The sequence below is a fragment of the Aeromicrobium jepli genome (assembly GCF_047246605.1).
Taxonomy (GTDB): Bacteria; Actinomycetota; Actinomycetes; order Propionibacteriales; family Nocardioidaceae; genus Aeromicrobium.
In genome coordinates, this window is the sequence record NZ_JBFOKO010000004.1 from 1 (window position 1) to 55,671 (window position 55,671).

Consider the following 55,671-nt stretch of genomic DNA (forward strand, 5'->3'; position numbering starts at 1 on the left):
TCGATCTCGGCCGAGGCGAGGACCCGCAGGTGGCCGTGGTCGAGCTCGGTCACGTTCCCGTCGACGTCTCCCCTGACACGAGGGCGACGAGCAGCAGCACCTCGACGGCCGCGATCGCGTAGAAGAGCGGGTTGCTGAAGCGGTACGACCTCACGGTGTGCCAGGCCGCGAACACGGCGGCGGCGAGCGCGGCGAGGGACGTCGCGTACACGAGGGCGTCAGGCATGTCGGGATCGAGTGTTTCACGCTGGCATGATGAGCCGGTGAGCACCCCGATCGTCCTGATCTCGCCGGCCATGGCCGTGCCCTCGTCCTTCTACGGGCCACTCGTCGCGGCGTTCGAGGAGCGCGGCTGGACCGCACGCGCGCTCCCCCGCCGCGGCTTCGAGCGCGACCTGCCGCGCGCGTCCCGCCGGCACGACTGGTCGTACGCCGACGAGGTCGCCGACACGCAGGGCGCGGTCGACGCGGCGCGCGCCGAGGACCCCGATCGTCCCGTCGTCATCTTCGGCCACAGCCTGGGCGGCCAGCTCGGCGGCGCGGTCCAGATCGGCCCGCGGCCCGCCGACGGCCTCGTGCTCGTCGGCGTCTCGCTGCCCCACTTCCGCCACTACCCGCGCATCGGCCTGCCGCTGGCCGCGATGGCGCTGAGCATGCCACTGGTCGGGCTCGTGCGCGGCTACGTGCCCAAGCCGTGGTTCGGCGGCCCCGGCGCGCGCACGATGATGAGCGAGTGGGCCCGCGTCGTGCGCACCGGCCGTGCCCCGTACGCCGTGAACCGGCGCATCACCCTGCCGACGCTGGCCGTGCACCTCGCGGGCGACGGCTTCTCGATCACGGCCGCCGCCCACCGCTTCGAGCGCACGCTCGTGGAGCCGGCCGCGCTGACCAGCTGGGAGTACACCCGCGACCTGCTGCCCGAGGGCGGCACGACGCACCACGTGCTGTGGGCCAGGCACCCCGGCCCGGTCGTGGACCGCGTCGTGCGCTGGTGGGCCGATCAGGCGAACGCCTCCACCGGCGGGCAGGAGCAGACCAGGTTCCGGTCGCCGTAGGCGTTGTCGATCCGCCCGACCGGGGGCCAGTACTTGTCCTGCGTCGAGCCGGCCGGGAACACGCCGTCCGCCACCGGGTACGGGTGCGACCAGTCCACCAGCTCGTGGGCGGCGTGCGGCGCGCTCGTGAGCGGGTTGTCCTGCGCGTCGTACTCGCCGGCCGCGACCTTGTCGATCTCGGACCGGATGGCCAGCATGGCCTCGCAGAAGCGGTCGAGCTCGGCCAGGTCCTCGGACTCGGTCGGCTCCACCATGAGCGTCCCGGCGACGGGGAAGCTCATCGTCGGGGCGTGGAACCCGTAGTCGATGAGCCGCTTCGCGACGTCGTCGATGGTCAGCCCGGCGGCCTTCGTGATCTCGCGCAGGTCGAGGATGCACTCGTGCGCCACGAGCCCGTGGTCGCCCGTGTAGAGCACCGGGAACGCGTCGCTCAGGCGCGCGGCGACGTAGTTGGCCGCGAGGACCGCGACCGACGTGGCGTCCGTGAGGCCCTCAGCGCCCATCATCGCCACGTACGCGAACGGGATCGGCAGGATGCCGGCCGAGCCGTACGGCGCCGCGCTGATCGTGCCCATCGCGGCGCGACGATCGGCGTCGGGGTGGAACGGGTGCTTCGGCAGGAACGGGACGAGGTGCTCGCCCACCGCGACCGGGCCGACGCCCGGGCCGCCGCCGCCGTGCGGGATGCAGAACGTCTTGTGCAGGTTCAGGTGCGAGACGTCGCCGCCGAACTCGCCGGGCTGCGCATGGCCGAGCAGCGCGTTCAGGTTGGCGCCGTCCACGTAGACCTGGCCGCCGTGTTCGTGGACGATGTCGCACAGCTCCCTGATCCCGTGCTCGTACACGCCGTGCGTGGACGGGTACGTGACCATGATCGCGGCGAGGTCGTCGGCGTGCGCCTCGCACTGGGCGCGCAGGTCGTCGAGGTCGACCTCGCCGGCGTCGGTCGCCTTCACGATCACGACGCGCATGCCGGCCATGACGGCGGACGCGGCGTTCGTGCCGTGCGCCGAGCTGGGGATGAGGCACACGTCGCGCTGCTCCTCGCCGCGGCTGCGGTGGTACTCGCGGATGGCCAGCAGCCCGGCGAACTCGCCCTGGGAGCCGGCGTTCGGCTGCACCGAGACGGCCGCGTAGCCGGTTACGTTCGCGAGCCAGGACTCGAGCGTCCCGACCAGCTCGATCATCCCGGCGGCGTCCTCAGCCGGCACGAACGGGTGCAGGTCGGCGAAGCCGGGCCAGCTGATGGGCTCCATCTCGGCCGTGGCGTTGAGCTTCATCGTGCAGCTGCCGAGCGGGATCATGCCGCGGTCGAGGGCGTAGTCGCGGTCGCTGAGCCGGCGCAGGTAGCGCAGCATCTGCGTCTCGCTGCGGTGCTCGGTGAAGATCGGGTGGGTCAGGATGTCGTCCTCGCGCAGCCAGCCGGCGTCGAGCGAGGCCTCGCCCTGTGCAGGCACGTCGCCCGCGCCGAACGCGGCCAGGACGGCGGCGAGGTGCTCGTCCGTGGTCGGCTCGGAGACTGCGACGCCCACGCGGTCGTCGTCGAAGCGCCACAGGTGGATGCCGGCCTCGCGGGCCCGCGCGACGACCTCGGCGGCGCGACCGGGGACGACCGCCGTGACGGTGTCGAAGAAGCGGTCCGAGGCCAGCTCGATGCCGGCCGCGCGCAGTCCGGCGGCCAGGCGCGTTGCCCGCCCGTTGACCTGCTCGGCGATCGCGCGCAGCCCCTCGGCTCCGTGGTAGACCGCGTACATCGCGGCGACGACCGCCAGCAGCACCTGGGCGGTGCAGATGTTCGAGGTCGCCTTCTCGCGGCGGATGTGCTGCTCGCGGGTCTGCAGCGCGAGGCGGTAGGCCGGGCGACCGGACGAGTCGACCGAGACGCCCACGAGGCGGCCCGGCAGGTGGCGCTCGAGGCCCTGGCGCACGGCCATGAAGCCGGCGTGCGGTCCGCCGTAGAACAGCGGGACGCCGAACCGCTGCGTCGAGCCCACGACGACGTCGGCGCCGAGGCTGCCCGGCGAGCGCAGCAGCACCAGGGCGAGCGGATCGGTCACGACGACGGCCAGCGCTCCCGCGCCGTGCGCGGCGGCGATGACGGGCTCGGGGTCGACGACGGTCCCGTCGGCGCGCTGGTAGGCGATGATGACGCCGCTGAAGTCGCCCTCGGGCAGGCCGTCGCGCATGTCGGCCTCGACGAGCGGCAGACCCACGGCCTCGGCCCGCGTGTGCAGGACCGCCAGCGTCTGCGGCAGCAGGCCGTCGTCCACCACGACGGGCAGGTCGGTGCGCTTGCGGTCCGCGCGGCGCACGAGCGTGAGCGCCTCGGCCGCGGCGGTCCCCTCGTCGAGCAGCGAGGCGTTGGCCGTCGGCAGGCCGGTGAGGTCCTCGACCATCGTCTGGAAGGCCAGCAGCGCCTCGAGCCGGCCCTGCGAGATCTCGGGCTGGTACGGCGTGTAGGCCGTGTACCAGGCGGGGTCCTCGAGGACGTTGCGGCGGATGACCGCCGGCGTGGTGGTGGCGTGATAGCCCAGGCCGATCATCGGGACGCCCGGGAAGTTGCGGTCGGCCAGCTCACGCAGCCGCGCGGTGGCCTCGGTCTCGCTGGCCGCCGCGGGCAGCCCCTCCAGCCCGGTGCGGATCCCGTCCGGGACGGCCGCGCGCATGAGCGCGTCGAGCGAGTCGTAGCCGAGGCGCTGCAGCATGGCGGCCTGGTCGGTGGCGCGCGGGCCGATGTGGCGGTCGGCGAAGGTCGTGGCGGGCTGGCGGTCGTACTGGGACATCAGGGGTCTCCGAGGGCTCGACGAACACGGCCCTCCCCCTCTGTCGGCAGGCCTCCAGAGTCGCCTGTGACGTGCGGTCCGGTGGCCTGAGAGGTTCCGGGGAGGAATTGCCCCTTCGGCGCCCTGGACGGGACTCTCCCGCACGGTTCAAACGGCGCCGCCAGTCTAGCAACGTGCATCGGTGCGATGCTGGAACGGTGGAACCGACACGGATCGACCTGGACACGTGGCCCCGTCGCGAGCACTTCGAGCACTACTTGCGCAAGGTCCCGTGCGACTACGCCCTGACCACCGAGATCGACGTGACGGCCGCGGTCGAGGCGCAGCGGGCCGCGTACCGCAAGACGTACCCGGCGCAGATCTGGGCGCTGGCCGCGGCGGTGAACCGGCACGAGGCGTTCCGGATGACGCTGACCGAGGACGGGCGACCCGCCGTGTGGCCACGCCTCGACCCCGCCTTCACGGTGTTCAACCCCGAGACCGAGACCTTCTGCTGCGTGACGACGCCGTTCGACGAGGACTTCGGTCGCTTCCACGACGCGGTGGTGGACCTGCTGGAGACGCACCACGAGAGCACCGCGATGTTCCCGCAGGGGCCGCTGCCGCCCCACTGCTTCGACGTCTCCGGGGTGCCGTGGACGTCCTTCACCGGCTTCACGCTGCAAATCCGTGGCGGTGGTGAGCACCTGCTGCCGATCTTCACGATCGGCCGGCGGATCCGGCGCGACGACCGGATCGTGCTGCCGCTCGCGATCCAGGTGCATCACGCGGCGGCGGACGGCTTCCACACCGGCCGGCTGATCCGGGAGATCAGGGCGCTGGCGGGCAATCCGTCCTGGCTGGGCTGACGCCCGGAGGCGTCAGCTGGTCTTGCGAGCGGCGCGGCGCGCGGCGAGCTCGTCGCCGGCGACGGAGGTCTCGGCCTCGGCACGCTCGGTGGGCAGCTCGTGGAGCGTGCCCTCGATCTCCTTCCACACACCGCCGATGGCGATGCCGAAGACGCCCTGGCCGCCCTGCAGCAGGTCGATGACCTCGTTCGCGGAGCGGCACTCGTAGACGCTGGCGCCGTCGCTCATGAGCGTGACCTGCGTGAGGTCCTCGGTGCCGCGCTCACGCAGGTGGTCGATCGCGGTGCGGATCTGCTGCAGCGAGACGCCCGCGTCGAGCAGGCGCTTGATGATCTTGAGCAGCAGGATGTCCTTGAAGGAGTACAGCCGCGCGGTGCCCGAGCCGGTGGCCGAGCGGACGGTCGGCTCGACCAGCTTCGTGCGAGCCCAGTAGTCGAGCTGGCGGTACGTGATGCCGGCGGCGTTGCAGGCGGTGGGACCACGGAACCCCATGTCCTGGGGCAGCGGCGCGAGGTCGTCGTCGAACAACAGGCCCTGGGCGCTGGCCTGGGCCTTCGCCTCCGCTGCCTCGTCACGAGGGTCGATCATGGTCACGCCTTCCTGGCTGCCGGCTCGGACCGGCCTCCCACAACAAGAGAACCACACCGCTGTGGTCTTGCGTACCCTCAAGTTAAAGGTGAAGGTCTGCGGATGCACGCACCGACACGCGTGTCGCGGTGCCGAAATGCGTGCTGGCCCCATCGTCCCACCCGGACCCTTGTCCCGGAAGCCGTTCCAGACCCTCAGGTCGTGCTTGAGGGTTCAGGCGAACCCTCAAGCCAAGGTTCAGGGTTTCTCGAAGTCCTCGGGATCGACGTGGTCGAGGAACTCGCGGAACTTCGCGACCTCCTCGTCCTCGTCGGGCGTCTGGGCGAAGCCCGCGACGTCCAGGACGCTCTCGTCGCACACGACGCGCACGCCGGTGCGCAGCGCGAGGGCGATCGAGTCCGAGGGTCGCGCGTCCACGACGGCCCCGCCGGCGAAGGCCAGCTCGGCGAAGAACACGCCCTCGCGGACGTCGACGATGCGGACCTCGGTGAGCTCGTCGCCGAGCGCCTCGATGATCGAGGCCATCAGCGCGTGCGTCGGCGGCCGGGGCGCGACGGCGCCCTGCTGGGCGAACGCGATCGCCGAGGCCTCGATCGCGCCGACCCAGATCGGCAGGTAGCGCGTGCCCTCGCGCTCGCGCAGCAGCACGAGCGGCTGGTTCGTGGGCATCTCGACGCGGACGCCGACGATGTCGAGCTCACGCATGAGGCCTCCTCAGCCGCGCAGACCTGCGCGCACGAGCACCGTGTGCAGCCGGACGGCCAGCGCGGCGAGCTCGGCGAGGTCGGCCGCGGCGCCGGGCTGCTGCCGAGCGGCCGGCGGGACGACCTGGTCCAGCAGGCCGATCTCGCGGTCGGCGGCACTGCGGAAGCCGCGCAGGTGGCGCGGCTCGAGGCCGAGCGCGGAGAGCTGGCCCACGAGGGACGCGACGACCAAGTCGTCGGCGTCGTAGTAGCGCTGGTGGGGACGGCGGCGGATCAGCTCGAACTGCTCGATCTCGTCGAGCGTCTCGGACGTGATCTGGGCGGCGTCGAGCAGCTCGTCGCGCGTCATGCGGGTCGACCCGGCACCCTCGGTCATCGAGCGGGCGGTCGGCGCACCGTCGGCGGCCAGCGTCACCTGCGGCACGCGCAGCGTGGCGCGCAGCTCGGTGTCCGGGACCTCGCCGGAGTCCATCTGGTCGAGGACCTGGCGGATGTGGCTCAGCGGCCAGTAGCGGTCCTTCTGCATGCGCAGCACGAAGCGCAGCCGCTCGACGTCGCCGTACGTGAACTTGCGGTAGCCCGACGGCGTGCGCCGCGGCTCGACGAGCCCCTGCTCGTCGTAGTAGCGGATCCGGCTCTGCGAGATGTCCGGGAACTCCTCGGAGAGCTCGGCGATGACCTGCCCGATGCCGAGCAGCTGCTCGCGCTGGGCCTCTCCCCCGCTCACTGACCACCTTCGGAGACGACGGTGCCCGGGAAGTAGATGAGGCGGTACTTGCCGAGCTGGACCTCGTCGCCGCCCGACAGCGGGATGTCGCCGTCGATGCGGTCGCGGTTGACGTACGTGCCGTTGAGGCTGCCCAGGTCGCTCAGGACGTAGCCGCCGCCGCGCCGGGTGAACGTCGCGTGCCGGCGCGAGACGCTGATGTCGTCGAGGAAGATGTCGCTCGAGGGGTGGCGGCCCGCCAGGACCGAGTCCTTGTCGAGCAGGAACCGCGAGCCGGCCTCGGGGCCGCGCTGGACCAGCAGCATCGCGTTGCCGGCCGGGATGTTCTCGACGGCGAACACGTCGGCGGCGGACATCTCCTCGGTGTCGGCGTCGATCACCGGGATGTAGTTGGTCTCGTCGATACCGTCCGGCGTCGTCAACGCGATCAACTCCGTCTCACGTGAGGCTTGAGGGTTTGCTCAAGTGGGGGTTCAGGGTTCTGTCGACCCCCAAACTAGCACCCCCGCTGCGAGGGGTCAGCCGCTCACCAGGGAGGAGTACGCCTCGGCCGTCAGCAGGGCCGACGTCGGGTCCTCGCCGCTGGTGCGGACCTTGATGAGCCAGCCCTCGCCGTACGGGTCGGAGTTGATGACCTCGGGCGTCGACTCGAGCGCGTCGTTGCGGGCGATGACCTCGCCCGAGACGGGCACGAAGACGTCCGAGACGGACTTGGTCGACTCCAGCTCGCCCACCACGGAGCCGGCCTCGACGGACTCGCCCTCGGCGGGCAGGTCGACGTAGACGATGTCGCCGAGCTGGTCCTGGGCGAAGTCGGTGATGCCGACGGTCGCGACGTCGCCGTCGATGCGCACCCACTCGTGCTCTTCGCTGTAGAACAGGTCTTCAGGGATCACGGTCGTCCTCCGTCGTCGGGTCGTGTCACTCCGCGGGTCGAGCGTACTGGGGCTCGGGCGCGTCGGCCACGGCGGTCACCCGGATCTGGTCGCGCCGCTCGACGCTCACCTCGCCACCGCGGCTCTCGACGCGGTCCGCCAGGCCGCCGCGGAACGTGACGGCGTCCGCGAGCGTGTCCGGGTCGCCGATGACCTCCATGACGTACGGCGGCTTGAGCACGCGCCCGCTGACGCGCACGCCGGCATCGTCGTCGAGGAACCACGTCTGCGCGACGATCCGCGCGACGCCGTTGAGCGCGATGACCTCGGCCCCGGCGTCGCGCATCTCCTGCACGGCGTCGAGCAGCACCGAGGCGGTGACGGCCCCGGCGGGAGCGGTGATCGTGATCTCGATCCCCTCCCCCTCGGCGCCGACCGTGCCGGCCAGGATCGCCAGCGCGTTGGCCCGCTCGACCGCCGCCTTCTGGGCCTGCGCCGAGCTCTCGGTGGAGTCGCGCAGGTCGTCGCGGGTCGCCTGCAGCGTCTCGATCTGGTCGCTCAGGCGAGCGTTGGTCGCGTCGAGGGACTTGAGCAGCTCGGCCAGCTCGACGCCGCGGACGCCGCTGAAGTCCTCGGTCTCGTCCTCCTGGCTCCACTGCACGGTGATCGTGAACGCCAGGACCGCGATGAGCACGCCCACGACGATGCCGGAGCGCCGGCGCAGGGCCTCACGCATGGAAGATCAGCCTGCGGATCGCGGCGGCGTTGGCGAAGATCCGGATGCCGAGCACGACGATGACGCCCGTGGACAGCTGCGAGCCGACGCCGAGCTGGTCGCCGAGGAACACCATCACGGCGGCGATCGCCACGTTCGAGACGAAGGAGATGACGAAGACCCGGTCGTCGAAGCGCCCCTCGATGAGCGCCCGTGCCGCGCCGACGACCGCGTCGAGCGCCGCGATGATCGCGATGGGCACGTACGGCTGCAGCTCCGACGGAACCGTCGGCTGCAGCAGCAGGCCGATCGCGACACCCACGACCAGACCGATGACCGGAATCACGAAGCGCTCCTCCTCAGCGGCTCGGCCGAGACCGCCAGGCGCGAGTCGGGTGCGCCGGCCATCTCGACTTCGTCAGATCTTCGCACGGAGTAGGTCAGCGCGTCCGCCTCGGCACGCGCGTCGAGGTAGCGGCCCGAGGGACCCTGCTCCCACTGGTTGAGCAGCGCGTCCTCGTCGCCGATCGCCGTGACGACGATCGGCTCGGTGACGGAGCGGTAGTTCACGGTGATGGCCTCGCCCGCCGAGCGGATGGCCGAGGTCGCCGTGAGCCGGTGCCCGTTGACCGCGACCGCCTCCGCCCCGGCGAGCCAGAAGCCGTTGACGATGAGCTGGACGTCGGTGTCCGTGAGCCGCGCGAGGGGATCGTCCTCGTCGCGCGACTGGGCGGTCAGCACGACGCCGGGCCCGCGGACCGGCTGCGAGGCGGCCGCGATGCGCAGCGCCGTCGTGCCGGGACTGTCGCCGACCGACGCGGCCTGCAGGTCGGCGATCTCCTCCTGTAGGCGTCCCGCCGTCTGCTGCTTGCTGTCGACGAGGTCCTGGCGCAGCTGGATGTTCTCGATGAGCGCGTCGCGCTCGGCCTCGGTGGCGGGCCGGTCGTTGCGCGTCTGCACGGCCGCGATCGTCAGCAGCAGGCCGAACAGGGCCGCGACGACGCCGGTCAGGGTGCGCGAGACGGTGCCCGGGGCGCCGTCGTGCTGCGTGTAGTAGTCGTGGTCGAGCGCGGTGGAGGCGAGCTGCTCGAGGATCGACTCGGTCTCGCGCGCGCCGGGCTCGCCCGCCGGCTGGCTCATCGCACCCGGGGCGTGGTGGCCAGCAGTCGGCGCAGCTGGAACGCGTAGAGGACGCCGGCCCACCAGTACAGCCCCACGCCCCAGATCGTGAACGCCCAGCCGAACACGCGGGCCAGGTTGGCCAGCGCGCCGTCACCGTCGCCGAGCAGGAGCAGCGGGAAGGCGTACAGCAGGCCGGCGGTGGCGGCCTTGCCCAGGAAGTGCACCGGCAGCGCGCTGTAGCCGCGCGTGCGCAGGAACGGCACGAGCGAGAACAGCACGACGTCGCGCAGCGGCAGGATGACCGCGAGCCACCACGGGATCACCTCGCGCAGGCCCAGTCCCACGACGACGGCCAGGATGTACAGCCGGTCGGCGACCGGGTCGAGGATCGCGCCGAGACGCGTGGTGGTGCCGGTGGCGCGGGCGATCTTGCCGTCGAGGTAGTCGGTGACGCCCGAGACCATCAGGACGCCGATGGCCAGCAGGTCGGCCTTGAGCACCAGCACGAGGTACAGGAAGACCGGGACCAGCAGGATGCGGATCGCGCTCAGCAGGTTGGGCACCGTGAACAGCTCGGCGCGGACCGACGGCGCGCTCGTCGCGGACACGGGCGTCGAGGGGACCTCGAGCTCGTGCTCGTCGTCGACACCACGGATGCGCTTGCCTGCCACGGTGCACAGCCTACCGTCGCCGGTCCCAGCAGCCGGGCGGACCTTGCGACCGGGAACACAACTGACAGACTGAGCCTTGACCCTGAAGACGACATCCACGAATGCACCAGGAGGACGTGTGGCCGACTACACCTTGCCGGACCTTCCCTACGACTACGGGGCGCTCGATCCCCACATCTCGGGCAAGATCATGGAGCTGCACCACAGCAAGCACCACCAGAACTACGTCAACGGCCTGAACACCGCCCTCGAGAAGCTCGAGGAGGCGCGCGCGTCGCAGTCGTTCGACACGATCAACCTGCTCGAGAAGAACCTCGCGTTCAACCTCGGTGGCCACATCAACCACTCGATCTTCTGGAAGAACCTCTCCCCGGACGGCGGCGACAAGCCGACCGGCGAGCTGGCCGCCGCGATCGAGGACAACTTCGGCTCCTTCGACGCCTACCGCGCGCAGTTCGAGCAGGTCGCCCTCGGCATCCAGGGCTCGGGCTGGGCCATCACCGCGTGGGACACGCTGGGCCAGAAGCTCGTCATCGTCCAGCTCTACGACCAGCAGTCCAACATCCCCGCGACGCTGATCCCGATCTCGCAGCTGGACATGTGGGAGCACGCCTTCTACCTCGACTACCTCAACGTCAAGGGCGACTACGTCAAGGCGTTCTGGAACATCGCCAACTGGGCCGACGCGCAGGAGCGCTTCACCGCCGCCACCAGCGGCGGCCAGATCCTGTTCTGAGTCCCGTCACGTCACTGCCCGGCCACCGTCAGGTGGCCGGGCAGTGTGCGTTCGGGGGTCAGCGGCGGGCGCCGTCGTCCTGCAGGCCCCTCAGGTACGCGTTGTACTGCTCGAGGGCGGCGTCGTCGTCCCGGTCGGCCGCCCGGTCGCTGCGCTGGGCCTCGCGCGCGTCCGAGCGGAACCACTGGATGAAGATCGCGCCGATCACCAGCAGCAGGGGCACCTCGCCCATCGCCCACGCGATGCCGCCGCCGAGGTACTGGTCCTGCGCCAGGTCGGTGGCGTACGGCCGCGCGAGCGCCTGGTAGTAGGACTCGGCGATGATCACGTCGGACGACATCAGGGCCACCGAGAAGAACGCGTGGAACGGCACCGACAGCATGAGGACGCCGAACCGCGCGAGTGGGCCGATCCGTCGCGGCGCGGGATCGACGCCGATGATGACGTAGTAGAACAGCACGCCCGAGAACAGGAAGTGCAGCTCCATGAACGCGTGGCCCGAGTGGGTCCGCATCATCGCCTCGAACAGGCCCGTGAAGTAGACGGCGTACAGGGTGCCGAGGAAGATCACCGCGGCCACGATCGGATTCGTGTAGAACGCCGAGACCTTCGAGTGCAGCGCGTCGCGCAGCAGCGAGCGCGGCGAGTGCTCCCCCGGCCGGCGCGGGCCGGGCAGCGTGCGCAGCGCGAGCGTCATGGGGGCGCCGAGGACGAGGAAGATCGGCGCGATCATCGACAGCATCATGTGCGACACCATGTGCAGGCTGAACAGCACGCTGGAGTACGCGCCGAGACCGCCGAACGTGGCCCACGCGATCACGGCCATGCCCGCGAACCAGCTGACGGTCCGGCCGACGGGCCAGCGGTCGCCACGACGGCGCATCGTGATGACGCCCGTGAGGTAGAGCGCCGAGCCCAGCGCCACCACCGACAGGCCGATGCCGTCGGGCGCGAAGCCCACGAGCACGCGGCCCCACGTGGGCTCGGGCGGCAGGGCGCGGCCGAGCAGCAGCTCCGCGGGCGTGGTGAGCACGTCCTCGCCCACGGGCGTGGCGGTGCGACCCAGGACGACGGCGACGACGATCGTCAGCGTCATGAGCGCGACCTCGAAGACCGCGAGCCGCGCGAAGCCGGCGCCGCGGTCCCGCAGTCGGCGGCGCTGGGCGACGCCCAGCAGCCCGAGCCCGAGGAGCGCGACCGCCTTCGTGACGACGAGGAAGCCGTAGGTGGTGTCGAGCCCGGAGAGCCCGCCGAGGTTCACCGACGCGTTGAGGATGCCCGAGACGGCGACGACGGCGAAGCACCACGCGGCGAGCACGGAGTAGCGCTCCACGGCCTCCTCGAGGCGCCGGCTCCCCCGCAGCGCCACCCAGGCCAGGGCGATGAGGCCACCGACCCACAGGACGACGCCCACGAGGTGCAGGACGAGGCTCGCGGTGGCCAGCATGTGCGAGCCGGACGACGCGGAGTGTCCCGTCAGGCCCACGGCGGCGACGCCCACGACGGCGATGCCGATGCAGATCGCGAGCTGGCGGACCGCGAAGGTCCAGAAGCTCCAGGCGGCCACGACGAGGGCGGCCAGCGCCTGGACGAGCAGACCGCGCCCGGTCGGGAAGATGCGAGCGAAGTCCACCAGCTGCTGCAGCCCGACGTCCGTGAGGTGACGCCCGTAGAGGTCGGCGACGTTCGCCCAGTACTGCACCAGCGTCGAGAGCAGCCAGATGACGGCGGCGAGGGACGCGAGCCGGACGGCCTGCACGGCGAGGCCCTCGAGTCGCTCTCCGGACGGGAGCAGGAGCACCGAGACGAGCAGGAAGCCGACCGCCGCCGTCGCGAACACGTCCGACAGCAGGCGCGAGACCGGCAGGGCCCAGCCGACGACGGGGCCCGGGTCCTGCAGGCCGGCCGGGAGCGGCTGGGGATCGGAGCCGGTGAGGACCAGCAGCGCGACGAGCGCGATCAACGCGCCGCCGACCACGCCGAGGACGAGGCCGATGCGCGTGCCGAGTCCGGCCCCGCGGGCCGGGGCGACCGGCTCCGTGGTGGTCATCGTGACGCCCTGCCGCGCAGGGAGACGACGGCGAACGCCGCGATGCCCAGGACCACGACGGCGCCGAGCGCGCCCCACAGCGCGACGGGGACGCCGCCCTCGTCGTCCTGGGCGGTCGCGCCCTTGGCGCCGGTGGCCTTCACGCCCTCGCCGACGACCGCGAAGGCGGTGCTGCCCGACACGGGGTGCCCGTCGGCGGAGATGACGCGATAGTTGATCTCGTACGAGCCCGCGAAGGCCTCGGACGGGGTGAGCACGAGCCGCGGGCCGTCGATCCGGACGTCGGCCTCCTGGGCCGTGCCGTCGACCTGCAGCGACGCATCGGAGAGCGGCCGGACGGGCTCGTTGAAGGTGAGGACGATGCGATCGGGTGCGGTGTCGAGTCGGGCGCCGTCCGCGGGATCGGTGGAGACGAGGGCGGTGTGGGCGGCGGCGGGCCAGGCCGACCCGAGGACCACGATGACGACGAGGAGCAGCACACGAATCAGACGCACTCGACCAGCCTACCCGGGGCGCCATGGCAGGCGTTCTGGCCCGTCCGGGCCAGGCCCGATGGCACGACGGAAGTGAACAGTGGGGTTTGTGTGAACAAGAATTGGCGCGCGTGGTTCACTCTCCGAGGGAGGTACTGACACATGCGCTGGACTCGGGTCATCATCGGCGCGACGGTCGCGGTCGCCACGCTGGCGCCCACCGCCGCGACGGCCGAGCCCTCTCCTGCGCCGACGCCGTCGACCACCGCGTCCGCCGGGCTCGACGTGCCCGATCCGCTCGCGATCGCGCCGTCGGCGATCTCGCAGCTCACGACGCTGGCCCTGCGCTACGAGTCGAACCTCGCCGTCGCCGAGGAGCGGCGCAAGGAGGCCGCCCAGCTGACCCGCGACGCCGACCGCCAGCTCGCCGTCGCCCGCGCGTACGTCGCCCAGGTCGTCGACTACGCGATGTCGCCCAACAGCGACCCGTTCGCGCAGCGGCTGTCGGCGCTGGCCGCCGCCGAGGACCCGGTCGACCTCATCACCGGCGTCTTCAGCACCGAGCAGATCACCGAGGCCCGCGAGGGCAACCTCGGCGAGGCCAAGCGCGCCTTCGAGGCCGCGCAGGCCCTGCAGAAGCGCGCGGACCGCGCGACCGAGGCCGCCGAGAAGGCCGAGAAGGCCGCCACGCGCCAGCTCGAGCAGGTCGGCGAGATGGCCGAGCAGCTGGGCCTGGGCGCCTCGTCCACCCCGCAGGGACTCCCCGAGACGCGCACCGAGCAGCAGGAGTGGAACCGCTCGGCCGCCACGACCTGGCGCCGGTACCGCGTCCAGCTCAAGCGCCTCGGCGTGACCCCTCCCCCGGCGTCGAGGCTCGTGAAGGCCGGCGGCAGCAGGACCGCGACGGTCGGCTCGCGCACGATCGAGGTGCTGCCCGTCCAGACGATCCGCATGCTCGACGCCCTCGTCGACCGCATCGGCGACGACTACGCGGCCCGCAACGGCGCCGGCGCGTGGAGCTGCGGCGGCCTCGTCGAGGTCGAGGGCGGCTACGACCTGCGCGGCACGCCCGCGCAGCTGTACGCGCGCACCGTGAAGGTCCCGCCCAAGAGCATCAAGCGCGGCGACCTCGTGTTCAGCGCCACCAAGTCCTCCGGCATCCACCACGTCGGCGTCTACATCGGCGACGACCGCGTGATCGACGCGCCGGCCACGCGTGCCCAGGTCGGCGTCTCGCGGATGCCGGCCAAGCCGTACGCCGTCACGCGCCCGTCGCTGGGCGTCGGCCGCAACACGCCCCCGAAGGCCGCCAAGGCGCCCACCACCGTGTGCAACGCGAGCAAGCCGGTCGCCGCGACCCGCCAGGGCTGGACCTTCCCGCTCAAGCAGGGCACGTACGGCATTTCCGCCGGCTTCGGCATGGGCGGCAGCATGTGGCAGTCCACGCACACCGGCCAGGACCTGTCGGCACCCACCGGCACGCCGATCTACGCCTCGCGCGGCGGCACGGTGAGCCTGCAGGAGGTCGGGTGGGCCGGCACGCTGATCACGATCTCGCACCCCGACGGCACCGCCGAGCGGTACGCGCACTCGTCCAAGGTGCTGGTCCAGGACGGCCAGACGGTCAGCTCGGGCGACCAGATCGCGCTGGTCGGGTCGCGTGGCAACTCCACCGGACCGCACCTGCACTTCGAGATCCAGGTCGACGGCCAGTTCATCGACCCCATGCCGGTCCTCGTCCAGTTCCTCGCGAACGCCGGCGCCGGTACCGGCTGGGGCGGCTACAGCAACGGCCAGGTCCCCCGCGGCGTCATGTGCCCCGTGGGTGACGTCCTGCTGCGCTGCGACGTCGCGAAGCGGGCCGACCGCCTCGCGGCCGGCTTCCGCAGGAAGTTCGGCGAGCCGCTGACGTTCACGGCCGGCTACCGCGACATCGTCGGACAGATCCAGCGCGGCGACGACGGCGCGCTGGTCGACATCCCCGGCACCTCGCCGTTCGGCTGGGGCACGCGGTTCGAGCTCGGCTCGCTGAGCCGGGCCGAGCGCGCCTGGGTCGCCAAGCGCGCGAAGGCCCTCGGCCTCACGGCGCAGGGCGGCACCACCTGGTCGCTCGGCTCCTGACCGTCGCCGCCACCCGGGCACGAGGTTTGTCCGGATCCGTGCGGGTGATGGCGGTCATCGGCTGGTGAACCGTCGGACCGTGCGGGTTGAATGGGCGTCAGGACCACAAGGACAGGACGCTCATGACAGCCCCCGCCACCACCTCCCCGCACCGCGACGTCTCCGCCGGCGCCGTGTGGGTCGCACTGGCGGTCGTCTACGTCGCCTGGGGCTCGACCTACCTCGGCATCCGGATCGTCGTCGAGGACCTGCCCCCGCTGCTCTCCGCGGCCGCACGCTTCCTGACAGCAGCCCTCGTCATGGGGACCTTCCTGGCCGTGCGCTCCGGTCCCCGCGTGCTGCGCGTCCGAGCTCGTGAGCTGCGGGGCGCGGCGATCGTGGGCGTCCTCCTGCTCGCGGGTGGCAACGGCGGTGTCGTGCTCGGCGAGCGAACGGTGCCGTCCGGGCTGGCGGCGCTGCTCGTCGCGATGGTCCCGCTCTGGCTGATCGTGCTGCGCTTCGCCGCCGGGGAGCGCCCGCGGCTGCTCACCTGGGCCGGGGTCCTGGTCGGCTTCCTGGGCCTCGGGGTCCTCGTGCTTCCCGGTGGTGGCGTGGGCGGCACGACCACCGGCATCGCGTTCATCGTCGGGGCGTCGCTGTCCTGGTCGGTCGGCTCGTTCCTGTCCCCGCGCATGCCGATGCCGGCGAATCCGTTCGTCGCCACCGTGTGGGAGATGCTGGCCGCGGCGATCGCGCTGCTGGTCCTCGGGACGGCGCGGGGCGAACGCGTCCACGACTTCGCGGGGGCCTCCATCGGCTCGTGGGTCGCCCTGGGGTACCTCGTGGTGTTCGGCTCGCTCGTGGCCTACACGGCGTACGTGTGGCTGCTGCAGAACGCGCCGCTGTCGCTCGTGTCGACCTACGCCTACGTCAACCCCGTGGTCGCCGTGGTCCTCGGTGCGATCATCCTCGCCGAGCCGCTCACGGCCGCGATCGTGACCGGCGGCGCCATCGTGGTCGTGGGCGTCGCCCTGGTGGTGCGGGCCGAGCGGCCACGACGAAGGGGCCCCACCGGCGAACCGGTGGAGCCCCTTCGGACGGGAACTCAGGCCTGATCGAGGTCCTGGGCGACGCGGCGGTGCGCCTCCCAGATCCGCTCGGGCAGGTTGTCGAACGCCTTGAGGTGCGCCTCGCGCAGGTCGATCTCCTGCTTCCAGCGGTCGACGTCGATCGCCAGCAGCTGATCGAGGACGGCGTCCTCGATCTCGAGGCCCTCGAGGTTCAGCTCGTCCTTCGTGGGGACGACGCCGACGGGGGTCCTCGTGCCGGTGACACGACCCTCGCGGTAGTCCATCATCCACAGCAGGGCGCGCAGGTTCTCGCTGTAGCCGGGCCACAGGTAGCCGCCGTCGGCGTCACGCTGGAACCAGTTGACGTGCGCGAACAGCGGCTTGTCCTCGACCTGGTCGAGGATGTCGAGCCAGTGCTGGGCGTAGCGGCCCTCGGGCAGCGCCAGGAACGGGCGCATCGACATGGGGTCGTAGCGCAGCTGGCCGGCGACGCCCTCGGCCGCGGCGGTCGCCTCGGCACCCAGCGTCAGGCCGTCGTAGACGCCCTCGGCCGGATCCTCGATCGCGCGGATCAGCGGCTCGCGGTCGCGCGTGCGGCCGCCGTAGATGATGCCGTCGATCGGCACGCCCGCCGGGTCGTTGTAGTCGGGCGACTCGTTCGGGACGTTCGACATCGTCGAGGTGAAGCGGCAGTTCGGGTGCGCCCACACGTGGTCCTTGGAGCGCTGCTCCTCGACCGGGCGCTCCGAGATGAGGTTGCCCTTCCAGTCGCGCCAGCCGTCGACGTCCTCGGGGTAGTCGGGCGTCTTGCCCTCCCACCACGTCTCGTGCGTCTTCACGTTGTACGCGGTGTTCGTGAAGATCGCGCCGGTGCCCTCCTGGACGGCCGCGAGCGCGTTCGGGTTGGTGATCGCGTTCGTGTCGATCGCGACGCCGAACACGCCGAACTCGGGGTTCATGCCGTAGAGCTTGCCGTCGTCGCCGACCCACAGCCACGCGATGTCGTCGCCGAAGAACTCGACGTAGTAGCGGTCGCCGAGGGCGCCGGGGGCCACCATCATGGCGAGGTTCGTCTTGCCCGAGGCGCTCGGGAAGCCGCCGGCGATGTGGTACTTCTTGCCGGTCTGCTTGTCCTGGATCGCGATGAGCATGTACTGCTCGGCGAGGAACTTGCGCGACGCCCAGCCGTCCCAGTTCGCCTGGCGCAGGCCGTGGGCGATCTTGCCCAGCAGCGCGTTTCCGCCGTACGAGGAGCCGAAGTGCAGGATCGTGCGCTCGTCGGCGACGGTCACGAAGTAGCGTTTGTCGTCCGGGGTGCCCTGGCCGAGGTTCTCGAGGTCGCCCGTGACGTGGACGGCGCGGACGAAGCTCTCGGGATCCTGGAGGTTCTCGAACAGGTCGACGCCGACGCGCGCCATGCGGATCATCTGCAGGACGACGTTGCGGTTGTCGGTCAGCTCGACACCGGCGGCCCACGCCTCGAGGGGCGAGCCGGGGGCGGCCATCAGGTAGGGGATGACGTACATCGTCTTGCCCTGCGAGGCGCCCTGCATGTTGCCGATCACGACGGGCTTGATCTCGTCGGCGTGGCGCCAATTGTTGTAGACGCCCTTGTCCGCCGGATCGCTCGTGGCGACGATGGTGCGCTCCTCCGAGCGCGCCGTGTCCTTGTGGTAGCTCTGCGAGTAGTACAGCCCCTCACCGGCCGGCTCGAGCTCGCCCGCCTCGAGAGCCTCCTGCAGCAGCCGAGCGTCATCGCTGGCGCTGACGACCTCGATGCGATCGGGCTGGGTGACTCCCGCCCAATGCTTCACGAACTCATGAACGTGCGGGTTCTTCAATCCCGCTTCGTCCAGGACCTTGTCCACGTCGACCATCGGTCTGCCTCGTCCTCTCCTGACCGGCCCGCCGGCCGGCCCCGGTTCACATCGGTTTTTTCCGTCGCGCACCGGCAGATCGTGTGGGAAAGACCGGCGCGCCATCCGGAGATTACCGCGACCCTACCGCGCCGAACGGCTCACGCTCCGCGCACCCCTGTGGGATGGGACACAGGCCCGTAACGGGGTGTCACAAGCGCGTCACGACGCGATCGCGGTCGAAGCGCCGCACCGCGAGGTGGTACACGAGCACGTCGCCGAGGGCCGCCAGGACGCCGATCACGACCACCACGCGGCGGTCGAACGCGAGCGCACCGGCGGCCTGGGACACGATCAGCACGATGACCGGGAGCACGAGCAGGCCCGAGACCGCCTGGGCGCCCTGCAGCGTGCTGGCCCGGTGCGAGATGAGCACGATGCAGCCGATCGCGAAGAACGACACGAGCGGCGCGATGACCACCGTCAGCGCGAGCCACGTGGCGTTCGGGAACGCCCAGCCGTGCCGCCAGGGCGTCGCCATGAGCGACACGACGACGGCGTAGACGGCGGTCGACAGCCAGGTCACCAGGACGGCCGGCACCCACGAGACGGCGATCTTCGCCGCGACCAGCTCGCGGTCGGTCACCGGGGTGAACAGCAGGCCCTCGAGCGTGTCGCGCTCCTTCTCCCCCACGAACGCGGCCGTCGCCAGGATGGTCGCGACGACCACCGGGATCATCAGGAACAGCGGCGCCATGAAGTACTCCACGAGCGCGCGCGTGGGATCCGCGGCGATGGGGGCGGGCAGGCCCTCGAGGTAGGTCGTGATGAACCCGATCCGCTCCATGGCCTCGGGCCGGCGGGTGGCGGCGATGAGCACGGCGGGCAGCCACAGCGCGAAGACGATCGGCAGGAGCACGATCGGCAGGAGCACCTGGCGGTTGCGGGCGAGCTCGATCCAGTCCTTGACGACGACGGCGCGGATGCGCGCGCCGCTCACGACTCCTCCCCCAGCAGCCGGAAGTAGAGGTCGTGCAGCGAGGGGTCGTCGGTCCGCACGTCGCCGACGGCGACCCCCTCGGCGCGGAGCCGGGCCACGACTCGCTCGGCGACGGCGCGGTCCTGCAGGCGGATGACGTGGTCGCGCTCGGGCCAGTGCCGGGCAAGCAGCTCGCCGACCTCACCCGCCGCCACGACCCGGCCCCGCTCGAGCATCACGACGTCGTCGCACAGGTCCTCGAGGCCGTGCAGCTGGTGGGTGCACAGCACGACGGTCGTGTCCCCGGCGGCGCGCAGCTTCGCGAGGTGGTCCAGCACGTCCAGCGCCGACGCCGGGTCGAGGCCCGCGGTCGGCTCGTCGAGGAACAGCAGCTCGGGCTCGTGCAGCAGCGCGCGGGCGATCTTGGCCTTCTGCCGCAGGCCCTTGCTGAGGGAGCCGACTGGCGTGTCCCGGCGGTCGCCGAGCCCGACGACCTCGAGCACCTCGCCGATCCGCCGCTCGGTGGCGGTTCCGCCCAGGCCGTGCAGGCGGCCCCACGTGCGCAGGTTCTCGGCGACGGTCAGCCGCACGTAGAGGCTGGCCTCGGTCTGGACGCCCACGCGCGTGCGGAGCCGGGGCGCGGACTCGGGCGTGACCGGCTCGCCGAACAGGTGCGCCGTCCCCGCCGTCGGGCGCAGCAGCCCCGTGAGCAGGCGGACGGTGGTCGACTTGCCCGAGCCGTTGGGGCCCAGGACGCCCAGGACCCGGCCGCGGCGGAGGGTGAGGTCGAGCCCGGCGACGGCGACCCGGTCCTCGAAGGCGCGCGTGAGGCCACGCGCCTCGACCACGGGCTCCGGCGTCATGGGTCCATCATGACCGGCTCAGCGCAGGTGCGTGGACGGTTTGCACTCCACGTCCGGCGAGCTATCGGGAGTCGCGCGGCTCACGTCCCTGCGCAGCAGGATCCGGAGTCCGCACACCTCCGCGACGGGGCGGTAGCGCCGGTCGACGACCCGCTCCGCCGCCTCGGTCCTCAGGCCGGGCGCCCGCAGCGTCCCGCGGGTCACCAGCCAGGTCGGCGCGTCGGCGCCCTCGACGACCTGCCGGAACAGGACGAGCTCCGGGTCGTCCGTGCGGACGGGCAGGCTCCACAGCTGCTCGTACGGCGAGGACAGCCCCGAGGCCCGGACGAGGTCGGGCCGGCCCCACGCGTGCACGACGGTGTCGCCGGGGCGCGCGACATCGGCGATCATGCGCCCCGCGGCGACCGGCGCGTCGGGCGTGCCGAGTGCCGGCCTGACCACGCCGGCCCCGACCACCGCCGAGACGATCGCGTAGCCCAGGATCGCCGGGACGACGAGGCGCGTACGGGCGGCGACGACGCCGGCGCCCACCGCCACCGGGACGGCGAGCTGCACGAGGTAGTGGTTCCACCAGCTGCCGCCGAGCGAGATCGACACGCACGCGTAGGCGGCCATCGCCGCGAGGGCGACACAGGCCGGCGACCGGAACCGTCGCAGCGCCGGCGCCAGCAGCACCACGGCGGCCAGGACGACGAGCCCCGAGAGCCCGGCCCTGCCGACGAGCTCGTCGCGGCGCTCCTCGGCGCTGGGCGAGGGCCAGGCCGACATGACCTCGGCCGCCCGCACCCGGAACGCGAACAGGGCGTCGAGCAGGTCGGGCGGCGGTGTCCCCCGCGTCCAGGCCCAGCCCAGCAGCAGGACGGCGAGCACGACGGCGCCGGCGGCGGCGAGCGCCACGTGCCGCAGCGCGGCCCGGACCGGCATCCGGCCGCTGACGACCATCGCGATCAGCAGCACGACGAGGAAGACGCCCGCGTCCACCATGTTCTGCTTCGTGGCGACCGCGCCGGTGACGGCCGCGCCGCACAGCAGTGCCCACGGGCTCCAGCGCTCGCCCTCGACGGCGCGCACCGCCGCGTAGACGCCGGCCGCGATCCACGGCGCGGCGAGCAGCTCGGCGTTGACCCGGTCCGCCCCCAGCCACGGGCTGACGGTCAGGACGCCCGCCGCGATGGCGGCCCACAGCGACGCACGCGGCCCCGCGAACCGGCGCGCCGTCGCGGCGCACAGCAGGATCGTGGCCACGACCGCCACGAGCCCGATCACGCGCAGGGCGACGACGCCGCCGGCCGCGTCCGCCACCTCGAACACCGCCATCAGCACCGGCGGGCGGTCCACCCAGTAGTCGCCGTAGAGGGAGTCCCCGGCGTGCCACTGCCCGGCGACGATCAGCAGTCCCGCCTCGTCCGGGCTGGGCTGCACGGCGAGGAACGGCAGCCGCAGCAGGACGGCGACGACGGCCACGGCGAGCGCGAGGCGCGACGCCGTCGAGGCCTGCGGCTGCATGGCCCCGATGATCCCACGCTCAGCGGGCCGCGTGAATTCGCTGCCAGTTCCGCCCGCCCCGCGCGAAGGTCTCCAGGACGGCCGCGGGGACCCGGTCCTCGGCCGTCGGCTCGTCGTCCCACTGGCACGGCCGCACGTGCACGAGGTCGACCTCAAAGGCAGCGGGATCGTCGTCGTGGCGCCACGGTCCGTCGAGGACGCCGTGCCAGTGCCAGCCCTCGGCGTCGCGGGTCCACACGTGGGACCCGTCCGGCGCGTCCGCGAAGCGCGCGAGCCGCCGGGCGACCCGCTCGTCGTGGGCCCGCGCGACCGCGCGCACGGCCTCGTCGAGGTCGGCCGGCGGCTCCGTCAGGCGGCCGCCGACGCCGCAGATCCCCAGCCGCAGGGCCCGCTCGACGGCGGCCCCGGGGGCGATGTCGTCACGGCGCGAGCGCATCGGCGCGCGGTACGTGAGGGTTTCGGCCACCGTCCCACCGTAGTGCCGGCTTCGTTCGTCCACGGACGAGCGAACCGCCGCGGACCCGCCTACGGTGCTTCACATGGGTCGACACCTGAACCAGCGGTACCAGCTCGACGACGTCGTCGGGACCGGTGGCATGGGCTCGGTCCACCGCGCCGTGGACATCCGGCTGGGCCGCACGGTCGCGATCAAGCTGCTGAAGGGCGGTGCCGACGCCGACGTCACGGACCGGGCGCGCATGCGCAGCGAGGCGCAGCTGGCCGCCTCGATCCGCCACCCCGGCGTCGCGCAGGTCTACGACTACGACGAGGACACCAGCAGCCACGCGACGTTCATCGTCATGGAGTACGTGGACGGTCACACCCTCGCGCAGGTGCTGCGCGAGCGCGGCCCGCTGCCGGTCGACCAGGTGATGTCGGTGGTCCAGCAGGTGGCCGAGGGCCTGCAGGCCGCCCACGACCTCGGGATCGTGCACCGCGACCTCAAGCCGGCCAACATCATGCTGACGCCCGCCGGCCGCACCGTGCTGGTCGACTTCGGCATCGCGCGCACCGACACCAGCGACCCCCTGACGGACACGGGCTCGCTCGTCGGCACGGCGGACTACATGAGTCCCGAGCAGGCCCAGGGCCGCGGCGCGACCCCGCGGTCGGACCTGTACTCGCTCGGCGTCGTGGCGTACCAGTGCCTCACGGGCGTCTCGCCGTTCCGCCGGGACTCGCACGTGGCGACGGCGTTCGCCCAGGTGCACGACGGCCTGCCGCCGTTCGACGACGACGTGCCGCCGCGCGTCGCGCGGCTGATCTCGGCGCTCACCGCGAAGGACCCCGATGAGCGGCCCGCGAGCGCCGCCGACGTCGCCCGCGAGGCAGCCTCGATCGGCGCCGCCGGCACGATCGACATGCCACCCACCTTCGAGATGCTCGCTCCCGCGTCCGCGGCACCGGTCGACGTCACGCCGGTCCCCACCTCCGTTCCCGACGAGCGCCGGCGCCGTCCCCGCTGGCTCGTCGCGGCGTTGGCGCTGCTGCTCGTCCTCGCCGGCGTCACCGCCTGGCAGGCCCTCGCGGACGAGCCGCCGGTCGTGCCCGACGTGGTCGGCGTGTCGGTCGCCGATGCGACGGCCGAGGTGCGAGACGCGGGACTGTCCCCCCGAACGCGGCTCGTCGACGTGGCGGGCCACGCCGAGGGACAGGTCGTGAAGCAGACGCCCGAGGCGGGCACGACGGCCGAGGAGGACGACCGGGTGGACCTCCTCGTCGCCTCGGGCAAGGTGCGGGTCGCGGCGAAGGACGTCATCGGCCAGCCCTACGACCGGGCGGCCGCCGCACTGGAGCGGCTCGGCCTGGTCGTGCGGCGCGACGAGGTCACGCGCAGCACCGACCTCGGCGACGTGGTCGCGCTGGACAAGTCGGGCCGCCTCGCCAGCGGCGCCACCGTCACCCTGTCCGTCGCCGTGGCGCCGCCCGTCAGCGTCGCCACCGGGGGCGGCGCCGCCTCGACGGGCGGGAGCAAGGCCGCGCCCGCGAAGAAGTCCAAGGGCGGCAACAACGGCAGCGGCCCCGGCGCGAACAGCGGCAAGGCGAAGGGCAAGGGGAAGGGCAAGCGGAACTAGGCCGGACGCGACGAGGGGCACCCGGAGTCCGGGTGCCCCTCGCGTGCGGCCGTCGTCAGGCGCTGATCTGCATGCGGTCGCTGCCTCCGCCGATCTCGACCTTGCGCGGCTTGGCCTTCTCGGCGATCGGGATGCGGATCGTCAGGACGCCCGCGTCGTAGTCGGCCGTCAGGCGGTCCGAGTCCAGCGTGTCGCCCAGGAACAGCTGCCGGCTGAAGACGCCGTACGACCGCTCCCCCACGACGCGCTCGACGCTCTCGCCCAGCGGCGCCTTGCGCTCGGCGTGGATCGTCAGCACGTTCTGCTCGACGGTCAGGTCGATCGTGTCGGCCGAGACGCCGGGCAGGTCGAGGTGCACGACGAAGGAGTCGCCGTCGCGGTAGGCGTCCATGGGCATCGCGGCGGGCAGGGCCCGGTTGCCGAAGACGGCCTCGGTCAGACGGTCGAAGTCACGGAACGGATCGGTGCGCATCAGCATGTCAATCACTCCTCACTCGACTGGTGAACCGGTGGGGCGGGCGGGTGACCCGCTCACGACAATCTTAACCGATCGTTTGAGGTTTTCATTCCCGCTGGCATCATGTCCGTATGGACGACCTGCGACCGGACCGTGCCGTGTTCTCGATCTCGGTGACGTCCGAGCTGACCGACGTGGCGCCGCAGATGCTGCGCGTGTACGAGCAGCGCGGCCTGCTCGCACCGCAGCGCACCCCCGGGGGGACGCGCCGCTACAGCGGCCGGGACGTCGACCGCATCCGCGAGATCACGTCCCTGCTGTCCGACGGGCTCAACCTCGCCGGGATCGAGCGGGTCCTGGCGCTCCGGGCCGAGAACCTCCGCCTGCGCGAGGAGATCGACCGGCTCCGCGCCCGATCGCCCCGATGATCGGCATCGAGACCAGCACCGCCAGCACGGCCACGCCGAACAGGACGCGGTAGTCGTCGTGCCACACGGTCAGCAGCACGCCGCCCAGCGCCGGGGCCAGCGTCTGCGGCAGGACGGTCGCCAGGCCGAGGAGTCCCAGGTCGCGCCCGTGGTCGCCGTCCGACGGCAGCACGTCGAGCATGAGCGCGAGGTCGGCCGTGAGATAGGCGCCGCGTCCCAGGCCGGAGATCACGGCGTAGACGGCCAGCCCGGTGAGCGTCGGCCAGACGAGCGGGATCGCCAGGCCCAGGGCCACCACGGCCGTGGCGCCCAGCACCACCGGGACGCGACCCCGCCGTGACCACGTGAGCGCCACGAACGCGCCCACCGCGAGGGACACGATGTGACCACCCACCAGCAGCGGCACGAGCCGACCCGCTCCTGACTCGTCGAGCTCCGCGAACTCCATCACGACGTACAGCAGGTAGCCCATGACGAGCTGGCTGCCGAGCACGAGCGCGAGCCGGCCGGCGAAGACCAGCCGGAAGTCCCGGGAGGCGACCGCGCGGCGCCACGGCATCGCGACGCGGCGCGGCCGCTGCGCGGGTTCGGGGTTCAGGACGACGAACGCGGCCATCGTGGCCACGAGCAGCAGCGCCAGGGCCATCGTCGTGCCGGCGATCCGGTCCACCATCAGGCCGGCCAGGGCCGCGCCCCCGGCGAGACCGAGCGCGGCTCCACCGGCGTAGCTGGCGGAGGCGCGCGGCCGCGAGGCGGGCTCGACGCGATCGGCCAGCACGGCGTCGAGTGGGGCCTCGATCGTGTTGAGCAGCGGCTGCACGAGGAGCCAGCCGACGCCGATGGCCAGGACGGTCGACGCCTGGCCCAGGGCGATGATCCCCACGGCCGATGCGCCCGCGCCGGCGAGGATCCACGGCGATCGCGCGCCCCACGGCGTGTGCGCCCGGTCCGACCAGGCGCCGACGAGCGGTTTCACGACGATCGTGACGAGCGACGACACCGCCATGATGATCGAGAGGTTCGCCTCCTTGTCGGCCTCGCCGGCTCGCGACACCAGCGCCGGCACGAGCACGCCCGCCAGCGCCGCGTACATCGCGTTGAGCACGAGGCTGGCCACGAGCAGCGACCAGAACAGGCGAGGGCCGGCCACCGGCAGCCTCGATCCACTCACAGCAGGTCCCCTCGATCGTCGACGGCCCGGTTCACCACGCGACGGACGCGCGACGGGGCACCCACCCGGTCGCGCGCCCGTCCAGCCCTCGATGCTGCGCCCTCCGGGCGGAGGCCGCGAGGGCGCGGGCGGGAACTCACCCCGGTTTTCACCCCGGCGGGCCTCACCGGCTCAGCAGCCCGTGCCGCAGCCCCTGGGCGAGCGCCTCCTCGCGCGAGTGCGCGCCGAGCTTGCGGTAGACCGAGCGCCGCTGGGACTTCACGGTGTTGACTGAGACGTGCAGCACCGCCGCGATCTCCTCGACGCTGGAGGTCCGGGCCAGCTCGCGCAGCACCACGAGCTCGCGCGGCGTGAGCGACGGCGCGGGTGCCGCGGGCGTCGCGATGGCCTCGGGCACCCCGTCCGCGACCTCGCCGAACAGGTCCAGGTGCCCCGGCGGCAGCAGCATGAACGGCGAGCGGAGCCGGTGCCCCGTCGCCAGCTCCGCGGCCTTGGCGGCGACCTCACGCGACTCCTCCTCGCGGCCGAGGCGGCGCAGCAGCACGGCCTCGAAGGCCGCCACCGTGACGCGATCGCGGGGCCCGCGCGGCACGACGCGGACGAGCAGCGACAGCGCCTGGTCGGCGTCCCCGGTCACGAGGGCGACGCGCAGCGCCGCGAGCAGCAGCCCGGCATGCTGCTGGGGGTCGCCCAGGACGTCGCGTGCCTCGACCGGACGGCCGACGGCCAGCAGCAGCAGGCTCTCGGTGACGGCGAGCAGCCGGCGCACCGGCGCCGGAGGCCCGAAGCGGCCTCGGCGCTGGCGGCGCAGCGAGCTGAAGCGCTCGAGCCCCACGGCGGCCTGGCCGGTGCCGATGTCCACAAGCGCGCGCACGTGCGCCATGAGCGGCCAGTGCTCGATCGTGTCGACGATGGGCCAGATCGTGTCCAGCGCGGCGGCGGCGCGCGGGAAGTCGAGCTCGTCGACGGCCGTCTGCGCCTGCGCCAGCCGCAGCAGGCTGCCGGCGTACTCGTCGAGGCGCTCCGGAGGCCACACCCGCCCGTCGGCCAGCTCGAGCCACACTGCCGCGGCGTCCCGCTCGCCCTCGAGCGCGTCCGCGAGGGCCAGGCCGCCGATCGCCGTCAGCTCCGTTCCGACCTCGGGGGACGCGGCGAGGGTGTGCTCGAACTGGTCGCGCGCCTCGTCGAGGCTCTCGCCGTAGAGCAGGCTGATGCCGGCGTGGACGTGCAGGTGGGGTGTGACGCGGCCCAGCGTGCCCAGCTCGTCGGCGTCGGAGGTGCGCAGGACGCGGGCTGCTCGCCGGGCGGCGGCGACTCCCCCGTCACCGGCGCCCATCACGCGCAGCGCGACGCTCTCGACGACGTGCGTCAGGGCCCGGTCCACCGGGCGTCCCGCGCCGAACCGGGCACCCAGCACCGCGACGCCGAACATCTCGACGGCACGAAGGCGGTTCTGGCGGCGCGCGTTGAGGACCAGCGCGAGGGCCAGCGCCAGCACGGGCTGGCGGCGCAGGCGGTTGACCGAGAGGGGGCGCAGCAGGCCGCCCACGACGTACCCGTGCTGGATCAGCAGGGCCATGCCGCCAGCCTTGAGCGCCCGGACGGCGAGGTCGAGGTCGTCGCCGCGCACGGCGTCGGCGAACGCGGCCAGCGGCGCGTCCTGGGCGAGCGATGCCTCGGCCGCCACGAGCCGCAGCCGCCGGCGCTCGGCGTCGTCGAGCTCGAGCCCGGCCAGGGTCGCGGCGCGGACTGTCGGCACGAGGCAGAACACGCGCGTGGAGCCGTCGGCGAGCCAGGCGCCCAGCCCCGCGCGGTCGGCCCGCGCGAGGAAGTCAGCCGGGCCGCCCAGCAGCTCGACGACCTCGGCCGTCAGGTACGAGGGCACGGCGAGACGCGCCTCGTCCGCGTCGAGGCGCCACGGCCGGCCCGCGCGGGCCAGCACCGCGTCGAACTGGCTCAGGTCCCGGACCTCGGGGCTGACGAGCTCGCGCAGGGAGCCGATGTGGCCGCCGGTCGCGAAGGCGAGCACGCGCGGCTCGAGGGGCGAGCCGGCGGCCTCGACGTACGCGCCGATCTCGTCGAAGGTGACGCGCAGGTCGGTGACGGCGTCGACGTCCCAGCCCGGGGGCAGCGCGTCGAGGGAGCGCACGGACAGGCGCAGGCGCAGGTGGGGCGACGCGGCGAGCCGGGCACCGAGCTCGCTCCAGTCCTCGGGCGTGAGGCGGTCGGCGTCGTCGACCACGATCGCGTCGCCGGAGCCGGCGGAGAGGTCCTCCGGGTCGAGCCAGGTGGCGTCGGCGGCCTCGCCCCACGCCGCGAGCAGGCTCGACCGGCCGCTGCGCACCGGTCCCACGAGGGCGACCACGGCGTGCGCGGAGTCCAGCCGCGCCATGATCGCGGGGCGATCCACCCAGAAGGTCGGGCGTCGGGGGCGCATGGCCGTCAGGCTAGCAAGCGGACGACACGCTCCGGGTCAGTCGCTCGCTCGCGGTGCGCGCCGCCTCGACCAGCTCGTCCGGCCCGAGGATCCTGACCTCCGCGTCGAGCTGCAGGATCCGCGCCACCAGCGACGGCCACGACCACGAGCCCGCGGTGACGCGGGTGGTCCCCTCGCCCGTCGCCTCGACGTCGCCGTCGCCGGCCCACGGCTCGACCGCGCTCACGGGGAGGGCGACCTCGAACCGGCCGACGCACGGCCACCGCCCGCCCTCGGTGGTCCCGGTCGTGCGGGCCTCCACGAAGGACGCGGCGTCGCCCGTCGGGACGGGGCGCGGGGAGAACCCGGGCCCGCCGGGCGTCCGCAGACTCATCCGGTCGAGCCGGAAGAGGCGCCAGTCCGCGCGGTCCAGGTCCCACGCGACGAGGTACCAGCGCCCACGTCGCGCCACCAGTCCGTGCGGCTCGGCACGCCGCGCGGGTCCGTCGCTGCCGGCGTGGTCGAAGCGCAGGACCTGCCGCTCGCGCACCGCCGCCGCGACGGCCTCGATGAGCGCGGGGTCGACCGCGGCGCCCGCCGGGGCGTGCCCGAAGGCCACCGCGTCGACCCGGTGCCGCAGCCGCGAGGGCATCGTCTGGCGCACGGTCGCGAGGGCCCGCTCGGCCGCCTCGGCGACGTCCGCTCCGCTCAGCGGCACGTGCTGCAGGGCGATCGCGAGCGCCACGGCCTGGTCGTCGTCGAGCAGCAGGGGCGGCAGCCGGGAGCCCGGCTCGAGCCGATACCCGCCGTCCACGCCGCGCACGGACCGGACGTGGTAGCCGAGCTCGCGCAGCCGGTCGACGTCGCGGCGCACCGTCCGGGTCGTGACGCCGAGGCGCTCGGCGAGGACGCCGCCGGGCCAGTCCCGGCGGGCCTGCAGGAGGGACAGCAGCGTCAGCATGCGCGAGGAGGTTCCGGACACGGCCCCATCCTCGTGCAACAAGAGGACAGTTCCCGTCCTGAAGGCCTGACAGCGTCGGTCGTCGACGGCATCCCGGCCGTCACCGAGCGAAGGACCAGCCATGACCCTCACCACCACGACCCACCTCAACCTGCCCGGCACCGCGCGCGAGGCCCTCGACCACTACGCCGGCGTCTTCGGCGGCCGGGTCGAGGCGACGACCTACGCCGATGCGGGCATGCCGCGGGACCTGCCGGGCGCGGACCGACTCCTGTTCGGCCTGCTGGAGTCGCCGAGCGGGTTCCGCGTCATGGCCTACGACGTGCCCGGGCTGACCCGGTCGAGCCCGGGCACGACCCGCCGGGAGCAGGGCGCGACGATCACCGACCGGCCCTTCTTCCTGTCCGTGCGCGGGGACTCGCTCGCGGAGGTCGAGGGGTACTGGGCGGGACTGGCCGACGGCGGCACGGTCGTGGAGCCGCTCGCCGCCTCGGCCTGGAGCCCCGGCTTCGGGATGCTCACCGACCGCTTCGGCGTGACCTGGGTGCTGGACGTGCGCCCCGCCTAGAGGGGCACGAGCGGGACGTGGGGCGCGTCCGGCAGCGTCACCGCCAGCGGCGCGCCGGGACGCACCACTCCCCCGCGCTCCACGACGGACATCACGCCGACCTTGCGGACTGTGGTGCCGTCCCGCTTCTCGAGGACGACCCTCATGAGGCCCTTGCGGAAGCGCGAGATCTGCACGCACGGGTTCCGCAGTCCGGTGAGCCGGACGACGGGACCGCCGAGGTCGACCAGCGTGCCCTCGGGCAGTGTGAGCAGGTCGATCCCGGCCGTCAGCACGTTCTCGCCGAGGTCCCCCGGGCCCAGCTCGAAGCCGTGCTCGCGCGCCTCGTCGAACAGCTCGGACTGCAGCAGGTGGACCTGGCGCAGGTTGGGCAGGGTCCGGCCGCGGTGCGGGCCGTACCGGTGCTTCATCATGGCGCCGGCGTGGACGTCGCCCTCGATGCCGTGGCCCTCGACGAGCGTGATGGCCTCGACGGGGACCTTGCTGAAGCGGTGGGCGTCGTCGCGGCTGACGGCGACGACGTGGGCGGGAGTCACCCCGCCATCCTCGCCCATGCCCCTCAGGGGACCTCGAAGCTCATGAGCTCGGCGCCGTCCGGGTTGCGGTAGACCCAGCGGACCTTCGGGTCGTCCACGCCGGCGGTCTGCATCTCGGTCAGGATCGAGTCGCCCACGCCCTCGACGGTCTTGCGGATCGTGTCGCGCTGCGCGTCGGCCTGGGCGGGCGCGACGGCGTTGCGGAAGGTGTAGTCGTACACGAGCGTGTCGTCGCCCTCGCCGGTGATGCTGAAGTCGCGGTAGACGTCCTCGAAGCGCTTCATCTGCTCCTCGGACTGCGCGCGGACCTGCGTCACGTACGTCTCGAGGGCGCCCTCGGCCGGCTCGGGGGCGGCGCTGCCGCCGGCGGACGCGGACGCAGACGCGGAGGGCTTCGACTCCGAGGAGGACTCGTCGTCCGAGGAGCCGCACGCCGCGGTGAGGGCGAGCGCGGCGGTGGCGACGGCGAGGACGGGCAGGGGCAGGCGTCGGTGGGAGTGCACCCGCCGAGCCTTCCACACCCGGCGACGGGCGGCACGGCGTGCGAGGATCGAGCGGACCTCTCGGGAAAGGACACGTCGTGCCCCTGTGGATCGAGGCCGGGCTGTGGGGCCTGCTGGCCGGCGGCGCGCTCGTGGTCGGTGCCGCCATCGCCTGGCTCGTGCGCGTGCCGCGCCGCGTCGTCGCCTCCGTCATGGCGTTCGGCGCCGGCGTCCTGATCTCGGCGCTGTCGTTCGACCTCGTCGACGAGGCCGAGGCGACGGGCGGCCTGGGCCCGACGGCGCTGGGCTTCCTGGCCGGAGCGCTGGTCTACGTCGCGGCGAACCTCGCGCTCGCCCGCCGCGGCGCGCGGCACCGCAAGCGCTCGGGCGACGAGCAGGCGTCCGAGGACGAGCAGGAGGGCAGCGGCACGGCGATCGCCATCGGCGCGCTGCTGGACGGCGTGCCCGAGTCCGTCGTCCTGGGGCTGTCGCTGGTCGGTGGCGGCGGCGTCGGCGTGCCCGTCCTGGCCGCGGTGTTCATCTCCAACCTCCCCGAGGGTCTCTCGAGCGCGGCGGGCATGAGGAACAAGGGCCGGTCGGCGCGCTACGTGTTCGGGGTCTGGGGCGGCATCGCGGTGGCCAGCGGCATCGCCGGCGCGCTCGGCTGCCTGCTGCTCGAGGGCGCATCGCCCACCACGATCGCGGTCATCACGGCGGTCGCGGCCGGCGCGATCCTGGCGATGGTGGCCGACACGATGATCCCGGAGGCGTTCGAGCGGACGCACCTGTACGCCGGGCTACTCGCCACGATCGGCTTCCTCAGCGCCTTCGCCATCTCCCGCGCCGGCTGAGCTCAGCAACGGCAGCAGCCCGTCGACGAGCGCGAGGCCGTCGAGCTCCTCCAGCGCGAACCAGGCCACCTCGTCGGCGTCGTCCCCGGCGGCCAGCTCGCCCCCGACCACCGTGGCGGCGAAGTCGTGGATCTCGAACTCGGCGCCGTCGCCCGTGGGCACCCTCACGGCCCACAGCTCGCGGCCGACCACGACGTCGAGACCCGTCTCCTCGCGCACCTCGCGGGCCGTGGCCTGCTCCAGGGTCTCCCCCGGCTCGACCTTCCCGCCGGGCACGGACCAGAGGCCGCGCCCCGGGGCCCGCCCACGGCGGACCAGCAGGACGCGGCCTCGGTCGACGACGACGGCACCGGCCGCCGGGATCGTCCTCAGCGCTCGACCACCACGCGCTCGTTCGGCACGCAGTGCGTCATCGTCAGTCCCTCGACGTCGCGCGGGCCGTTCTTGCCCAGGTTGGCGAGGCGCTCGCGCTCCTCGTCCGAGAGCGCCTGCGTCGGCAGCGGCTCCAGTCCCCGGACGTCGTCCGGGCCGATGCCCAGGCCCTCGCCGACGCGCAGCCCCAGCTCGTCGTCGCACAGCAGGAAGTGCCACACCATGCGCTCCTGCACCTCGCGCGTCGCCTCGCCGATGTTCGCGACGAGGTTCTTGACGAGGTCGTCGCGCTCCCAGTCCTCGAGGAGCCGGAAGCGCTCACCGGCCTGCTTGTAGTCGTTCGTCCGCGGGATCTGCCGACGCGTGAGGCGGCCGTTCAGCTCGGGACCGAGCTCGGGCTCGACCGTGCGCTCGGCCTCGCTGAGCCCGCCCATCGTCGACGGCTCGTAGTTCACGTGCGGGTTCTGGCCCTGCAGGTCCACGCCGTAGGACATCTGGCCGCCGCGCTGGTTCGTCGCGACGGTCGCGTTCTTGGCGCTGTTGACCGGCAGCTGCAGGTAGTTCGGCCCGACGCGGTAGCGCTGCGTGTCGCTGTAGGAGAACGTCCGCCCGACGAGCATCTTGTCGTCGGAGAACTCCAGGCCGTCCACCAGCACGCCCGTGCCGAACGAGATCTGCTCGTTCTCGTTGTGGTGGTCGTCCACGTTGCGGTTGAGCGTCATCGTGCCGACGATCTTGGGCTCGAAGACCTCCTCGGGCCAGGTCTTGGTGTCGTCGAGCGGATCGAAGTCCAGCTCGGGGTGCTCGTCGTCGGACATGAGCTGCACGTACAGGTCCCACTTCGGGAAGTCGCCGCGCTCGATCGCCTCGTAGAGGTCCTTCGAGGCGTGCCCCAGGTCGTTCGCCTGGATGTTCGCGGCGTCCTCCTCGGTGAGGCTCTTGACGCCCTGGTGCGGCTGCCAGTGGTACTTCACCAGGTGCGTCTCGCCCTCGGCGTTGGCCCAGCGGTACGTGTTCACGCCGAAGCCCTGCATGTGCCGGTAGTCCGCCGGGATGCCGCGCGGGCTGAACAGGTTGACGAGCATGTGCATCGACTCGGGCGTCTGCGACATGAAGTCGAAGATCCGGGCGGGCTCCTGGCGGAACGTCACGGGGTCGGGCTTGAGGGCGTGGATGACGTCCGGGAACTTGATCGCGTCCCGGATGAAGAAGACGCCGAGGTTGTTCCCGACGAGGTCCCAGTTGCCGTCCTCGGTGTAGAACTTCACCGCGAAGCCGCGCGGGTCGCGAGCCGCCTCGGACGAGTCGCGACCGCCGATGACGGTCGAGAAGCGGATGGCGACGTCGGTCTTCTTCCCGGCCTCCTGGAACAGCCTGGCGCGCGTGTACCTGGCGATCGGCTCGTCGCCCCACGTGCCGGTGGCCTCGAACTCGCCGTAGGCGACGAAGCCGCGGGCGTGGACGACGCGCTCGGGGATCCGCTCACGGTCGAAGTGGCTGATCTTCTCCAGGAACTGGTAGTTCTCCAGCGTCGCGGGACCGCGCGCGCCGACGGTCCGCGTGTTCTGGTTGTCGTGGACGGGGTGACCCTGGCGGGTGGTCAGGATCGGGTTCTCGCTCCCGCGCTGCTCGGTCATGGAACTCCTCCGGTGCTGGACGTCGGTCCCTCTCACTCAACGCCCCTCGGGCGTCCGGGGCAACCCGTGGACCCCGACGATCGACCGCCCCGACCCCGGTGCGACCCCGGGGTCCGATCAGGGACGCGTTCGGGGTCGCGCCCGATGTGGGCGGGGGCGCGCCGACGCCACGCTGGGCCCATGATCAGAGTCGATTCCCTCTCGAAGTCCTACGGCGCCCACACGGCCGTGGACGACGTGTCCTTCACGGCCCGGCCGGGCCGGGTCACGGGCTTCCTCGGCCCCAACGGGGCGGGCAAGTCCACCACGATGCGGGTGATGGTCGGGCTCACCCCGCCCTCCAGCGGCGAGGTCCAGGTGCTGGGCCGGCGCTTCCGCGAGCTGCCCGACCCGGGACGCGAGGTCGGCGTCCTGCTCGACGCCTCCGCGCAGCACGCGGGCCGCACGGGTCGCGAGATCCTCACGATCGCGGCACGCACGATGGGCCTGCCCCGCTCCCGCGTCGACGAGATGCTCCAGCGCGTCAGCCTCACGCCGGTCGAGGCGGGACGACGCGTCCGCAACTACTCACTGGGGATGCGCCAGCGGCTCGGCATCGCGACCGCGCTGCTGGGCGACCCGGAGGTGCTGATCCTCGACGAGCCCGCCAACGGCCTGGACCCGGCCGGCATCCGCTGGATGCGCGACCTGCTGCGCGGCTTCGCGGACGACGGCGGCACGGTGCTGCTCTCGTCCCACCTGCTGCACGAGATCGAGGTCATCGCCGACGACCTGGTGGTCATCGGCAACGGCCGGATCGTCGCGCAGGGCTCGAAGGAGGAGCTGCTGGCCAGCGCCGGCACCCTCGTCCGCGCCGCCGATGGCGCCGCCCTGGCGTCCGCGCTGCAGGCGGCCGGCATCACGGCCCGGCCCACCGCCGAGGGGGCGGTGCTCGCCGAGTCCGACCTGACCAGCGTCGGGAACGCGGCCTTCGCGGCCGGCATCCCCGTCCTGGAGCTGCGGGCCGCCGACGGCGCCCGCCTGGAGGAGATGTTCCTCTCCCTGACCGCCGAGACCCAGCGCGACCGCGTCCAGCACCGTGCCGAAGGAGCAGCAGCATGAGCACCACCATGACCCCCGCAGCAGCCGGCGCACCGGCGAGCCGGCCGGCGCGACCGGTCCCCGCCCGGACGCCGTTCGCCCGCATCCTGCGCGTCGAGCTGCGCAAGATGTTCGACACCCGGTCGGGGTTCTGGCTCATGGCCAGCGTCGTGCTGCTGTCGATCGTCGCGACCGTCGCGACGCTGGTCTTCGTCGACAGCGAGGACCTGTCGTACGAGCACTTCGCCAGCGCGGTCGGCTTCCCGATGACGGTCATCCTGCCGATGATCGCGATCCTCGCGGTGTCGAGCGAGTGGAGCCAGCGCACCGCGCTGGCGACCTTCACGCTGGTCCCCCACCGTGGGCGCGTCCTGGCGGCCAAGGCCCTGCTGACCGTGTTCATCGGCGTGGTCTCGATGGTCATCGCCGGTGCCGCCGGCGTCGTCGGCAACCTCGTCGGCTCGGCGATCGCCGGGGTCGACCCCGTGTGGGACGTCTCGATGCGCGAGTTCGCCCAGATCGTCCTGGCGAACGAGATCGGCATGCTGATGGGACTGATGCTCGGCATCGTCCTGCGCAACTCCCCCGGGGCGATCGTCGCGTACTTCGTGTACTCGCTCGTGCTGCCGGGCGCGTCGAGCGCGCTGGCGAGCACGCAGCAGTGGTGGGCGGAGAACGGCCCGTGGCTCGACCTCAACTGGGCCACGATGCAGCTGTTCGACAACCGGCTCACGAGTGAGATGTGGGCCCAGCTCGGCACCTCGGCCGTGCTGTGGCTGGTCGTCCCGCTGGTCCTGGGGACGCGGGCGCTGCTGCGCTCGGAGGTGAAGTGAGTCGATGAGGCCGAGGGCCCCGGGCGCCGCCCGGGGCCCTCGTCTACGCGTCGGTGGCGGTGCGGTGCCGCAGCGCCCACCGCAGGGGGACGTAGGCCAGCACCATCGCGACCGCCGTCCCCACGGCCAGGAGTCCGCGGTGCTCCGCGTAGAGCAGTCCCGCGATCGCCCCTCCGGCAAGAGCGGCCACGCCCTGGTAGGCGGCGAAGACGCCGTAGGCGGTGGCGAGCCGCGCGTGCGGGACGAGGTCGGCGACGAGTGCCTTCACGGTCGAGTCCTGCACGCCCGTGGCCGCGCCCCACAGGGCGATCCCGAGCAGCGCCGGGGCGAGGCCGTCGAGGAACACGAGCGCCGGGACCGGCGCGACGAGCAGCGGGAGCGCCATGAGCGTCCCGCCGCCCCAGCGGTCGAAGGCCACGCCGGCCACCAGCGCGGACACGGCCGCGGCGGCCATCGCTCCGGCGTAGACGACCGGCACGAGCGCCGTCGGCACGAGCTCCTGCTCCGCGAGGTGGTATCCGAACAGGCCGAAGGTCAGCAGCCCCGCCGTCGTGACCGCGGTCGCGGTCGCGAACGCGTGGAAGCGCCGCGGCAGCGGGCCGGGGCTCGCGGCGCCCGGCACGGCCCGCTCGTCGAGGTCGGGGGTGGCGAGGCGGCGGCGGAGCACGGCGAGCAACAGCATCGCCAGCAGGCCCGGCACCGCCAGTGCCGCGAGCCCGGCCTGCACGCTCCAGACGGCCGCGATGCCCGCCACGACGAGCGGCCCGGCGAACGCGCCGACCTGGTCGAGCGCCTTGTGCACGCCGAAGCCCTTGCCGCGGCCGACGCCGCGCGCCGCGGACGCGAGCAGGACGGACTTCGACGGGCTGCGCAGCGCCTTGCCGGTGCGCTCCGTCAGGATCAGCACCGTCGCGACGCCCAGGCCGGCCGCGCCGAGCTCGGGCGCGACGGCCAGCAGCGGCACGCAGGCGGCGGTCAGGCCGTAGCCGATGCCCGTCAGCAGCCAGTGCCGCTGCGTGCGGTCGGCCATCCGTCCGGCGACGAGGCGCAGCACGAGCGCGGCGGCCTCGCCCGCGCCGGTGATGAGTCCCACGGCGGCGGCCGAGGCGCCCAGCTGGCCCAGGTACGGACCCGCGATCGACCGCATGCCCTCGTAGACCATGTCCGCCAGCAGGCTGACGAAGCCGAAGGCGAGCACGCCGCGCCACGGCGACCACGTCCTGGTGGACGGCTCGTGCTCGTGGGCCATGCCTGCTCCCGGGTCGGTCGGGCGGAACGCTCCACGGTAGGCGGACGACTCCGCCGTCCGCGCCCGGGGCCGCGCGGCGCGGTGAAACCTCGTCGTCACATCCGGTGCCTACGCTGCTCCCGTGACGACCTCCCCGGCCTCGCAGCCCGTCCTGGCGCTGCTGCACCTGCGCACCTCCCGTCCGCACGCCGCCGACTTCCAGGTGGCGCTCGACGCCCTCACCACCCCGACGGTCCGCGTCGCCGAGCAGCTGGGCTGGCGGGTCGTGCCCGTCGCGTCGGCCGAGGTCGCGCCGTCCGTCACGGCCGACCTCGTCGCCGGCGCGGACGCCGTCGTGATCATGGGCGGCGAGGACGTCGACCCGGCGTTCTACGGCGGTCCCGACATCTACCCGGGGTCCGGGCACCACGAGCCCGACGCGGACCTCGCGCACATCGCCGCGGTCCGGCACTGCGTGGCTGCCTGCACTCCCCTGCTCGGCATCTGCCGCGGCCTGCAGGTCCTCAACGTGGCGCTCGGGGGCACGCTGGTCCAGCACCTGCCCACCGCCGCGGGGCACCGCGCCACGGGCGAGGACCACTTCGTCCGCAACCGCATCACGCTCTCGGACGCCTCGCTCGCCACGGCGGTCGATGCCGCGCAGGAGGTGCGCTGCACCCACCACCAGGCCGTCGAGCGACTCGGGCGTGGACTGGTGGTCGCGGCGCGTGCCGCCGACGGGGTGGTCGAGGCGCTCGTGCACGAGTCGGCCCCCGTGACGGGCGTGCAGTGGCACCCCGAGCACCCCGAGACCGCGGACGCCCAGCTGGCTCCGCTGCTCACGAGGCTGCGCGCCCAGTGCGCCGCGCCGCTGCTCGCCGGCTGAGCCGACTCAGTGCCGGCGCGCCGCCCGACGCTTCAGCGCGGCCCGCGCAGGCCCCGACAGGGGCAGGTCCTCCAGTACCTGTGCCGCGATGCGCGGGGCGTCGGGCGTGAGCTCCACCGACCACCGCCCGGCGGGAGGGAAGGCGATCGCGCCGATGGTCGGGGGGCCCGTCACCGCCGTGGGATCGGCCCCGACCGAGACCGCCACGAGTTCGGACGTGCCGACCCGCGCGTGGCGGAGCACCTCCTCGAGGAACTCGCGGTCGATGCCGGTTCCCGCGAGCCGGCATGACAGGTCGGCGACGTCCACCGGGGACCGGGTCGCCCGGAACACGGCCGCGAAGAGCGAGCCGACCCCGGGCCCGGGGTGCCGGGCACGCAGGGCCGCCGGCCGCGCGCGCTTCACCCGGGGTGCGTGCGACCCGCGGAGCCAGGCGACCGTGACCGCCTCCTGCACCGTCAGGACCCCCTGCGCGTGCAGCCGCCCGAGGCGCAGGGCACCGGCCTCGGCCCCCAACGGCGTCGTGTACCACCACACGGTGAGGGATCGGGGCCGATGCTCGCTCATCTCACGACCGCCCGCAGCCCTCAGCCGGCCTCGGTGATCCGGACGCCGATCGGGAAGTGGTCCGAGAAGCCGTCGCGGTTGATCGCGTGGCCCATGCCGCCGAACGGGACGGGCCGCGGGTAGTCGCCGTCGTCGGCCATGCCCGGGAACCGCAGGATCTCGACCGACCGCTCGTCGACCGAGAAGACCTCGCCGGACGCCAGCGCACGGTTCACCAAGAGCTGGTCGAGCATGTTCGGCTCGTTCTGCCAGTAGAAGGTCCCGTCCGCGCGGCCCGAGGCGCCGCCGACGAGCGGCCAGCTGAGGTTCCACAGCAGCGGGGACTGCGCGCTGAGGACACGGTTGCGCTGCCGCGTGCTGAGCGCGTGGGTGACGAGCGAGTCGTCGAAGGGCTCGTCGTTGAAGTCGCCCATGGCCAGCACGGGCGTGCGCCGCGAGTGGACCTCCAGCACCCGCTGGTGGAAGTAGGACAGCGTCTCGCCGGCGATGTGCCGGTAGCCCGCCGACTCGTACCGGCCGCCGCGGCGGGACGGCCAGTGGTTGCCGAAGACGGCCCACGTGCGCCCGTGCCGACGAGTGCGGAAGTTGACCTGGACCAGCTCGCGCGTGGCGTTGCGGCGCATCACGACGTGGAAGAACGTCTCCTCCGCGGGCGCCTCGAGCAGCGTCGAGTCGTACAGGAAGGCGACGTCGATGCCGCGTGCGTCGTCGGTGTCGGCGTGCGCGATCCCGTACGAGCGGCCCGGGAGGCGCTGATGCACGGCGGCGACCAGCAGCTCGAGCACGAAGCGGTTCTCGACCTCGCACACCCCCAGCAGGTCCGGGCCCGCTCCCCCGTTCATCTGCGCGACGACCGAGGCCAGCTGGTCGACCTTGCGGTCGCGCAGCTCCGCGGTCCAGCCGACGAGGTCGTGACCGAGGGCGCGGCGCACCTTGTCCGTGCGCCGCTCCGGCGGGGCGTCCTGCTCGTCGAACAGGTTCTCCAGGTTCCACCACGCGACGTAGTATTCGACGGACATCGCGACCGCCTCCTCCTCTAAGACGAGGCTGACACGGCGCGGGCGATACCGCCCGCCGGTCAGTCGGCGGCGGGGCCGACGAGCAGCGTCGGCACGCCGAGGCCCGCGTCGCGCACCGTCGCCACGACCGTGCCGGGCTTACGGCCGCGCCGGATCTCGGAGACGTCGACGCCGGCCGCCACGAGGCGTTCGCGCGTCGCCGCGACGTCGCAGCGCCACGCGGCACCGCTGAGGGAGCTCGACGCCGCGGGCTCGTCCCGGACGACGACCTCGACGACCGCGTCGCCGCACCGGAAGAACAGGCCGCGGAAGCCGAAGCCCGTGTCCCGGTCCAGCCGCAGGTCCAGGCCGAGCCGCCCGCCGAAGTCCGCGGTGGCCGCGACGGCGTCCGGGCTGTCCACCACGACGTGATCGAGGGCGAGGGCGCCATCGGGACGGTTCTGCTCCGCCCGGAGCAGCCATGTCGTGCCGTGCACCAGCGCCCGGTCCCCGACGACCTCGACCCCGCGGCGCTCGAGGAGCCGTGACGTCGCCTCGACGTCCGCCACGGACAGGACGACGCCGGCCAGCGCCGGGTCGCCCTCGACCACCTCGATGCGCAGCCCGGCGTCCAGCCGGGACCACGCCTGCTGCGCGGCGGGGACGTCGGCGGCGCTGACGACGAGACCGGTGATCCTCACCGGGCCATCATGTCGTGCGCCCCCGGCGTCCCCGCGCTCACCCGCGCCCGGCGAAGAACGAGGCGACCTCACCGGCGAGCGCCTCGGGCACCTCCATCGCGGCGAAGTGGCCCCCACGCGGCTGCTCGGTCCACGACACGATGTTCGTGTTGTCGCGCTCGGCGAGCACGCGGATCGAGCGGAAGTCGTCGGCGAAGACCGTGATGCCGATCGGGCCGTCGTTGACGGCGGGCCGGGCCGCCCGCTCCTCGAAGTAGTAGCGGACAGCCCCGGACGAGCTGTTCGTGAGCCTGTACAGGCTCACCTGCGCCAGCATCCGGTCCCGCGTGACCAGGCTCGTCCCGTTGCCGAAGGTCTCGAACAGCTCGTTGTACGCCAGCTGCCCGACGGGCGAGTCGCTCAGCGCCGCGGCGATCGTCTGCGGCCGAGACGCGTTCATCGTGGCGAAGCCGGCGACGGTCTGGAACCAGCCCGCGAACTCCAGCGCCGCGTGGTCCGCCGGCTCGAGGCGCTCGAACTCGGCGGGGTCGCCGGACGGGAACGCGAACAGCTGCAGCACGTGGGCGCCCAAGAACCCGTCCGGGCTGATCCGCGCGAGCTCGCGGGCGACCTGGGCGCCCATGTCGGACCCGTGCGCGCCGTAGGAGTCGTAGCCCAGTCCGCGCATCAGCACGTCCCACGTGCGCGCGACCCGCTCGATCGTCCACCCGGAGGACGCCAGCGGAGTGCTGAACCCCCACGTCACCGAGCCGGCCGAGCTCGTCGAGCACGTCCGGGTGCTGCGCGACCGCTACGGCAGGGCGGTCGTCACGGAGCCGGGTCGTCGACGACGTCCATGACCAGCATCGCGGCCGGCGCGGACACGCCGTGGTCGCGGATGTGGGTCAGCGTCACGTTGAGCTGGAGGGACTTGCCGCGCCGGTTGACCGCGTCGAGCAGCAGCGCCTGCGGCGCCGGGTCGTCCGAGGCGAACTGCGTCTTGATGGGCTGGCGCAGCTGCTCGAGCGGCAGGCCGATGTCCAGGTTCATGAGGTGCTCGCCCACGGCCTCGTCGGTGCGGACGCCCCACAGGTCCTCGGCGCGCGTGTTCCACGCGAGGATCTGCATGTCGGCGTCCACCACCGCGACGCCCGAGTTCATGCTGCCCAGGACCGCGGCCATGAAGCGGTTGAGCCGCTCGACCTCGTCCTGGCGCTCGCGCAGGGCCTCGTTGCTGAACTGGAGCTCGTCGTTCATCGACTGCAGCTCCTCGTTCATCGTCTCGAGCTCCTCGTTGGTGCTCTGCAGCTCCTCGTTGGTCGTCTCGAGCTCCTCGACCGTGCTCTGCAGCTCCTCGTTCGTGGTCTCCAGCTCCTCGTTGGTGCTCTGGAGCTCCTCGTACGCGATCTCGAGCTGGCGGTTGGCGAACGTCAGCTCCTTCTGGAGCTGGCGGTACTGCGTGACGTCGTTGAAGATCACCGTGAAGCCGAGGTCGGCGCCGGAGTCGTCGCTCAGCGGCACGACCTGGATGTCCAGCGAGAGCGTCTCCCCGCTGCGGACCTGCTCGACGTCGCGGATCCAGATGGCCCGGCCCTGCTCGGCGGCGTCGTCGAGGTGCGCCCGCAGCTCGACCGGACGGTACGACACCTCGAGGTCCTGGAACGGACGGCCGACGTCGCGCGAGGTGAGGCCGAACTGGTGCATCGCGCGGTTGTTGCACTGGACGAGCTTGCCGTTGCGGTCCAGCACGATCTGCGCGGAGGCCGACGCCATGAGGGCGGCCTGGCGCAGCTTCGCACTCTCGGGCTGCTCGGCCACGGCCGTCCCGGCACCGGAGCCGCCGAGCTGGACCCGGCGGTCGCGCGTCTCGCTCGGCACCTTTGCGAAGAACCGGCGCTTGACCTCGATCGCGCGGAAGAACGACGTGTGGCCCAGGAGCATCTCGGCCTTGCCGAGGAACAGCACGCCGTCCGGGCGCAGGGCGAAGTGCATGCGGTGCAGGATCTGCGCCTGGGTCTCGGCGTTGAAGTACATGAGCGTGTTGCGGCACGACAGCAGGTCGACGTGCGAGATCGGCGCGTCCTGCACGAGGTCGTTGCGGCCGAAGATCACGGCTCGGCGCAGCTCCTTGCGGAAGACGAAGCGGTTGCCGGCCGGCTCGAAGTACTTCTCGCGCAGCTCGACCGGGACGCCCTCGATCTCGCTCTCGGAGTACGTCGCCTGGCGCGCCTGCGCGAGCGCCTCCTCGTCGACGTCGGTGCTGTAGATCTTCACGCGGTCGCGGAACTCGTCGACGCCCAGCAGCTCGGCCAGGACCATCGCCAGCGAGTACGCCTCCTGTCCCGAGGCGCAGCCGGCGCACCAGACGCGGATGGGCTGGCCCTCGCGGCGGCGCAGCAGGTCGGGCAGCAGCTCGTCCTGCAGGTACGACCACGCCTCCTTGTCCCGGAAGAACGCCGTGACGTTGATCAGGATCGTGTTGAACAGCTGCGTGAACTCGTCCGGGTGGACCAGCAAGTGGTCGAGGTAGTCCTCGTAATCGGCGATGCCCACGGCCTCCATCCGGCGCTGCACGCGGCGCTCCAGGCTGGCGCGCTTGTAGCCGGTGAAGTCGAATCCACGCTGTTCCTTGATGTGGTCCAGCACGGCCTCGAAGGCGTCGTCGGTCATCGCTTCCTGTCCTTCAGGCGTCGGCGGACGGCCCAGTCGACTGCTGGCCCGCGGCGGCCTCGCCCAGCTGGACGATCAGGCGCCGGACCAATTCTGCCGCATCGGAGACCTCGTCGGCGTTCTTGGCGAAGCGTGCCGCGGTGCGATCGTGCCCGATCGTCTGGGCGCGCTCCCCGAGCTCGGCGTTCAGGGCCGCCTTCTCCTCGAGGCTGCGCAGCGCGATCCACAGCGCGCCCTCCAGCTCGACGGACTGGCGCGCCAGCAGGCTCTCGGGCGACCAGGCGTGTCCCACGCGGCACCGGAACCGGACGAGATCGCCCTCCTCGATGCGGTAGAGACTGCCGCCGCAGTCCGGGCAGCCGAACCCCGCCGGCGTCCCCGGCCGGTCCGGATCGTGCACGGCCACGGGATCCATCCGTGCCATCTCGACCTCCATCTCGAGCTCGGTGAGCTCGTCCTCCAGGTGCGGGTCCGCCTCGGGAAGGTCCGCGACCCACGCGGCCACCAGCGAGGCCAGCTCGGCGACGGTCCCTCGCCGCGCGGAGTCGACGGCGGCCGCCGCGGACTGGGGCATGCTCGGGTAGAGCGCCTCCTCGAAGTCCTGCACCGCGACCGCCCCGCCGCCGCCGTGGACGCTCAGCGCCCCCGCGGCACCGTCGTCGAGGGCCCCGGACAGGACGACGGCGAACGCCCGGGGTCCGGCCGATCGGGCCGCCGACCGGAACAGCACGTCGACCGCGGGACGGTGACCGTTCTCCTTCGGGCCGTGCGTCAGGATCACCCGGTCCCCGCCCACCACGAGGTGGTGATCGGGTCGCGCGACGAGAACCTGGCCGGCGACCAGGAGCTCACCGTCCGTGGCCTGCCTCACCGGCAGTGCACTGCGGCGCCGCAGGATGGTCGCCAGCGCGCTGGGGCTGTCGGCCGACATGTGCAGGACCACCAGCACGGTCGCCCTGAGGTCGGCGGGCAGTCCCGCCACGAACCCGCTCAAGGCCTCGACCCCGCCCGCGGAGGCTCCCACGACGACCAGCGGGGAATGGCGCGGGACGGACGTCTCGATGCTCATGCGTCCACCCTCCCGCACCCGTCAGGCCGCGGCATCACGAGGATGCTCAGCCCAGGAAGCGGACCGCGTCCTCCACGATGTCGAAAGCGTCGGCGGCCGTCACCCTGTCGCTGTCGTTCCGGTAGCCCGCGCAGAGCACACCACGGTGGACGGCCCGTGCCGCCGCGGGACGGCTCAGCCCGGCCCGCTCCATGACGATGTCCACCAGCTCGGTCACGCCGATGAGGTCCAGGCAGGGCAGCCCGTCGCGTCCGGTGTGGACGTCGATGTAGGGCAGGGGCTCCGCGAAGGGAGAGGCTGTCGCCCCGACCTTCGAACGGACCAGCGCCTCGGCCCGGTGCCGCTGGGTCGCGGCGTTGTCGCGCGCGTTCTTGCTCCACGTCCGGAGCCCTTCGGCCCAGTCCCGCAGGGCGCGATTCGCCTGCAGGATCTCAGCCCTGGTCGCGTCTTCGCCGCTCATCCCCACACTCCCGTCCCCCCGACCGAGGGGTCGACCCGTCGTCCCCCGTGGTCCTAGCCTACGAGCATGGAGCCTGTCCACAACCGGGATGAGAGCGCATCGCGGCGCGCACGCGAGGCCGATGAGCGCCTGCGCGAGCTGTCCGAACGGCTGGCACGCCTGCGCGACGGCGAGAGCACCACGCAGGCCGACGTCCAGCGGGCCGAGGAGCACCTCGAGGAGACGCGACGCCAGGCGTCCGAGGCGCTGGAGCACGCCGCCGAGGCGCACCGCCGGGCCGCCGACGCCCACCGCGCGGCCTCGCGGGTCGCCGACGAGACGGGCCATCCGGACCGGGCGCAGGAGCACCGCGCTGCTGCCGCCGCCGACGACGAGGCGGCGGAGAGCGACGAGCGGTCGCGTCGGCTTTCGCCCGGCGCCGACGCGACCTAGGGTGGCATCGCCGCGCCGACCGGCGCGGGAGCACCCGATCCACCGTCATCTCCGGGGGGAACGATGACCAAGGACTCCGCCGACGTCGCCCAGGCGCTCGCCGTCGCCGCACGCAGGATGAGCGTCCCTCGCACCGTCGAGGAGGGCCTCGACGCGATCGTGCGGACGGCCGTCCTGGCGCTGCCCGGCTTCGACCACGCCGGCATCTCGGCTCTCGACCGTCACCACGGGTTCGAGACCGTCTCGGGGACGGACCAGCTCGTGTGGGAGCTGGACTCGCTGCAGTACGACCTCGCCGAGGGTCCCTGCGTCGACGCCGCCGGCGGCGAGCCGGTCGTGGTCGCCGGCAACGCGCTCCACGAGCGCCGGTGGCCCCGGTTCATGGCGGCGGCGGCGGAGCGCGGCCTCCACGCCCAGATCGGCGTCCGCCTCGACGTGGACGGCAAGACCTACGGCTGCCTCAACCTCTACGCGACGCGTCCGCTGACCCTCGACGGCCGCGACGTCGAGCTCGCCCAGCTCTTCGGCACCCATGCTGCGATCGCCCTGGGCCGCAACCGCGCGGAGGACCAGCTGAGCGAGGCGATCGCGACGCGCAAGGTGATCGGCCAGGCGATCGGGATCATCACGCAGCGCTACCGGATCACGAGCGATCGCGCGTTCCAGTTCTTGGTCCGCGCCTCCCAGGCCGGGAACATCAAGCTGCGGGACGTCGCCCAGGACGTGGTCGACTCCACGGACGAGATGTTCCGGCGCGGGCACTGAACAGGATGTGGCCTGGCTCACGTTCGTGGTCTACCGTGGAGGGACACGGCCATCGAGCTCACGGTGACTGGCACTGCCACGTGAAGGCGGTCAGCTCGTGGATCCCATTCCCGCACTCGCGATCGCATCGGCCGTGACCACCTTCCGCCGCGGCGGGACCTTCACGGTCGGCGCCGAGGAGGAGCTGCTGCTCGTCCGTGACGACGGGAGCCTGCTGGGCCCGGCCGGCGCGGCCGTCGTGGAACGGCTCTCCCCCACGCTGGATCGCCACGGCACGATCTCGGGCGAGCTGTTCGTCGACGAGATCGAGCTCGGCACGCGCGTGTGCACCGACGGCGCGGCGGTCGCCGAGTGCCTGGGGCGGCTGCGCCGGCGCCTGAGGGCGAACGGCGCGCGGGCGATGGCGGTCGGAGTGCACCCGACGGCGGAGGCACACGACGCCCACCCCACGCACGGTGGACGGTACGACCTCATCGGCGCCGAGCTCGCGGGCCTGCTGCGCACACCGGTCGCCGCCTTCCAGGTGCATGTCGCGCTCCCGGACCAGGAGTCGGCGATCCTGGCCTATCGCGGCCTGCGCAACTGGCTGCCCGTGCTGCGGGCCCTCGCCGCGAGCTCGCCGTTCTGGTTCGGCCGGGACTCCGGCCTGGCCGCGGCGCGCCCCGCGATCCTGCAGAGCTACCCGCGGGTCGACGTCCCGCCCCTGTTCCGCTCGTACGACGAGTACGTCGACACGGTCGAGTCGCTCGTCGCGGCGGCCGGCGTGCCGGACTACACGTACGTCTGGTGGGACCTGCGGCCGCATCCCCGGTACGGCACGCTCGAGGTGCGCGCCATGGACTCGCAGTGGTCCCTGGCGCGTATCGCCGGGCTCACGACGCTCGTGCAGGGGCTCGCCCGGCACGCGGTGGAGGCGCCGACCGGCGTGGACGTGCCGGACGCGGTGCTGCGCGCCAACGACTTCCGCGCCTGGCGCTACGGGATCGACGGCAGCCAGGTGGGTCCCGACGGCGTGTCCCGCCCCGCGCGCGAGCTCGCGCGGGTCGCCGTCAGGCAGGCGCGGAGCGTGCTCGCCGCCGACGGACTCGACGCGCCGCTCGACGCCATCGACCGCCTGCTCCGCGAGGAGTCCGAGAGCGAGCGGCAGCGATCGCTCGCCCGGCGTTCGGGGCTGCCGGCCCTCGTCCGGGACCTGACGCACCGCACGATGGCCGCGACGCCGGGGAGGTGACCGCCATGTACGCCGACCACCTGCTCGAGCCGTGGATCCGCCACGCCGTCGCGGACCTGCCGGGCATCGAGATCTTCGACGACCACACGCACGTCGGGACGCACGACCCGAGTGGGTTCTCCGCCACGATGACCGAGCTGCGCGAGGGCCTCGCCCTCGTCGACGGCCGCGCCGCCGTGTTCCCGATGGCCGAGCCGGAGGGCTACCGCGACGCCAACCTGGCGTGTGCCGCGGCGGCCGCCGACAGTGACGGCACGCTCGTGTCGTTCGCGCGGATCACGCCGCACGAGGAGCCGGACAAGCTGCTGCACGAGGCGCTCGAGGCCGGAGCCCGCGGCGTGAAGCTGCACCTGTCGAGCGACGAGTTCGAGCTCGACGATCCCCGGCTCGAGGGCGTCCTGGCGGAGGCCGACGAGCGCCGGCTCCCCGTCCTCGTGCACGCGGGGCCCGAGGTCGCCGAGGTCGGTGACGTGGCGCTCGAGGTGTGCGCCCGCCACCCCGGCCTGCACCTCGTGCTGGCGCACTGCGGGCTGACCGACCTCGCCTGGATCTGGGAGGACCTCGACGACACCCCGAACCTGTACTTCGACACGTCCTGGTGGGGCGCGAGCCACCTGATGGCGCTCTTCGCACTCGTTCCGCCGGGGCGGATCCTGCACGGGAGCGACCTGCCGTACTCGACTCCGGGGTTCGCGACGATCACGACGGCACGGTGCGCGCGGCAGGCCGGGCTCGACGACGCGCAGCGCCGCTCCGTCCTCGGCGGCCAGCTCGCGCGGCTGCTCGACGGGCAGGAGCCGCTCGACCTCGGACCTGCGCCGCGCGTCGAGGTCCACCGGCCCGGCCCGCTGCTCGAGGTCCTGTACGCGACGCTGCTGTGCGCCGTCGAGCCGATGCAGCGCGGCGAGGTCCCCGGGACGATGCTGTCGGTCGCGCAGCACGCCACGAAGGTGCCGTGCGACCACCCCGACGAGCCGGTCGTCGCCTCCGTCGCGCGGCTGCTGGAGCTGTACGAGCAGCACCACGAGCGGCTCCCCCGCCGGAACCAGTACGCGCCCGGCTGGGACCTCATCATGGCGGCCGCGACCGTCGCACGCACGCCCGCGGCCGGCCCCTGACATGACGAAAGCCCCGGTTTCCCGAGGCTTTCCGTTGTCGGGCTGACAGGATTTGAACCTGCGACCCCTTGACCCCCAGTCAAGTGCGCTACCAAGCTGCGCCACAGCCCGTGACAACCTGCAAGAGTCTAGCGTAGCCCTCCTGTGGACTCGTCACGGACCCATCCCCCGACCACAATGGGGGCATGGCCGTCATCGAGAACTCGAAGGTCGCGATCGTCGGAGCAGGCAGCGTGGGCACCGCGATCGCCTACGCCTGCCTCATTCGCCGGTCCGCCCGGACCATCGCCCTGTACGACGTGAACAAGCCGAAGGTCGAGGCCGAGGTGCTGGATCTGCAGCACGGTGCCCTCTACACCGGCAGCAGCCAGGTGATCGGCGGCGCGGACCCGGCGGTCGTCGAGGGGGCGCACCTCGTGGTCATCACGGCGGGCGCGAAGCAGGACCCCGGCCAGACGCGCATCGACCTCGCCGGCACGAACGTGGGGATCCTCGAGAAGCTGCTCCCCGTCCTCATGGCGCATGCGCCGAACGCCGTCTACATGCTCGTGACGAACCCGTGCGACGTGCTCACGGTGGCCGCGCAGCAGATCACGGGCCTGCCCGAGGAGCGCGTCATGGCCTCGGGGACGGTCCTCGACACGTCGCGGCTGCGCCAGCTGCTCGCGGTGCGCGCGGGGGTCGCGCCGCACAGCGTCCACGCCGACATCGTGGGCGAGCACGGCGACACCGAGTTCGCGCTCTGGTCGCAGGCCCGGATCGGGCCCGTGCCGATCCTCGACTGGCAGCCGTCGGCCACCAGCGGCGACCAGCGACCGTTCACCCACGCCGAGCTCGACCAGATCACCGACGCCGTCCGCAACGCGGCCTACCGGGTCATCGAGGGCAAGGGCGCCACGAACTACGCGATCGGCGTCTCGGCCACCCGCATCATCGAGGCCGTCCTCACCGACGAGAACGCCGTCCTGCCGGTGAGCATCGTCCACCGCGGCCACCACGGGATCGACGGCGTCGCGCTGTCGCTGCCCAGCATCGTCAACGCCAACGGCGTCGGCCGCGTGCTCGGCGTGCGGATGTCGGCGCAGGAGGAGCGGCACCTGTACGACTCCGCGGAGGCCCTGCGGAAGGTCCAGCAGGACCTCGGCATCTGAGCCCGGCGGTCGAGCGGCACGGTGACGACGATCTCGCCCATCGAGGCGTCGTCGCGGCCCAACAGAAGTGTCAGTGGCCGTCACTAGGTTGAGAGCATGGATCGATCCGCCGAGCTGCTGCTGCAGACGGCGGCGCGTGCCCAGGCACGGGCCGAGTTCGCCACGTGGTCGTTGATCCTGACGGCGCACGAGCACGGGACCCGTGAGGCGGACGCCCAGGACGTGCCCGAGATCGCCAAGGACCTCGGCCGCCGCGCGGTCACGCTCGACATCGCGCAGGCGCTGCGGCTGACCGAGGCGAAGGTCTGGGGCATCGTCAGCGACGCCGCCCGGATCCGGGACCGGGCGCCCCGGGTCTGGATCGCGTTCGGGGACGGATCGCTGGATGCCGCACGCGTCACCCTCATCGCCCGCACCGTCGGCCAGCTCGAGACCACGGCCGCCGCCGAGGCGCTGGACGCGTCGGTGGTCGCCTACGCCACGACCCACACGACGGGCGAGCTGCGCGCCTGGTTGAACCGGATGCGCGCCCGCCTCGAGCCCGAGCAGGTCGCGGCCGAGGCCGAGCGCGCGGTCGACGACCGCCGGGTCGCGGTCAGCCACAACGGCGACGGCACGTCGTGGCTCTCGGCGCTGCTGCCCACGCCCGTCGCGGTCGCGGCCGGAAACCGGCTGCGCCGTGCGGCGAAGGCGCTGCCGAAGGTCGACCCCGAGTCCGGCGAGCGCGACCGCCGCACGCGCGACCAGCGGCAGGCCGACCTCGTCGGGCACTGGCTGACCAGCTGCACCGGCACCGAGACCGACATCCGCGCCGAGATCGCCGTCAGCATCGACGCCACCGACCTCATCGGGCTCACCGACGGCCCCGGCGTCACGCTCGACGGCGAGCACGCCCTCCCCGCCGACTGGGTCCGCGAGCTGGCCGCCTCCGACACCACGCTGTTCCGGCGCCTGGTCCTCGACCCCCACGGACGGGTGCTCGACACGACCTCGCTGGGCTACCAGCCACCCGGCGCGATGAGGTCGGCGCTCGAGTGGCGCGACGGCACCTGCCGCGTGGCCGGCTGCCGAGCACCCGCAGCCGAGACCGACAAGGATCACCGCGTCGCGTTCGACCGCGGCGGCACCACCAGTGCCGACAACCTGCGCTGCCTGTGCCGCAAGCATCACAACATGAAGTCCCACGACCGGCTCCCCGAGAGGTACATCGCCCCCGCCGTCGAGCACCGGGAGCGATGGCACCTGCCCTCACCCGTCGTGGTCGAGCTCGACCTCTACCCGGCCGCCTGACCGAGCCGGTCCTCGCCGTCGGCGTCGACGACACGGACCGTGAAGCCGTCCTGCTCCAGCCGCGACTTCGCCTCCAGCGCCATCCGCCGGCCCACGTCGCTGACCACGCCGACCCGTCCGATGTCCAGCACCACCGTCGACGTCTCGGGCGGGCTGTCCAGCAGGTGCCGGAACAGCGACTCCGCGCTCGCGAACATCAGGTCGCCGCTGAGGACGTAGACGCTCTCGTCGTCATCCACCCGGACGTCCGCCAGCGCCGACCGCGACGGCCGGCCCGGGTTCATCAGGTGCATGCCCATGTCCTCGGACAGCCGGCGCATCATCTCGACGCCCGCCTCGCTCGTGCCGTGGTCGTCCAGGCCGGGCGAGAACACCGCGACGCCGACCTGCCCCGGCAGCACGCCGATGATCCCGCCCGAGACACCGCTCTTGGCCGGGATGCCCACCGAGCTGAGCCAGTCCCCCGCGTCGTCGTACATGCCGCACGTCGCCATGACGCTCAGCACCTGCCGGGCGGTCCGCTCGCCCATGAGCCGCTCACCCGAGTCCGGGTGCACTCCCCCGTTCGCCAGCACCGCCGCCATCGCCGCCAGGTCCCGCACGTCGACCGACAGCGCGCACTGGCGCAGGTAGTGCTCGACCGCCTCGACCGGGTCGTCGATGATCTCGTACGCCGCGAGCAGGTGCGCCAGTGCGAGGTTGCGGTGCGACTCCTCGCCCTCGGCCTCCAGGGCCTCCTCGTCGACCTCGAGCGAGCGTCCCGCCAAGGCCGACAGGAACTCGGCCACCTTCTCGAACGAGCCGATGAGCCCCGCCGTCGCGATCGCGCCCGCGTTGATCATGGCGTTGTGCGGCCGGCCGGTCTCGGAGTCCAGCGAGATCTCGTTGAACGCCTCACCCGACGGCTCGACGTCGATCCTCTCGTGGACCGCGTCCCAGCCGAGCTCCTCGATCGCGAGCGCGTACGCGAACGGCTTCGACATCGACTGGATCGTGAACCGGTGCTCCAGGTCGCCGGCACCGTGGTGCGCGTCGTCCACGGTGGTGATCGCGATGGCGCCGGGCGGCTCCTCGACGCACGCGCGCAGCACGTCGTCGAGGTACTCCGGGACCGGCGACCGCATCAGCGGCGTTCGCGCTTCTTGCGGGGGCGCTGCTGCAGGTGGATCGGGCTGCCGACGAAGCCGAACTCCTCGCGCAGGCGGCGCTCGATGAAGCGCAGGTAGCCCGCCTCGAGCTTGCCCGAGGTGAACAGCACGAACGTGGGCGGCGCGGTCTGCGCCTGCGTGCCGAACAGGATCTTCGGCTGCTTGCCGCCGCGCACGGGGTGCGGGTGCTCGGCGACCAGGCGGCCCAGGAACGAGTTCAGGGCGCCGGTCGGCACGCGCGTCTCCCAGCCCTCGAGGGCGGCGTCGAGCGCCTTCACGAGCCGGTCGATGTGCCAGCCCGTGCGAGCGGCGACGTTGATGCGCGGCGCCCACGGGATCTGCACGAGGTCGCGCTCGATCTCACGCTCGAGGTAGAAGCGGCGCTCGTCGTCGACGAGGTCCCACTTGTTGAACGCCAGCACGACGGCGCGGCCGGTCTCCTCGATCGTGTTGAGGATCCGCAGGTCCTGCTCGGTGATCGACTCGCTCGCGTCGATGACCATGACGGCCACCTCGGCGCGCTCGATCGCCGCGGAGGTGCGCAGGCTCGCGTAGTACTCGTGGCCGCTGGCCTCCTTGACGCGCTTGCGGATGCCGGCGGTGTCGATGAACGTCCACACGCGGCCGCCCAGCTCGACCAGCTCGTCGACGGGGTCGACGGTGGTGCCGGAGGCATTGTCGACGACGACGCGGTCCTCGCCGGCGAACTTGTTGAGCAGGCTGGACTTGCCGACGTTCGGCTTGCCGACGATCGCGACGCGGCGCGGGCCGGCCGGCGCGTCGAAGTCCTCCTCGGGCGCCTCGGGCAGGGCCTCGAGGATCGCGTCGAGCATGTCGCCCGAGCCGCGGCCGTGCAGTGCCGAGACGGGGTACGGCTCGCCGAGGCCGAGGTTCCACAGGGAGGCGGCCTCGAGCTCGCCCTTCTGGTCGTCGACCTTGTTGGCCGCGAGCACGACGGGCTTGCCGGAGGCGCGCAGCAGCTTCACGACACGGTCGTCGATGTCGGTGGCGCCGACGGTGGCGTCCACGACGAACAGGATCGCGTCGGCGACGGCGATGGCGACCTCGGCCTGCGCGGCGATGCGCTCGGCCATGCCCTTCGCGTCGGGATCCCAGCCGCCGGTGTCGACGACGGTGAACGCCCGGCCGTTCCAGACCGCGTCGTACGGGACGCGGTCGCGGGTCACGCCGGGGACGTCCTCCACGACAGCCTCACGCCGGCCGATGATGCGGTTGACGAGGGTCGACTTGCCGACATTGGGGCGGCCGATGACGGCGAGGACGGGCTGTGTGGACACCGCATCATCCTATCGGGGACGCGAACTGCGCCGAGTACAGCCGATGGTAGGCCCCGCCGGCGGCGATCAGCTCGTCGTGCGAGCCCTGCTCGACGATGCGGCCGTGCTCCATCACCACGATGAGGTCGGCGTCGCGGATCGTGGAGAGCCGGTGCGCCACGACGAAGCTCGTGCGGCCCGACCGCAGCTGGCTCATGGCCTCCTGCACGAGGGCCTCGGTGCGCGTGTCGACCGAGCTGGTGGCCTCGTCCAGCACCAGGATCGCGGGATCGGCGAGGAACGCGCGCGCGATCGTCAGCAGCTGGCGCTGGCCCACGCTGACGGCCGAGTCCTCCCCCAGCACGGTGTCGTAGCCGTCGGGCAGCGTCCGCACGAAGTGGTCCACCGAGGCGGCGCGCGCGGCCGCCTGGATCTGCTCCTCGGTCGGGTCGTTCGCGCCGTAGGCGATGTTCTCGCGGATCGTCCCGGAGAACAGCCACGTGTCCTGCAGGACGACGCCGAAGTCGTCGCGCAGCTCGCGCCGGCTCATCTCGGCGATGTCGACGCCGTCCAGCGTGATGCGGCCCGCGTCGACCTCGTAGAACCGCAGCAGCAGGTTCGTCAGCGTCGTCTTGCCGGCGCCGGTGGGGCCGACGATCGCGACGGTCTGGCCCGGCTCCGCGACGAGCGAGAGGTCCTCGATGAGCGGCTCGTCCGTGTAGGAGAAGCCGACGTGGTCGAACACGACCCGTCCGCGCACCGGCGACGGATGCGGCGCGTCGACCCGGTCCGGGGTCTCCCGCGTCTCGTCGAGGAAGCCGAACACCCGCTCGGCTGACGCCATGCCGGACTGCAGCAGGTTCACCATCGAGGCCACCTGCGTGAGCGGCTGCGTGAACTGGCGGGAGTACTGGATGAACGCCTGCACCGAGCCGAGCGACAGCGAGCCGGACGCGACGCGCAGGCCGCCGACGACCGCGACCAGCACGTAGTTGAGGTTCGAGACGAACATCATGAGCGGCTGGATGACACCGGAGATGAACTGCGCGCGGAACGCCGCGCCGAACAGCGCGTCGTTCGTCTCGGCGAACCGGTCCTGCGCGGCCTGCTGCCGGCCGAAGACCTTGACGACCTCGTGGCCGCTGAACGACTCCTCGATGTGCGCGTTGAGCCGTCCCGTCTGCGCCCACTGCTCGACGAACTGGGGCTGCGAGCGCTTCATGACGGCGCCCGTGATGGCGATGGCGACCGGGATCGTGACGACGGCGATGACCGTCAGCAGCGGCGAGATCCACAGCATCATGGCGAGCGTGCCCACCACCATGAGGACACTCGTGATCATCTGGCTCAGCGTCTGCTGCAGCGACTGGCCGAGGTTGTCGAGGTCGTTCGTCGTGCGCGACATGATCTCGCCGCGCTCCTGGCGGTCCAGGTGCGCGAGCGGCAGGTGGTTGAGCTGCTCCTCCACGTCGTCGCGCAGGTCGGCGATCATCCGCTGCACGACCGTGGTCGAGAGCACGCCCTGCAGCCACATGAACAGCGACGAGGCGGCGTAGAGCGCCACCGCGATCGCGAGGACGCCCGCCAGGCGACCGGTGTCGATGCCCTGGCCGGGCTGCAGGTCGAGCGAGCCGACCAGCTGCGCGAGCTGGTCCTGCCCCTGGTCCCGCAGCGACTGCACGGCCTCGGCCTTGGTCATCCCCTCGGGGAAGCGGCTGGAGATGTAGCCGTCGAAGATGATGTCCGTCGCGTGGCCGAGGATCTTCGGGCCGATGACCGAGAGCGTCACGCCGACGAGGCCGAACGTCACGAGCGACAGCACGGCGACGCGGTCGCGCAGCAGGCGCCGCAGCACCCGGCCGAACGTGGCCTTGAAGTGCGTCGCCTTCGCGGGCTGCTGTGCTCCGTGCCAGCTCATCGGGCCTCCTCCGGCGACAGCTGCGACAGCACGATCTGGCGGTAGACCTCGCAGTCGTCCATGAGCTCCTCGTGGGTGCCGGTGCCGACGGCGCGCCCCTCGTCGAGGACGACGATCCGGTCCGCGCGGCGGATCGTGCTGATCCGCTGGGCGACGATGACGACCGCGGCGTCGGACGTCACCTCGCGGAGTGCATCGCGCAGCGCCGCGTCCGTCGCGTAGTCCAGCGCCGAGAACGAGTCGTCGAACAGGTAGATCCGCGGCCGCTTGACGATGGCCCGCGCGATCGCGAGCCGCTGGCGCTGGCCACCCGAGAAGTTGCTGCCGCCCTGGCTGACGGGCGCCTCGAGTCCCTCGGGCAGCTCGCGGACGAAGTCCTCCGCCTGCGCGATGCGCAGCGCCTCCCACAGCTCCTCGTCGGTCGCCTCCGGCCGTCCGAAGCGCAGGTTGTGCGCGATCGTGCCGGTGAACAGCAGCGCCTTCTGCGGCACGAGGCCGACCGCGCGCCACACGTCCGCCGGGCGGACGTCGCGCACGTCGTGGTCGTCGATGCGGACGCTGCCGCCCGTGACGTCGAACAGCCGCGCCACGAGGCCCAGCACGGTGGTCTTGCCGCTGCCGGTCGAGCCGACGATCGCGGTGGTCTCCCCCGGCCGTGCCACGAAGGACAGCTCTTGCAGGACCGGGTTCTCGGCGCCCGGGTAGGCGAACGAGGCGCTCCGCACGTCCACGCGACCACCGTCGAGGTCGACCGGCGGCACGTCGACCGACAGGTCGATCGCCGGCTCGGTCGCGAGGACCTCGGTGATGCGCTCGGCCGAGACCTCCGAACGGGGCCACAGCATGAACATGAAGGTCGCCATCATGACGGCCATGAGCGCCTGGATCAGGTACTGCTGGAAGGCGGTGAGCTGGCCGATCTGCAGGTCGCCGTCGCCGATGCGCGCGGCGCCCCACCACAGCACCAGGACGACGGACAGGTTCATGAGGCCCATGACCAGCGGGAAGAACAGCGACATGAGCCGGCCGGCGCTGACCGCGACGTCGCGGTAGAGCTCGTTGGCGTCGCCGAAGCGCTCGGCCTCGCGCTCCTCGCGCACGAACGCCCGCACGACGCGCACGCCGGTGATCTGCTCGCGCATGATCTGGTTGAGCGAGTCGATGCGCACCTGCATGAGCCGAAACAGCGGGCGCA

At 72.6% G+C, this 55,671-nt stretch carries 56 protein-coding genes, 1 tRNA gene and 1 riboswitch (1 of these 58 only partly in view); of the genes, 18 read left to right on the forward strand and 39 right to left on the reverse strand.

What is annotated here, in order from left to right; genetic code table 11:
* Positions 1-49 precede the first annotated feature (49 nt).
* A complete protein-coding gene (locus tag AB3M81_RS09160) occupies positions 50-226 on the reverse strand; it encodes a hypothetical protein (protein ID WP_412903599.1) in 177 nt (58 codons plus the stop codon).
* A 37-nt stretch (positions 227-263) separates the two neighbouring features.
* On the opposite strand from AB3M81_RS09160, the gene AB3M81_RS09165 reads away from it, so the two are divergent.
* Positions 264-1,055 (forward strand): serine aminopeptidase domain-containing protein, encoded by a 792-nt coding sequence (locus tag AB3M81_RS09165; protein WP_412903600.1) that lies wholly within the window; start codon positions 264-266, stop codon positions 1,053-1,055.
* Here AB3M81_RS09165 and gcvP read toward each other — a convergent pair.
* A complete protein-coding gene (gcvP, locus tag AB3M81_RS09170) occupies positions 1,001-3,838 on the reverse strand; it encodes an aminomethyl-transferring glycine dehydrogenase (RefSeq protein ID WP_412903601.1) in 2,838 nt (945 codons plus the stop codon). The two genes, AB3M81_RS09165 and gcvP, sit on opposite strands and share 55 nt — an antisense overlap.
* Before the next feature lie 64 nt (positions 3,839-3,902).
* Positions 3,903-3,989: riboswitch (glycine riboswitch) on the reverse strand.
* A gap of 46 nt (positions 3,990-4,035) precedes the next feature.
* On the opposite strand from gcvP, the gene AB3M81_RS09175 reads away from it, so the two are divergent.
* Positions 4,036-4,686, forward strand: a complete 651-nt coding sequence (locus tag AB3M81_RS09175; protein WP_412903602.1) for a CatA-like O-acetyltransferase — start codon at positions 4,036-4,038, stop codon at positions 4,684-4,686.
* 12 nt (positions 4,687-4,698) lie between these two features.
* On the opposite strand, the gene AB3M81_RS09180 is transcribed toward AB3M81_RS09175, so the two are convergent.
* The 9 genes from AB3M81_RS09180 to clsA all read right to left on the reverse strand — a co-directional run bounded on the left by AB3M81_RS09180 (position 4,699) and on the right by clsA (position 10,088).
* Entirely contained in the window at positions 4,699-5,274 is a 576-nt protein-coding gene (locus AB3M81_RS09180; RefSeq protein ID WP_412903603.1) for a MerR family transcriptional regulator, read from the reverse strand.
* A gap of 237 nt (positions 5,275-5,511) precedes the next feature.
* Positions 5,512-5,979 (reverse strand): bifunctional nuclease family protein, encoded by a 468-nt coding sequence (locus tag AB3M81_RS09185; protein ID WP_412903604.1) that lies wholly within the window; start codon positions 5,977-5,979, stop codon positions 5,512-5,514.
* Positions 5,980-5,988: 9 nt separating this feature from the next.
* A complete protein-coding gene (gene ftsR / locus AB3M81_RS09190) occupies positions 5,989-6,705 on the reverse strand; it encodes a transcriptional regulator FtsR (RefSeq protein WP_412903605.1) in 717 nt (238 codons plus the stop codon).
* Positions 6,702-7,127 carry an FHA domain-containing protein gene (locus AB3M81_RS09195; RefSeq protein ID WP_412903606.1) on the reverse strand — a complete coding sequence of 142 codons (426 nt, stop codon included), beginning with the start codon at positions 7,125-7,127 and terminating at the stop codon, positions 6,702-6,704. The genes ftsR and AB3M81_RS09195 overlap by 4 nt, the downstream gene beginning before the upstream one ends.
* A 96-nt stretch (positions 7,128-7,223) precedes the next feature.
* On the reverse strand, positions 7,224-7,601 hold the full coding sequence (gene gcvH, locus AB3M81_RS09200) for a glycine cleavage system protein GcvH (RefSeq protein ID WP_412903607.1): 378 nt from the start codon (positions 7,599-7,601) through the stop codon (positions 7,224-7,226).
* Between the two features lie 25 nt (positions 7,602-7,626).
* Positions 7,627-8,316: a DUF881 domain-containing protein gene (locus tag AB3M81_RS09205; RefSeq protein ID WP_412903608.1), complete on the reverse strand. Its 690-nt coding sequence runs from the start codon at positions 8,314-8,316 to the stop codon at positions 7,627-7,629.
* Entirely contained in the window at positions 8,309-8,641 is a 333-nt protein-coding gene (locus AB3M81_RS09210) for a small basic family protein (RefSeq protein ID WP_412903609.1), read from the reverse strand. Before AB3M81_RS09210 ends, AB3M81_RS09205 begins: the two co-directional genes overlap by 8 nt.
* Positions 8,638-9,435: a DUF881 domain-containing protein gene (locus AB3M81_RS09215; protein WP_412903610.1), complete on the reverse strand. Its 798-nt coding sequence runs from the start codon at positions 9,433-9,435 to the stop codon at positions 8,638-8,640. The genes AB3M81_RS09210 and AB3M81_RS09215 overlap by 4 nt, the downstream gene beginning before the upstream one ends.
* Complete coding sequence (gene clsA, locus AB3M81_RS09220) at positions 9,432-10,088, reverse strand: cardiolipin synthase ClsA (protein ID WP_412903611.1); 657 nt, start codon at positions 10,086-10,088, stop codon at positions 9,432-9,434. Before clsA ends, AB3M81_RS09215 begins: the two co-directional genes overlap by 4 nt.
* Before the next feature lie 118 nt (positions 10,089-10,206).
* On the opposite strand from clsA, the gene AB3M81_RS09225 reads away from it, so the two are divergent.
* Entirely contained in the window at positions 10,207-10,824 is a 618-nt protein-coding gene (locus AB3M81_RS09225; RefSeq protein WP_412903612.1) for a superoxide dismutase, read from the forward strand.
* 58 nt (positions 10,825-10,882) lie between these two features.
* Here AB3M81_RS09225 and AB3M81_RS09230 read toward each other — a convergent pair whose 3' ends face one another.
* Together AB3M81_RS09230 and AB3M81_RS09235 are read right to left on the reverse strand one after the other, a co-directional pair.
* The gene (locus AB3M81_RS09230) at positions 10,883-12,874 is read right to left on the reverse strand and encodes a bifunctional copper resistance protein CopD/cytochrome c oxidase assembly protein (protein ID WP_412903613.1); all 1,992 of its coding nucleotides are present in this window, start codon (positions 12,872-12,874) and stop codon (positions 10,883-10,885) included.
* Positions 12,871-13,368, reverse strand: coding sequence for a copper resistance CopC family protein (locus tag AB3M81_RS09235; protein WP_412903614.1), 498 nt, complete (start codon positions 13,366-13,368; stop codon positions 12,871-12,873). The genes AB3M81_RS09230 and AB3M81_RS09235 overlap by 4 nt, the downstream gene beginning before the upstream one ends.
* A 141-nt stretch (positions 13,369-13,509) precedes the next feature.
* Here AB3M81_RS09235 and AB3M81_RS09240 point away from each other — a divergent pair, with 141 nt between their 5' ends.
* Positions 13,510-15,468 (forward strand): peptidoglycan DD-metalloendopeptidase family protein, encoded by a 1,959-nt coding sequence (locus AB3M81_RS09240; RefSeq protein WP_412903615.1) that lies wholly within the window; start codon positions 13,510-13,512, stop codon positions 15,466-15,468.
* 122 nt (positions 15,469-15,590) lie between these two features.
* Complete coding sequence (locus AB3M81_RS09245) at positions 15,591-16,562, forward strand: EamA family transporter (RefSeq protein ID WP_412903616.1); 972 nt, start codon at positions 15,591-15,593, stop codon at positions 16,560-16,562.
* Here the strand turns inward: AB3M81_RS09245 and AB3M81_RS09250 are convergent.
* The 5 genes from AB3M81_RS09250 to AB3M81_RS09270 form a co-directional block, all read right to left on the reverse strand.
* Positions 16,553-18,394 carry a phosphoenolpyruvate carboxykinase (GTP) gene (locus tag AB3M81_RS09250; RefSeq protein ID WP_412903617.1) on the reverse strand — a complete coding sequence of 614 codons (1,842 nt, stop codon included), beginning with the start codon at positions 18,392-18,394 and terminating at the stop codon, positions 16,553-16,555. The genes AB3M81_RS09245 and AB3M81_RS09250 overlap by 10 nt on opposite strands.
* A gap of 190 nt (positions 18,395-18,584) precedes the next feature.
* Entirely contained in the window at positions 18,585-19,373 is a 789-nt protein-coding gene (locus AB3M81_RS09255) for an ABC transporter permease subunit (RefSeq protein ID WP_412903618.1), read from the reverse strand.
* Positions 19,370-20,215 carry an ABC transporter ATP-binding protein gene (locus tag AB3M81_RS09260; RefSeq protein WP_412903619.1) on the reverse strand — a complete coding sequence of 282 codons (846 nt, stop codon included), beginning with the start codon at positions 20,213-20,215 and terminating at the stop codon, positions 19,370-19,372. The genes AB3M81_RS09255 and AB3M81_RS09260 overlap by 4 nt, the downstream gene beginning before the upstream one ends.
* 18 nt (positions 20,216-20,233) lie before the next feature.
* Entirely contained in the window at positions 20,234-21,721 is a 1,488-nt protein-coding gene (locus tag AB3M81_RS09265; RefSeq protein ID WP_412903620.1) for an ArnT family glycosyltransferase, read from the reverse strand.
* 19 nt (positions 21,722-21,740) lie between these two features.
* Positions 21,741-22,187, reverse strand: coding sequence for a GAF domain-containing protein (locus AB3M81_RS09270; RefSeq protein ID WP_412903621.1), 447 nt, complete (start codon positions 22,185-22,187; stop codon positions 21,741-21,743).
* A gap of 73 nt (positions 22,188-22,260) precedes the next feature.
* Here AB3M81_RS09270 and AB3M81_RS09275 point away from each other — a divergent pair, with 73 nt between their 5' ends.
* Entirely contained in the window at positions 22,261-23,796 is a 1,536-nt protein-coding gene (locus tag AB3M81_RS09275; protein ID WP_412903622.1) for a protein kinase domain-containing protein, read from the forward strand.
* A gap of 55 nt (positions 23,797-23,851) precedes the next feature.
* On the opposite strand, the gene AB3M81_RS09280 is transcribed toward AB3M81_RS09275, so the two are convergent.
* Complete coding sequence (locus AB3M81_RS09280; RefSeq protein WP_412903623.1) at positions 23,852-24,274, reverse strand: Hsp20/alpha crystallin family protein; 423 nt, start codon at positions 24,272-24,274, stop codon at positions 23,852-23,854.
* A 110-nt stretch (positions 24,275-24,384) separates the two neighbouring features.
* Between AB3M81_RS09280 and AB3M81_RS09285 the strand changes: the two genes are divergently transcribed.
* Complete coding sequence (locus AB3M81_RS09285; protein WP_412903624.1) at positions 24,385-24,681, forward strand: MerR family transcriptional regulator; 297 nt, start codon at positions 24,385-24,387, stop codon at positions 24,679-24,681.
* Here the strand turns inward: AB3M81_RS09285 and AB3M81_RS09290 are convergent.
* The 3 genes from AB3M81_RS09290 to AB3M81_RS09300 form a co-directional block, all read right to left on the reverse strand.
* On the reverse strand, positions 24,584-25,831 hold the full coding sequence (locus tag AB3M81_RS09290) for an MFS transporter (protein ID WP_412903625.1): 1,248 nt from the start codon (positions 25,829-25,831) through the stop codon (positions 24,584-24,586). The two genes, AB3M81_RS09285 and AB3M81_RS09290, sit on opposite strands and share 98 nt — an antisense overlap.
* Before the next feature lie 184 nt (positions 25,832-26,015).
* Positions 26,016-28,289 (reverse strand): helix-turn-helix transcriptional regulator, encoded by a 2,274-nt coding sequence (locus tag AB3M81_RS09295; protein ID WP_412903626.1) that lies wholly within the window; start codon positions 28,287-28,289, stop codon positions 26,016-26,018.
* A 10-nt stretch (positions 28,290-28,299) separates the two neighbouring features.
* Positions 28,300-29,250, reverse strand: coding sequence for a helix-turn-helix transcriptional regulator (locus AB3M81_RS09300; protein ID WP_412903627.1), 951 nt, complete (start codon positions 29,248-29,250; stop codon positions 28,300-28,302).
* Positions 29,251-29,350: 100 nt separating this feature from the next.
* Between AB3M81_RS09300 and AB3M81_RS09305 the strand changes: the two genes are divergently transcribed.
* Positions 29,351-29,797 carry a VOC family protein gene (locus tag AB3M81_RS09305; RefSeq protein ID WP_412903628.1) on the forward strand — a complete coding sequence of 149 codons (447 nt, stop codon included), beginning with the start codon at positions 29,351-29,353 and terminating at the stop codon, positions 29,795-29,797.
* On the opposite strand, the gene AB3M81_RS09310 is transcribed toward AB3M81_RS09305, so the two are convergent.
* Together AB3M81_RS09310 and AB3M81_RS09315 are read right to left on the reverse strand one after the other, a co-directional pair.
* Positions 29,794-30,333, reverse strand: coding sequence for an MOSC domain-containing protein (locus AB3M81_RS09310; RefSeq protein ID WP_412903629.1), 540 nt, complete (start codon positions 30,331-30,333; stop codon positions 29,794-29,796). The two genes, AB3M81_RS09305 and AB3M81_RS09310, sit on opposite strands and share 4 nt — an antisense overlap.
* A gap of 23 nt (positions 30,334-30,356) precedes the next feature.
* Positions 30,357-30,836, reverse strand: a complete 480-nt coding sequence (locus tag AB3M81_RS09315; RefSeq protein WP_412903630.1) for a DUF4854 domain-containing protein — start codon at positions 30,834-30,836, stop codon at positions 30,357-30,359.
* A 77-nt stretch (positions 30,837-30,913) separates the two neighbouring features.
* Between AB3M81_RS09315 and AB3M81_RS09320 the strand changes: the two genes are divergently transcribed.
* The gene (locus AB3M81_RS09320) at positions 30,914-31,666 is read left to right on the forward strand and encodes a ZIP family metal transporter (RefSeq protein WP_412903631.1); all 753 of its coding nucleotides are present in this window, start codon (positions 30,914-30,916) and stop codon (positions 31,664-31,666) included.
* On the opposite strand, the gene AB3M81_RS09325 is transcribed toward AB3M81_RS09320, so the two are convergent.
* Together AB3M81_RS09325 and AB3M81_RS09330 are read right to left on the reverse strand one after the other, a co-directional pair.
* Positions 31,613-32,071 carry an NUDIX hydrolase gene (locus AB3M81_RS09325; RefSeq protein WP_412903902.1) on the reverse strand — a complete coding sequence of 153 codons (459 nt, stop codon included), beginning with the start codon at positions 32,069-32,071 and terminating at the stop codon, positions 31,613-31,615. The genes AB3M81_RS09320 and AB3M81_RS09325 overlap by 54 nt on opposite strands.
* On the reverse strand, positions 32,035-33,675 hold the full coding sequence (locus AB3M81_RS09330; RefSeq protein WP_412903632.1) for a catalase: 1,641 nt from the start codon (positions 33,673-33,675) through the stop codon (positions 32,035-32,037). The genes AB3M81_RS09325 and AB3M81_RS09330 overlap by 37 nt, the downstream gene beginning before the upstream one ends.
* 180 nt (positions 33,676-33,855) lie before the next feature.
* Between AB3M81_RS09330 and AB3M81_RS09335 the strand changes: the two genes are divergently transcribed.
* Together AB3M81_RS09335 and AB3M81_RS09340 are read left to right on the forward strand one after the other, a co-directional pair.
* Positions 33,856-34,776, forward strand: coding sequence for an ABC transporter ATP-binding protein (locus tag AB3M81_RS09335; protein ID WP_412903633.1), 921 nt, complete (start codon positions 33,856-33,858; stop codon positions 34,774-34,776).
* On the forward strand, positions 34,773-35,588 hold the full coding sequence (locus AB3M81_RS09340; protein ID WP_412903634.1) for an ABC transporter permease: 816 nt from the start codon (positions 34,773-34,775) through the stop codon (positions 35,586-35,588). The genes AB3M81_RS09335 and AB3M81_RS09340 overlap by 4 nt, the downstream gene beginning before the upstream one ends.
* 43 nt (positions 35,589-35,631) lie before the next feature.
* Here the strand turns inward: AB3M81_RS09340 and AB3M81_RS09345 are convergent, their stop codons facing one another.
* Entirely contained in the window at positions 35,632-36,837 is a 1,206-nt protein-coding gene (locus tag AB3M81_RS09345) for an MFS transporter (protein ID WP_412903635.1), read from the reverse strand.
* A 121-nt stretch (positions 36,838-36,958) separates the two neighbouring features.
* Between AB3M81_RS09345 and AB3M81_RS09350 the strand changes: the two genes are divergently transcribed.
* Positions 36,959-37,702, forward strand: coding sequence for a gamma-glutamyl-gamma-aminobutyrate hydrolase family protein (locus AB3M81_RS09350; RefSeq protein WP_412903636.1), 744 nt, complete (start codon positions 36,959-36,961; stop codon positions 37,700-37,702).
* A gap of 6 nt (positions 37,703-37,708) precedes the next feature.
* Here the strand turns inward: AB3M81_RS09350 and AB3M81_RS09355 are convergent, their stop codons facing one another.
* The 7 genes from AB3M81_RS09355 to AB3M81_RS09385 form a co-directional block, all read right to left on the reverse strand.
* The gene (locus tag AB3M81_RS09355) at positions 37,709-38,269 is read right to left on the reverse strand and encodes a hypothetical protein (protein WP_412903637.1); all 561 of its coding nucleotides are present in this window, start codon (positions 38,267-38,269) and stop codon (positions 37,709-37,711) included.
* Between the two features lie 20 nt (positions 38,270-38,289).
* Positions 38,290-39,288 (reverse strand): endonuclease/exonuclease/phosphatase family protein, encoded by a 999-nt coding sequence (locus AB3M81_RS09360; protein ID WP_412903638.1) that lies wholly within the window; start codon positions 39,286-39,288, stop codon positions 38,290-38,292.
* Between the two features lie 59 nt (positions 39,289-39,347).
* The gene (locus AB3M81_RS09365) at positions 39,348-39,968 is read right to left on the reverse strand and encodes a VOC family protein (protein ID WP_412903639.1); all 621 of its coding nucleotides are present in this window, start codon (positions 39,966-39,968) and stop codon (positions 39,348-39,350) included.
* A 37-nt stretch (positions 39,969-40,005) separates the two neighbouring features.
* A complete protein-coding gene (locus AB3M81_RS09370; protein ID WP_412903640.1) occupies positions 40,006-40,713 on the reverse strand; it encodes an alpha/beta fold hydrolase in 708 nt (235 codons plus the stop codon).
* Between the two features lie 62 nt (positions 40,714-40,775).
* On the reverse strand, positions 40,776-42,617 hold the full coding sequence (locus AB3M81_RS09375; RefSeq protein WP_412903641.1) for a CheR family methyltransferase: 1,842 nt from the start codon (positions 42,615-42,617) through the stop codon (positions 40,776-40,778).
* A 13-nt stretch (positions 42,618-42,630) separates the two neighbouring features.
* Complete coding sequence (locus AB3M81_RS09380) at positions 42,631-43,686, reverse strand: chemotaxis protein CheB (protein ID WP_412903642.1); 1,056 nt, start codon at positions 43,684-43,686, stop codon at positions 42,631-42,633.
* A 46-nt stretch (positions 43,687-43,732) separates the two neighbouring features.
* On the reverse strand, positions 43,733-44,146 hold the full coding sequence (locus AB3M81_RS09385; protein WP_412903643.1) for a hypothetical protein: 414 nt from the start codon (positions 44,144-44,146) through the stop codon (positions 43,733-43,735).
* Between the two features lie 66 nt (positions 44,147-44,212).
* Between AB3M81_RS09385 and AB3M81_RS09390 the strand changes: the two genes are divergently transcribed.
* From AB3M81_RS09390 to AB3M81_RS09405, 4 genes are all read left to right on the forward strand, one after another.
* The gene (locus tag AB3M81_RS09390) at positions 44,213-44,578 is read left to right on the forward strand and encodes a hypothetical protein (protein WP_412903644.1); all 366 of its coding nucleotides are present in this window, start codon (positions 44,213-44,215) and stop codon (positions 44,576-44,578) included.
* A gap of 63 nt (positions 44,579-44,641) precedes the next feature.
* Positions 44,642-45,343: a GAF and ANTAR domain-containing protein gene (locus AB3M81_RS09395; protein ID WP_412903645.1), complete on the forward strand. Its 702-nt coding sequence runs from the start codon at positions 44,642-44,644 to the stop codon at positions 45,341-45,343.
* A 97-nt stretch (positions 45,344-45,440) separates the two neighbouring features.
* Positions 45,441-46,574: a carboxylate-amine ligase gene (locus tag AB3M81_RS09400; RefSeq protein WP_412903646.1), complete on the forward strand. Its 1,134-nt coding sequence runs from the start codon at positions 45,441-45,443 to the stop codon at positions 46,572-46,574.
* Positions 46,575-46,579: 5 nt separating this feature from the next.
* Positions 46,580-47,692, forward strand: coding sequence for an amidohydrolase family protein (locus tag AB3M81_RS09405; protein ID WP_412903647.1), 1,113 nt, complete (start codon positions 46,580-46,582; stop codon positions 47,690-47,692).
* Positions 47,693-47,729: 37 nt separating this feature from the next.
* Here the strand turns inward: AB3M81_RS09405 and AB3M81_RS09410 are convergent.
* Positions 47,730-47,803, reverse strand: a tRNA-Pro gene (locus AB3M81_RS09410).
* Between the two features lie 74 nt (positions 47,804-47,877).
* On the opposite strand from AB3M81_RS09410, the gene AB3M81_RS09415 reads away from it, so the two are divergent.
* Complete coding sequence (locus AB3M81_RS09415; protein WP_412903648.1) at positions 47,878-48,843, forward strand: L-lactate dehydrogenase; 966 nt, start codon at positions 47,878-47,880, stop codon at positions 48,841-48,843.
* A gap of 96 nt (positions 48,844-48,939) precedes the next feature.
* On the forward strand, positions 48,940-50,133 hold the full coding sequence (locus AB3M81_RS09420; protein ID WP_412903649.1) for an HNH endonuclease signature motif containing protein: 1,194 nt from the start codon (positions 48,940-48,942) through the stop codon (positions 50,131-50,133).
* Here the strand turns inward: AB3M81_RS09420 and glsA are convergent.
* The 4 genes in view from glsA to AB3M81_RS09440 are tightly spaced (at most 4 nt apart) and all read right to left on the reverse strand, a layout consistent with a single transcriptional unit that may run on beyond the window.
* Positions 50,118-51,257 (reverse strand): glutaminase A, encoded by a 1,140-nt coding sequence (gene glsA / locus AB3M81_RS09425; RefSeq protein WP_412903650.1) that lies wholly within the window; start codon positions 51,255-51,257, stop codon positions 50,118-50,120. The two genes, AB3M81_RS09420 and glsA, sit on opposite strands and share 16 nt — an antisense overlap.
* Positions 51,257-52,579, reverse strand: coding sequence for a ribosome biogenesis GTPase Der (der, locus tag AB3M81_RS09430; protein WP_412903651.1), 1,323 nt, complete (start codon positions 52,577-52,579; stop codon positions 51,257-51,259). Before der ends, glsA begins: the two co-directional genes overlap by 1 nt.
* 4 nt (positions 52,580-52,583) lie before the next feature.
* Positions 52,584-54,476 (reverse strand): ABC transporter ATP-binding protein, encoded by a 1,893-nt coding sequence (locus AB3M81_RS09435; RefSeq protein ID WP_412903652.1) that lies wholly within the window; start codon positions 54,474-54,476, stop codon positions 52,584-52,586.
* On the reverse strand, positions 54,473-55,671 hold the 3' portion of the coding sequence (locus AB3M81_RS09440; RefSeq protein WP_412903653.1) for an ABC transporter ATP-binding protein. Its footprint extends 535 nt past the window's final position; only the last 1,199 of its 1,734 coding nucleotides appear in the window; the start codon falls outside the window, past its right edge — the gene reads right to left on this strand; its stop codon occupies positions 54,473-54,475. Before AB3M81_RS09440 ends, AB3M81_RS09435 begins: the two co-directional genes overlap by 4 nt.

Coding starts and splice junctions, on each gene's coding strand:
- AB3M81_RS09160 (WP_412903599.1), bottom strand. CDS start 226: ATGCCTGACGCCCTCGTGTACGCGACGTCCCTCGCCGCGCTCGCCGCC.
- gcvP (WP_412903601.1), bottom strand. CDS start 3,838: ATGTCCCAGTACGACCGCCAGCCCGCCACGACCTTCGCCGACCGCCAC.
- AB3M81_RS09180 (WP_412903603.1), bottom strand. CDS start 5,274: ATGATCGACCCTCGTGACGAGGCAGCGGAGGCGAAGGCCCAGGCCAGC.
- AB3M81_RS09185 (WP_412903604.1), bottom strand. CDS start 5,979: ATGCGTGAGCTCGACATCGTCGGCGTCCGCGTCGAGATGCCCACGAAC.
- AB3M81_RS09205 (WP_412903608.1), bottom strand. CDS start 8,316: ATGCGTGAGGCCCTGCGCCGGCGCTCCGGCATCGTCGTGGGCGTGCTC.
- AB3M81_RS09215 (WP_412903610.1), bottom strand. CDS start 9,435: ATGAGCCAGCCGGCGGGCGAGCCCGGCGCGCGCGAGACCGAGTCGATC.
- AB3M81_RS09230 (WP_412903613.1), bottom strand. CDS start 12,874: ATGACCACCACGGAGCCGGTCGCCCCGGCCCGCGGGGCCGGACTCGGC.
- AB3M81_RS09240 (WP_412903615.1), top strand. CDS start 13,510: ATGCGCTGGACTCGGGTCATCATCGGCGCGACGGTCGCGGTCGCCACG.
- AB3M81_RS09245 (WP_412903616.1), top strand. CDS start 15,591: ATGACAGCCCCCGCCACCACCTCCCCGCACCGCGACGTCTCCGCCGGC.
- AB3M81_RS09250 (WP_412903617.1), bottom strand. CDS start 18,394: ATGGTCGACGTGGACAAGGTCCTGGACGAAGCGGGATTGAAGAACCCG.
- AB3M81_RS09260 (WP_412903619.1), bottom strand. CDS start 20,215: ATGACGCCGGAGCCCGTGGTCGAGGCGCGTGGCCTCACGCGCGCCTTC.
- AB3M81_RS09265 (WP_412903620.1), bottom strand. CDS start 21,721: ATGCAGCCGCAGGCCTCGACGGCGTCGCGCCTCGCGCTCGCCGTGGCC.
- AB3M81_RS09275 (WP_412903622.1), top strand. CDS start 22,261: ATGGGTCGACACCTGAACCAGCGGTACCAGCTCGACGACGTCGTCGGG.
- AB3M81_RS09280 (WP_412903623.1), bottom strand. CDS start 24,274: ATGCTGATGCGCACCGATCCGTTCCGTGACTTCGACCGTCTGACCGAG.
- AB3M81_RS09285 (WP_412903624.1), top strand. CDS start 24,385: ATGGACGACCTGCGACCGGACCGTGCCGTGTTCTCGATCTCGGTGACG.
- AB3M81_RS09295 (WP_412903626.1), bottom strand. CDS start 28,289: ATGCGCCCCCGACGCCCGACCTTCTGGGTGGATCGCCCCGCGATCATG.
- AB3M81_RS09305 (WP_412903628.1), top strand. CDS start 29,351: ATGACCCTCACCACCACGACCCACCTCAACCTGCCCGGCACCGCGCGC.
- AB3M81_RS09330 (WP_412903632.1), bottom strand. CDS start 33,675: ATGACCGAGCAGCGCGGGAGCGAGAACCCGATCCTGACCACCCGCCAG.
- AB3M81_RS09335 (WP_412903633.1), top strand. CDS start 33,856: ATGATCAGAGTCGATTCCCTCTCGAAGTCCTACGGCGCCCACACGGCC.
- AB3M81_RS09340 (WP_412903634.1), top strand. CDS start 34,773: ATGAGCACCACCATGACCCCCGCAGCAGCCGGCGCACCGGCGAGCCGG.
- AB3M81_RS09345 (WP_412903635.1), bottom strand. CDS start 36,837: ATGGCCCACGAGCACGAGCCGTCCACCAGGACGTGGTCGCCGTGGCGC.
- AB3M81_RS09355 (WP_412903637.1), bottom strand. CDS start 38,269: ATGAGCGAGCATCGGCCCCGATCCCTCACCGTGTGGTGGTACACGACG.
- AB3M81_RS09360 (WP_412903638.1), bottom strand. CDS start 39,288: ATGTCCGTCGAATACTACGTCGCGTGGTGGAACCTGGAGAACCTGTTC.
- AB3M81_RS09375 (WP_412903641.1), bottom strand. CDS start 42,617: ATGACCGACGACGCCTTCGAGGCCGTGCTGGACCACATCAAGGAACAG.
- AB3M81_RS09380 (WP_412903642.1), bottom strand. CDS start 43,686: ATGAGCATCGAGACGTCCGTCCCGCGCCATTCCCCGCTGGTCGTCGTG.
- AB3M81_RS09385 (WP_412903643.1), bottom strand. CDS start 44,146: ATGAGCGGCGAAGACGCGACCAGGGCTGAGATCCTGCAGGCGAATCGC.
- AB3M81_RS09390 (WP_412903644.1), top strand. CDS start 44,213: ATGGAGCCTGTCCACAACCGGGATGAGAGCGCATCGCGGCGCGCACGC.
- AB3M81_RS09395 (WP_412903645.1), top strand. CDS start 44,642: ATGACCAAGGACTCCGCCGACGTCGCCCAGGCGCTCGCCGTCGCCGCA.
- AB3M81_RS09405 (WP_412903647.1), top strand. CDS start 46,580: ATGTACGCCGACCACCTGCTCGAGCCGTGGATCCGCCACGCCGTCGCG.
- AB3M81_RS09415 (WP_412903648.1), top strand. CDS start 47,878: ATGGCCGTCATCGAGAACTCGAAGGTCGCGATCGTCGGAGCAGGCAGC.
- AB3M81_RS09420 (WP_412903649.1), top strand. CDS start 48,940: ATGGATCGATCCGCCGAGCTGCTGCTGCAGACGGCGGCGCGTGCCCAG.
- glsA (WP_412903650.1), bottom strand. CDS start 51,257: ATGCGGTCGCCGGTCCCGGAGTACCTCGACGACGTGCTGCGCGCGTGC.
- AB3M81_RS09435 (WP_412903652.1), bottom strand. CDS start 54,476: ATGAGCTGGCACGGAGCACAGCAGCCCGCGAAGGCGACGCACTTCAAG.